This is a genomic window from Rhodopseudomonas faecalis, assembly GCF_003217325.1.
GTDB classification, from domain to species: domain Bacteria; phylum Pseudomonadota; class Alphaproteobacteria; order Rhizobiales; family Xanthobacteraceae; genus Rhodopseudomonas; species Rhodopseudomonas faecalis.
This window is the reverse complement of sequence record NZ_QJTI01000011.1, coordinates 70,551-126,271: the sequence shown is the minus strand read 5'-3', so window position 1 is coordinate 126,271 and position 55,721 is coordinate 70,551. Positions and strand designations below refer to the sequence as shown.

58 protein-coding genes (1 of these 58 only partly in view) are annotated in these 55,721 nt (G+C 63.9%); 38 read left to right on the top strand and 20 right to left on the bottom strand.

Features of this window, described 5'->3' with window-relative positions:
• A protein-coding gene (cysC, locus tag BJ122_RS10955) for an adenylyl-sulfate kinase (RefSeq protein ID WP_430694773.1) crosses the window boundary here: on the bottom strand, positions 1-23 show its start. 1,897 nt of this gene lie to the left of the window's left edge; 23 of the gene's 1,920 nt are visible here — the first part of the coding sequence; it begins with the start codon at positions 21-23; its stop codon lies beyond the left edge, outside the window.
• An 8-nt stretch (positions 24-31) separates the two neighbouring features.
• Positions 32-826: a sulfate adenylyltransferase subunit CysD gene (gene cysD, locus BJ122_RS10950; RefSeq protein WP_110781058.1), complete on the bottom strand. Its 795-nt coding sequence runs from the start codon at positions 824-826 to the stop codon at positions 32-34.
• A gap of 237 nt (positions 827-1,063) precedes the next feature.
• On the opposite strand from cysD, the gene cysG reads away from it, so the two are divergent.
• The 13 genes from cysG (at position 1,064) to BJ122_RS10885 (ending at position 13,038) form a co-directional block, all read left to right on the top strand.
• Positions 1,064-2,488: a siroheme synthase CysG gene (gene cysG / locus BJ122_RS10945; protein WP_110781057.1), complete on the top strand. Its 1,425-nt coding sequence runs from the start codon at positions 1,064-1,066 to the stop codon at positions 2,486-2,488.
• Positions 2,485-2,799, top strand: coding sequence for a DUF2849 domain-containing protein (locus tag BJ122_RS10940; RefSeq protein WP_110781056.1), 315 nt, complete (start codon positions 2,485-2,487; stop codon positions 2,797-2,799). The genes cysG and BJ122_RS10940 overlap by 4 nt, the downstream gene beginning before the upstream one ends.
• Before the next feature lie 10 nt (positions 2,800-2,809).
• On the top strand, positions 2,810-4,468 hold the full coding sequence (locus BJ122_RS10935) for a nitrite/sulfite reductase (protein WP_110781055.1): 1,659 nt from the start codon (positions 2,810-2,812) through the stop codon (positions 4,466-4,468).
• On the top strand, positions 4,452-4,970 hold the full coding sequence (locus BJ122_RS10930) for a DUF934 domain-containing protein (RefSeq protein WP_110781054.1): 519 nt from the start codon (positions 4,452-4,454) through the stop codon (positions 4,968-4,970). The genes BJ122_RS10935 and BJ122_RS10930 overlap by 17 nt, the downstream gene beginning before the upstream one ends.
• On the top strand, positions 4,967-5,677 hold the full coding sequence (locus BJ122_RS10925; RefSeq protein WP_110781053.1) for a phosphoadenylyl-sulfate reductase: 711 nt from the start codon (positions 4,967-4,969) through the stop codon (positions 5,675-5,677). Before BJ122_RS10930 ends, BJ122_RS10925 begins: the two co-directional genes overlap by 4 nt.
• A 117-nt stretch (positions 5,678-5,794) precedes the next feature.
• A complete protein-coding gene (locus BJ122_RS10920) occupies positions 5,795-6,784 on the top strand; it encodes a sulfate ABC transporter substrate-binding protein (RefSeq protein WP_181418930.1) in 990 nt (329 codons plus the stop codon).
• A 246-nt stretch (positions 6,785-7,030) separates the two neighbouring features.
• Entirely contained in the window at positions 7,031-7,867 is an 837-nt protein-coding gene (gene cysT, locus BJ122_RS10915; protein ID WP_110781051.1) for a sulfate ABC transporter permease subunit CysT, read from the top strand.
• A gap of 4 nt (positions 7,868-7,871) precedes the next feature.
• Positions 7,872-8,774, top strand: coding sequence for a sulfate ABC transporter permease subunit CysW (gene cysW / locus BJ122_RS10910; RefSeq protein WP_110781050.1), 903 nt, complete (start codon positions 7,872-7,874; stop codon positions 8,772-8,774).
• Positions 8,764-9,816, top strand: a complete 1,053-nt coding sequence (locus BJ122_RS10905) for a sulfate/molybdate ABC transporter ATP-binding protein (protein WP_110781049.1) — start codon at positions 8,764-8,766, stop codon at positions 9,814-9,816. Before cysW ends, BJ122_RS10905 begins: the two co-directional genes overlap by 11 nt.
• Before the next feature lie 111 nt (positions 9,817-9,927).
• The gene (locus tag BJ122_RS10900; RefSeq protein WP_110781048.1) at positions 9,928-10,437 is read left to right on the top strand and encodes a CAP domain-containing protein; all 510 of its coding nucleotides are present in this window, start codon (positions 9,928-9,930) and stop codon (positions 10,435-10,437) included.
• An 84-nt stretch (positions 10,438-10,521) separates the two neighbouring features.
• A complete protein-coding gene (locus BJ122_RS10895; RefSeq protein WP_110781047.1) occupies positions 10,522-11,658 on the top strand; it encodes a DUF3734 domain-containing protein in 1,137 nt (378 codons plus the stop codon).
• A gap of 66 nt (positions 11,659-11,724) precedes the next feature.
• A complete protein-coding gene (locus BJ122_RS10890; protein ID WP_110781046.1) occupies positions 11,725-12,513 on the top strand; it encodes a 3-hydroxybutyrate dehydrogenase in 789 nt (262 codons plus the stop codon).
• 222 nt (positions 12,514-12,735) lie between these two features.
• Complete coding sequence (locus tag BJ122_RS10885) at positions 12,736-13,038, top strand: hypothetical protein (RefSeq protein WP_110781070.1); 303 nt, start codon at positions 12,736-12,738, stop codon at positions 13,036-13,038.
• Positions 13,039-13,184: 146 nt separating this feature from the next.
• Here BJ122_RS10885 and BJ122_RS10880 read toward each other — a convergent pair whose 3' ends face one another.
• Both BJ122_RS10880 and BJ122_RS10875 read right to left on the bottom strand, forming a co-directional pair.
• Positions 13,185-13,649, bottom strand: a complete 465-nt coding sequence (locus tag BJ122_RS10880; RefSeq protein WP_110781045.1) for a YbaK/EbsC family protein — start codon at positions 13,647-13,649, stop codon at positions 13,185-13,187.
• Between the two features lie 138 nt (positions 13,650-13,787).
• Positions 13,788-14,558, bottom strand: a complete 771-nt coding sequence (locus BJ122_RS10875; protein ID WP_110781044.1) for an IclR family transcriptional regulator domain-containing protein — start codon at positions 14,556-14,558, stop codon at positions 13,788-13,790.
• Between the two features lie 155 nt (positions 14,559-14,713).
• Between BJ122_RS10875 and BJ122_RS10870 the strand changes: the two genes are divergently transcribed.
• From BJ122_RS10870 to BJ122_RS10850, 5 genes are all read left to right on the top strand, one after another.
• On the top strand, positions 14,714-15,133 hold the full coding sequence (locus tag BJ122_RS10870; protein WP_110781043.1) for a MaoC family dehydratase: 420 nt from the start codon (positions 14,714-14,716) through the stop codon (positions 15,131-15,133).
• 57 nt (positions 15,134-15,190) lie between these two features.
• Positions 15,191-15,628 carry a MaoC family dehydratase gene (locus BJ122_RS10865; RefSeq protein ID WP_110781042.1) on the top strand — a complete coding sequence of 146 codons (438 nt, stop codon included), beginning with the start codon at positions 15,191-15,193 and terminating at the stop codon, positions 15,626-15,628.
• Positions 15,629-15,656: 28 nt separating this feature from the next.
• Complete coding sequence (locus BJ122_RS10860) at positions 15,657-16,628, top strand: tripartite tricarboxylate transporter substrate binding protein (protein ID WP_110781041.1); 972 nt, start codon at positions 15,657-15,659, stop codon at positions 16,626-16,628.
• 206 nt (positions 16,629-16,834) lie between these two features.
• Positions 16,835-16,960, top strand: coding sequence for a type B 50S ribosomal protein L36 (gene ykgO / locus BJ122_RS10855; RefSeq protein WP_027276473.1), 126 nt, complete (start codon positions 16,835-16,837; stop codon positions 16,958-16,960).
• A gap of 110 nt (positions 16,961-17,070) precedes the next feature.
• Entirely contained in the window at positions 17,071-17,763 is a 693-nt protein-coding gene (locus tag BJ122_RS10850; RefSeq protein WP_110781040.1) for a tetratricopeptide repeat protein, read from the top strand.
• Positions 17,764-17,915: 152 nt separating this feature from the next.
• Here the strand turns inward: BJ122_RS10850 and pyk are convergent, their stop codons facing one another.
• Together pyk and BJ122_RS10840 are read right to left on the bottom strand one after the other, a co-directional pair.
• Positions 17,916-19,379: a pyruvate kinase gene (gene pyk, locus BJ122_RS10845; protein WP_110781039.1), complete on the bottom strand. Its 1,464-nt coding sequence runs from the start codon at positions 19,377-19,379 to the stop codon at positions 17,916-17,918.
• Complete coding sequence (locus tag BJ122_RS10840) at positions 19,376-19,963, bottom strand: DUF1036 domain-containing protein (RefSeq protein ID WP_110781038.1); 588 nt, start codon at positions 19,961-19,963, stop codon at positions 19,376-19,378. The genes pyk and BJ122_RS10840 overlap by 4 nt, the downstream gene beginning before the upstream one ends.
• Positions 19,964-20,160: 197 nt before the next feature.
• Between BJ122_RS10840 and BJ122_RS10835 the strand changes: the two genes are divergently transcribed.
• Entirely contained in the window at positions 20,161-20,469 is a 309-nt protein-coding gene (locus BJ122_RS10835) for a DUF1244 domain-containing protein (protein ID WP_110781037.1), read from the top strand.
• A gap of 259 nt (positions 20,470-20,728) precedes the next feature.
• Positions 20,729-20,998, top strand: a complete 270-nt coding sequence (locus tag BJ122_RS10830) for a DUF2312 domain-containing protein (protein ID WP_110781069.1) — start codon at positions 20,729-20,731, stop codon at positions 20,996-20,998.
• A gap of 472 nt (positions 20,999-21,470) precedes the next feature.
• Here BJ122_RS10830 and BJ122_RS10820 read toward each other — a convergent pair whose 3' ends face one another.
• From BJ122_RS10820 to BJ122_RS10805, 4 genes are all read right to left on the bottom strand, one after another.
• Positions 21,471-21,668: a hypothetical protein gene (locus BJ122_RS10820; protein ID WP_110781035.1), complete on the bottom strand. Its 198-nt coding sequence runs from the start codon at positions 21,666-21,668 to the stop codon at positions 21,471-21,473.
• A gap of 225 nt (positions 21,669-21,893) precedes the next feature.
• Positions 21,894-22,652 (bottom strand): Crp/Fnr family transcriptional regulator, encoded by a 759-nt coding sequence (locus tag BJ122_RS10815; protein ID WP_110781034.1) that lies wholly within the window; start codon positions 22,650-22,652, stop codon positions 21,894-21,896.
• 237 nt (positions 22,653-22,889) lie between these two features.
• A complete protein-coding gene (locus BJ122_RS10810) occupies positions 22,890-23,549 on the bottom strand; it encodes a hypothetical protein (protein ID WP_110781068.1) in 660 nt (219 codons plus the stop codon).
• Positions 23,550-23,569: 20 nt separating this feature from the next.
• Complete coding sequence (locus BJ122_RS10805) at positions 23,570-23,818, bottom strand: DUF378 domain-containing protein (RefSeq protein WP_110781033.1); 249 nt, start codon at positions 23,816-23,818, stop codon at positions 23,570-23,572.
• Between the two features lie 121 nt (positions 23,819-23,939).
• On the opposite strand from BJ122_RS10805, the gene BJ122_RS19780 reads away from it, so the two are divergent.
• A complete protein-coding gene (locus BJ122_RS19780; protein WP_283808448.1) occupies positions 23,940-24,065 on the top strand; it encodes a hypothetical protein in 126 nt (41 codons plus the stop codon).
• Between the two features lie 85 nt (positions 24,066-24,150).
• Here the strand turns inward: BJ122_RS19780 and BJ122_RS10800 are convergent, their stop codons facing one another.
• The 4 genes from BJ122_RS10800 to BJ122_RS10785 all read right to left on the bottom strand — a co-directional run bounded on the left by BJ122_RS10800 (position 24,151) and on the right by BJ122_RS10785 (position 30,733).
• On the bottom strand, positions 24,151-25,782 hold the full coding sequence (locus BJ122_RS10800; protein ID WP_110781032.1) for a peptidoglycan L,D-endopeptidase MepK: 1,632 nt from the start codon (positions 25,780-25,782) through the stop codon (positions 24,151-24,153).
• A 278-nt stretch (positions 25,783-26,060) separates the two neighbouring features.
• On the bottom strand, positions 26,061-28,178 hold the full coding sequence (locus BJ122_RS10795) for a L,D-transpeptidase family protein (protein WP_110781031.1): 2,118 nt from the start codon (positions 28,176-28,178) through the stop codon (positions 26,061-26,063).
• A 315-nt stretch (positions 28,179-28,493) separates the two neighbouring features.
• Entirely contained in the window at positions 28,494-29,981 is a 1,488-nt protein-coding gene (locus tag BJ122_RS10790; RefSeq protein ID WP_110781030.1) for a sigma-54-dependent transcriptional regulator, read from the bottom strand.
• A gap of 62 nt (positions 29,982-30,043) precedes the next feature.
• Positions 30,044-30,733 carry a TerC family protein gene (locus tag BJ122_RS10785; protein ID WP_110781029.1) on the bottom strand — a complete coding sequence of 230 codons (690 nt, stop codon included), beginning with the start codon at positions 30,731-30,733 and terminating at the stop codon, positions 30,044-30,046.
• A 264-nt stretch (positions 30,734-30,997) separates the two neighbouring features.
• On the opposite strand from BJ122_RS10785, the gene BJ122_RS10780 reads away from it, so the two are divergent.
• The 9 genes from BJ122_RS10780 to BJ122_RS10740 all read left to right on the top strand — a co-directional run bounded on the left by BJ122_RS10780 (position 30,998) and on the right by BJ122_RS10740 (position 39,440).
• Positions 30,998-32,944 carry a M3 family oligoendopeptidase gene (locus BJ122_RS10780; protein ID WP_110781028.1) on the top strand — a complete coding sequence of 649 codons (1,947 nt, stop codon included), beginning with the start codon at positions 30,998-31,000 and terminating at the stop codon, positions 32,942-32,944.
• A 123-nt stretch (positions 32,945-33,067) separates the two neighbouring features.
• Positions 33,068-33,292, top strand: a complete 225-nt coding sequence (locus tag BJ122_RS10775) for an AbrB/MazE/SpoVT family DNA-binding domain-containing protein (RefSeq protein ID WP_110781027.1) — start codon at positions 33,068-33,070, stop codon at positions 33,290-33,292.
• Positions 33,289-33,672 (top strand): type II toxin-antitoxin system death-on-curing family toxin, encoded by a 384-nt coding sequence (locus tag BJ122_RS10770; protein ID WP_110781026.1) that lies wholly within the window; start codon positions 33,289-33,291, stop codon positions 33,670-33,672. The genes BJ122_RS10775 and BJ122_RS10770 overlap by 4 nt, the downstream gene beginning before the upstream one ends.
• Positions 33,673-33,909: 237 nt before the next feature.
• Positions 33,910-34,062, top strand: a complete 153-nt coding sequence (locus BJ122_RS10765; protein WP_110781025.1) for an aa3-type cytochrome c oxidase subunit IV — start codon at positions 33,910-33,912, stop codon at positions 34,060-34,062.
• 81 nt (positions 34,063-34,143) lie between these two features.
• Positions 34,144-35,271 carry a Re/Si-specific NAD(P)(+) transhydrogenase subunit alpha gene (locus BJ122_RS10760; RefSeq protein ID WP_110781024.1) on the top strand — a complete coding sequence of 376 codons (1,128 nt, stop codon included), beginning with the start codon at positions 34,144-34,146 and terminating at the stop codon, positions 35,269-35,271.
• Positions 35,272-35,282: 11 nt separating this feature from the next.
• The gene (locus tag BJ122_RS10755; protein ID WP_110781023.1) at positions 35,283-35,606 is read left to right on the top strand and encodes a proton-translocating transhydrogenase family protein; all 324 of its coding nucleotides are present in this window, start codon (positions 35,283-35,285) and stop codon (positions 35,604-35,606) included.
• Positions 35,607-35,619: 13 nt separating this feature from the next.
• Positions 35,620-37,020 carry an NAD(P)(+) transhydrogenase (Re/Si-specific) subunit beta gene (locus BJ122_RS10750; RefSeq protein WP_110781022.1) on the top strand — a complete coding sequence of 467 codons (1,401 nt, stop codon included), beginning with the start codon at positions 35,620-35,622 and terminating at the stop codon, positions 37,018-37,020.
• Between the two features lie 231 nt (positions 37,021-37,251).
• Positions 37,252-38,349, top strand: coding sequence for a calcium:cation antiporter (locus tag BJ122_RS10745; RefSeq protein WP_430694774.1), 1,098 nt, complete (start codon positions 37,252-37,254; stop codon positions 38,347-38,349).
• 173 nt (positions 38,350-38,522) lie between these two features.
• Positions 38,523-39,440: a hypothetical protein gene (locus BJ122_RS10740; protein WP_110781020.1), complete on the top strand. Its 918-nt coding sequence runs from the start codon at positions 38,523-38,525 to the stop codon at positions 39,438-39,440.
• A gap of 597 nt (positions 39,441-40,037) precedes the next feature.
• Here the strand turns inward: BJ122_RS10740 and rpsU are convergent.
• From rpsU to purE, 3 genes are all read right to left on the bottom strand, one after another.
• Positions 40,038-40,316, bottom strand: coding sequence for a 30S ribosomal protein S21 (rpsU, locus tag BJ122_RS10735; protein ID WP_103011122.1), 279 nt, complete (start codon positions 40,314-40,316; stop codon positions 40,038-40,040).
• A gap of 175 nt (positions 40,317-40,491) precedes the next feature.
• Positions 40,492-41,604, bottom strand: coding sequence for a 5-(carboxyamino)imidazole ribonucleotide synthase (locus BJ122_RS10730; RefSeq protein ID WP_110781019.1), 1,113 nt, complete (start codon positions 41,602-41,604; stop codon positions 40,492-40,494).
• Complete coding sequence (gene purE, locus BJ122_RS10725; protein ID WP_110781018.1) at positions 41,601-42,092, bottom strand: 5-(carboxyamino)imidazole ribonucleotide mutase; 492 nt, start codon at positions 42,090-42,092, stop codon at positions 41,601-41,603. The genes BJ122_RS10730 and purE overlap by 4 nt, the downstream gene beginning before the upstream one ends.
• 235 nt (positions 42,093-42,327) lie before the next feature.
• On the opposite strand from purE, the gene BJ122_RS10720 reads away from it, so the two are divergent.
• Entirely contained in the window at positions 42,328-42,936 is a 609-nt protein-coding gene (locus BJ122_RS10720) for a GGDEF domain-containing protein (protein ID WP_430694772.1), read from the top strand.
• Here BJ122_RS10720 and BJ122_RS10715 read toward each other — a convergent pair.
• Complete coding sequence (locus tag BJ122_RS10715) at positions 42,926-43,132, bottom strand: YdcH family protein (protein ID WP_110781067.1); 207 nt, start codon at positions 43,130-43,132, stop codon at positions 42,926-42,928. The two genes, BJ122_RS10720 and BJ122_RS10715, sit on opposite strands and share 11 nt — an antisense overlap.
• Before the next feature lie 320 nt (positions 43,133-43,452).
• Between BJ122_RS10715 and BJ122_RS10710 the strand changes: the two genes are divergently transcribed.
• The gene (locus BJ122_RS10710; protein ID WP_027276498.1) at positions 43,453-43,638 is read left to right on the top strand and encodes a YdcH family protein; all 186 of its coding nucleotides are present in this window, start codon (positions 43,453-43,455) and stop codon (positions 43,636-43,638) included.
• A gap of 777 nt (positions 43,639-44,415) precedes the next feature.
• On the opposite strand, the gene BJ122_RS10705 is transcribed toward BJ122_RS10710, so the two are convergent.
• Positions 44,416-45,531, bottom strand: coding sequence for an NAD(P)/FAD-dependent oxidoreductase (locus BJ122_RS10705; RefSeq protein ID WP_110781016.1), 1,116 nt, complete (start codon positions 45,529-45,531; stop codon positions 44,416-44,418).
• A 177-nt stretch (positions 45,532-45,708) separates the two neighbouring features.
• Between BJ122_RS10705 and BJ122_RS10700 the strand changes: the two genes are divergently transcribed.
• The 4 genes from BJ122_RS10700 (at position 45,709) to BJ122_RS10685 (ending at position 51,529) form a co-directional block, all read left to right on the top strand.
• On the top strand, positions 45,709-48,420 hold the full coding sequence (locus BJ122_RS10700; RefSeq protein WP_110781015.1) for a sensor domain-containing protein: 2,712 nt from the start codon (positions 45,709-45,711) through the stop codon (positions 48,418-48,420).
• 270 nt (positions 48,421-48,690) lie between these two features.
• Positions 48,691-49,800 carry an ABC transporter ATP-binding protein gene (locus BJ122_RS10695; protein WP_347337807.1) on the top strand — a complete coding sequence of 370 codons (1,110 nt, stop codon included), beginning with the start codon at positions 48,691-48,693 and terminating at the stop codon, positions 49,798-49,800.
• The gene (locus tag BJ122_RS10690) at positions 49,797-50,711 is read left to right on the top strand and encodes an ABC transporter permease (protein ID WP_110781014.1); all 915 of its coding nucleotides are present in this window, start codon (positions 49,797-49,799) and stop codon (positions 50,709-50,711) included. Before BJ122_RS10695 ends, BJ122_RS10690 begins: the two co-directional genes overlap by 4 nt.
• Positions 50,711-51,529 carry an ABC transporter permease gene (locus BJ122_RS10685; RefSeq protein ID WP_110781013.1) on the top strand — a complete coding sequence of 273 codons (819 nt, stop codon included), beginning with the start codon at positions 50,711-50,713 and terminating at the stop codon, positions 51,527-51,529. The genes BJ122_RS10690 and BJ122_RS10685 overlap by 1 nt, the downstream gene beginning before the upstream one ends.
• 232 nt (positions 51,530-51,761) lie before the next feature.
• On the opposite strand, the gene BJ122_RS10680 is transcribed toward BJ122_RS10685, so the two are convergent.
• Positions 51,762-53,702 (bottom strand): AsmA family protein, encoded by a 1,941-nt coding sequence (locus BJ122_RS10680; RefSeq protein ID WP_110781012.1) that lies wholly within the window; start codon positions 53,700-53,702, stop codon positions 51,762-51,764.
• A 331-nt stretch (positions 53,703-54,033) separates the two neighbouring features.
• On the opposite strand from BJ122_RS10680, the gene BJ122_RS10675 reads away from it, so the two are divergent.
• A complete protein-coding gene (locus BJ122_RS10675; RefSeq protein ID WP_027276505.1) occupies positions 54,034-54,762 on the top strand; it encodes a CoA transferase subunit A in 729 nt (242 codons plus the stop codon).
• Positions 54,762-55,403, top strand: coding sequence for a CoA transferase subunit B (locus tag BJ122_RS10670; protein ID WP_027276506.1), 642 nt, complete (start codon positions 54,762-54,764; stop codon positions 55,401-55,403). The genes BJ122_RS10675 and BJ122_RS10670 overlap by 1 nt, the downstream gene beginning before the upstream one ends.
• Positions 55,404-55,721 lie beyond the last annotated feature (318 nt).

Here is a 55,721-nt window from a genome sequence, read left to right as displayed (position 1 = left end):
GGCTCAAGGACGTTGATGTTCATGGACATGCTCACAGATAGCCGGCGACGCGCAGACGCTCAAAAGCGTCCTCGGTTTCATGATCGAGAGCGCGGCCGGCGCGCTCTGGCACCTTGGTCTCCTCGAGTTCGATCAGGATTTCGGTGATGGAGGTGGCGTTCGACGCCACCGGATGGGTGATGTCGGCATCGCCGAGCGAGCGATAGCGCTTGCCGTCTTTCGCCAGATACAAAGGAATGATCGGGATGTTTTCGCGCTGGGTGTAGGCCCAGATATCGGCCTCGGTCCAATGCAGGATTGGATGAATGCGCAGATGCGCGCCGGGCGGCGGCGCGGCGTTGAACTGATCCCAAAATTCCGGCGGCTGATCGCGCACGTCCCAGCCGCCCTCGCTGCCGCGCGGCGAAAACACCCGCTCCTTGGCGCGCGTTGCTTCCTCGTCGCGGCGGATGCCGGCGATCAGGCCGTCAAAACCGTGCTTGGCGAGCGCCAGCTTCAGGCCCTCGGTCTTGCGGGCGGCGGAGCGCGCCGCCGGCGGCAGGGTCGGATCGACCGTTTCGATGCCGGGGCAGTTTTCGATCAGGAGGTCGAGGCCCCACTCGGCGGCGTAGCGATCGCGAAACGCATACATCTCCGGAAATTTTTTGCCGGTGTCGACATGCATCGCCGGAAACGGCACGCGGCCGAAGAACGCTTTGCGCGCCAGCCAGATCATCACATTGGAATCTTTGCCGAGCGACCACAGCAGCGCCAGCTTCTTCAGCCGGGCGAATGCCTCGCGCAAAATATAAATGCTTTGCGCCTCCAAGGCGTCGAGGTGGTCCATACTGGGGACTGCAACGATGCCGTGTGGAAGCCCGGCAGGGGTGGGGTCGCGCGGCGATTCAAACTGCGGCGAACGGGTGGTGAGAAGATCCATCTCTGGCGCCCTGTCTTTGGAAGCATGAAATTTCATATCTGCATCCGCAAATAGAAAGAACAACTTTCTCTTTACGATCTCGAAAAGACACTTATATAGAAAATAATTCTAGTCAATCCCGCGGGGCTGCGACAAGGAGCGTGCATGAGATTTCTGCCGGTGTTTCTCGATCTGCGGGCGGGATGGATTTTGGTGGTCGGTGGTGGCGAGCCGGTGCGTGCCAAGCTGCGGCTGCTGCTGGCGGCCGGGGCAAAGGTTCGCTGGTACGCGACCGATGGCGACCGCGACCTGGGCGGCGTCGGGCTCGGGGATGGCCGGATCGATCATCTCGAAGGTGATCCGCTGACACTGCCGCTCGACGGCGTGATCGCGGTGTTTTGTGCCGGCGCGGGCGCGATCGGCTCTGCGGTGGCGGCGCGGGCGCAGGCGCGCGGCCTGCCGGTCAATGTGATGGATGACCTCACCGATTCCAGCTTCATCATGCCGGCGATCGTCGATCGCGGCGATGTGGTGGTGGCGATCGGCACCGGCGGCGCATCGCCGGTGCTGGCGCGGCGGCTGCGCGAGCAGATCGAGGCGCTGTTGCCGGCGCGGATCGGCGAGCTGTCGGCGTTCATCGGCCGCTGGCGCAAGAGCATCGCGGCGCGGATTCCGGAGTTTGCGCTGCGCCGCCGGTTCTGGGAGCGGGTGGTCGATGGCCCAATCGGCGCCGCGCTGCTCGCTGGCCGCAGCGATGACGCCGAGCGCGCTCTGGCGGAGATCAGCAATCCCTCGGCCTTCGCCGCCGCCAAAGGCGCCGGGCAGGTGACGCTGGTCGGTGCCGGGCCGGGCGATCCGGAGCTATTGACCCTGAAAGCGCTGCGCGCGTTGCAGGATGCCGATGTGATCTTTCACGACGAGCTGGTGTCGCCGGAAATTCTCGACCGCGCCCGCCGCGATGCGGTGCGCGTCCCGGTTGGCCGCCGCATCGGCCAGCCCGGCATCGGCCAGCCGGCGATCCATGACAAGATGATCGAGGCGGCGCGCGCCGGCCAGAATTGCGTGCGGCTCAAGGGCGGCGACCCGTTCGTGTTCGGGCGCGGCGGCGAGGAGATCGAGGCGCTGCGCGCCGCGGGCATTGCCTATCAGGTCATTCCCGGCATTTCCGCGGCATTTGCCGCCGCCAGCGAATTCGATTTGCCGCTGACCTATCGCCACGAGGCGCGCCACATCAGCGTTTTGACCGCGCATCAGGCCGCCGACACCGAAGCGATCGATTGGGCTGCGCTGCGCGATCCTCAGATCACGGTGGTGATCTATATGGGCATGGCGGCGGCGGTGCGCATTCGCGATGGCCTGCTGCGCGCTGGCCGGGCGCCCGATACGCCGGCCGGCGTGTTCGCGCGCGTCGCCCGTGCCGATGCGCAGGCCGCGGTCGGCACGCTCGAGCAATTGCCGGAATTGGTGGCGCAGATCGGCGAGGGCCCGGCGCTGCTGATCATCGGCGCCGTGGTGGCTCGCTCGGCGCCCTGGCGGCAACAAGCACCCACTGCATTGACTCCTTCTCACTGGTTGGCGGCTGCTGAATGACCTCTCCTCTGCAACAGAAGATCAAGATCACCGGCCCGTCGGTGGTGACCGCCAACCGCACGGTCGATGGCGTGGTGGTGTATCGCAGCGCCGATCAGCGCTGGTCGACCAACCTTGCCGATGCGGCGATCGTGCGCGATGCGCCGACCGCGCGCGCACTGCTCGCCGAAGCCGCGGCCGACGATGTCGGTGCGGTCGGCGCCTATATCGCTCCGGTGCTGATCGCCGCGGACGGCACGGTGCTGCCCGGCAATCTGCGTGAACAGATCCGCCGCGACGGCGTCAGCATCACGCTTCCCTCAGTTCGCTAAGGTTGTCCCGATGTATGTCTATGACGAGATCGACCGCACACTGGTCGCCGAACGGGTCGCGGAATTCCGCGATCAGGTGCAGCGCCGCTTGTCCGGCGAACTGACCGAGGACGAGTTCAAGCCGCTGCGGCTGATGAACGGCGTCTATCTGCAATTGCACGCCTATATGTTCCGGGTCGCCATTCCCTATGGCACGCTGTCGGCACCGCAGCTGCGCAAGCTGGCCTATGTCGCGCAGCGCTATGACCGCGGCTATGGCCATTTCACCACGCGCCAGAACATCCAGTTCAACTGGATCAAGCTCGCCGATCTGCCAGATGCGCTCGCGGACCTTGCCGAAGTCGGCCTGCATGCGATGCAGACTTCCGGCAATTGCACGCGCAATGTCACCGCCGATCAATGGGGCGGGGTGGCGCCCGGCGAGGTCGAGGACCCGCGGCTCTGGGCAGAGATTTTGCGGCAGCACACCACGCTGCATCCGGAATTCTCGTTCCTGCCGCGCAAGTTCAAGATCGCGATCACCGCGTCCGAGCACGACCGCGCCGCGATCAAGATTCACGATATCGGACTGAAATTGCGCCGCAACGAGCAGGGCGAGGCCGGGTTTGAAGTGCTGGTCGGTGGCGGGCTTGGCCGCTCGCCGTTCATCGCCAAGACCATCAAGCCGTTCGTCGCCGGCCGCGATCTGCTCAGCTATGTCGAGGCGATTTTGCGGGTCTATAACCAGTATGGCCGCCGGGACAACATCTACAAAGCGCGCATCAAAATCCTGGTGCACGAACTCGGCATCGAGAAATTCGCCGCCGAGGTGGAGAATGAATGGCAGCAGCTCGCCGGCGGGCCGCTGACGCTCGATGACGAGGTGATCGCGGATATCCGCTCGCGCTTCATCTATCCAAACTATGCGCCGCTGCCTGATGCTAAAGAGCTGCTGGCGCAGGCCTCGGCGGCCGAGCCTGCCTTTGCGACTTGGCTTGCCAATTCGGTCGCGCCGCACAAAAAGCCGGGCTATGCGATCGTCACGCTGTCGCTGAAGCCAGTCGGCGCGCCTCCGGGTGATGCCACGGCCGAGCAGATGACCGCGATCGCCGATCTCGCCGAGCGTTACTCTTTTGGCGAAATCCGCGTCGCGCATGAGCAGAATCTGGTGCTGCCCCATGTCGCGCAGCGCGATCTGCCAGAATTGTGGCACGCGCTGGAAGCGATCGGCGTCGCCACCCCCAATGTCAATCTGATCACCGACATCATTGCCTGCCCGGGGCTGGATTATTGCTCGCTGGCCAATGCCCGCTCGATCCCGATCGCGCAGCAGCTGACCCGGCGGTTTTCCAGCGCAGCGGCGCAGGCGCTCGGCCGGCTGCATCTCAATATCTCCGGCTGCATCAATGCCTGCGGCCATCACCATGTCGGCCATATCGGCATTCTCGGCGTCGAGAAGAATGGCGAGGAATACTATCAGATCACCATCGGCGGCCGCGCCGACGAGCAGGCGCAGCTCGGCGAGCTGCTCGGCCCGGCGGTGCCGTTTGATCAGGTGACTGATGTGATCGAGGATCTGGTCGAAGCCTATCGGGAGCTGCGGGCTGGTCCGCAGGAATTGTTTGTCGATACCGTGCAGCGGCTCGGCGTCGAACCGTTCAAGGAGCGCGTCTATGCCACTCGTCAGTAACGGCCAGATCGTCAGCGATCGCTATCGCTCCATCGCCGATGATGCCGAGCTGCCGGTGGATGGCGCGCTGCTGCTATCCGCGGCGCAGTTCCTGGCAAGCGCGGACAGCCTGCGCGGTCATGACGGGCCGATCGGCGTGATCTGGCCGAATGATCGCAACGTTGCGGAATTGGCGCCTTATCTCGACCAGCTGGCGACGGTGGTGCTGCTGTTCCCGACGTTCCGCGACGGCCGCGCCCACAGCCAGGCGCGCTTGCTGCGCGAGCGCTACGGCTTTCGCGGCGAACTGCGCGCCTCCGGCCAGGTGCTGCGCGACCAGTTCGTGTTTCTGCTGCGCAACGGCTTTGACAGTTTCGACGTCAAGAAGGACAGTGATGCCGAGGCATTTGCCGCGGCCGCCAGCCGCTATTCGGTGTTCTATCAGCCGGCGGCCGATCAGGCGGTTGGCGCCTTGCAGCGTCGCCGGCAACTGCGTGGCCAAGCACAAGGCGGCCAGCCATGACCGATCATGTCGGTAGCGTGGAGAGCGAAGCAGCGGAACTCAATGCCGCGCTGCAAACGGCGGCGCCAGCCGAGGTCATTGCCGCGGCGCTGGAGCGCGTCGGCCGCGAGCGGCTGGCGCTGGTGTCGTCGTTTGGCACCGAATCGGCGGCGCTGCTGCAGGTGATGGCCAAGGTCGATCCGGCGATCCCGGTGATCTTTCTCGACACCGGCATGTTGTTTGCTGAAACGCTGGCCTATCGCGACACGATGATTAAGGCGCTCGGCCTGACCGATGTGCGCTCGATCAAGCCGGACGAAGCTGCGCTGAAGGCGAGCGATCCCGATGGCGAATTGTGGTTCTCCGATCCCGATGCCTGCTGCCGGCTGCGCAAGGTGGAACCGCTGGCGCGCGCGCTTTCGCCATTTGCTGCCTGGATCAACGGCCGCAAGCGCTTTCAGGGCGGTGCGCGCGCCGAGATCGCAGTGGTGGAAGCCGATGGCGAGCGGCTGAAATTCAATCCGTTCGCCAATGTGTCGCGCGCGGCAATCGACGCGATCTATGCCGACAACAAGCTGCCGCCGCATCCGCTGCTTGCTACGGGATTCTTGTCGGTCGGCTGCATGCCGTGCACCAGCCGCGCGGGCCCTGATGAAGATGCGCGCGCCGGACGTTGGCGCGGCCGTGCCAAGTCGGAATGCGGCATCCACACCATGCGGACTTCGTAGCAGAACGGCGCTGCGATGCTGCCAACAACAGAAACTGGTTTCGTTGACTTGATAGCGAAACTCCATGAGTTTGCAGCTTCGATCGCGAAGATGACGCGGAAGCAAATGGAGATTGGAATGTTCGCTCGTGCTGCTGCAGTAATCGTTGCAGGGCTGTTCGCAGGCTCGGCCTGGGCTGCTGATGTGTCGTTGCTCAACGTGTCCTATGATCCGACGCGCGAACTGTATGGTGAATTCAACAAGGCGTTCAGCGCCGCCTATCAGAAGGACACCGGCAAGAGCATCGAGATCAAGCAGTCGCATGGCGGCTCGGGCTCGCAGGCGCGCGCGGTGATCGACGGGCTGCAGGCCGATGTCGTCACGCTGGCGCTGGCCTATGACATCAATGCGATCGCGGCCAAGGGCTTGATCGACAAGAACTGGCAGCAGCGGTTGCCGCAGAATGCCGCGCCCTATACCTCGACCATCGTGTTTCTGGTCCGCAAGGCTAATCCCAAAGGGATCAAGGATTGGGACGATCTGGTCAAGCCGGGCGTCAGCGTGATCACGCCGAATCCGAAAACGTCGGGCGGTGCCCGCTGGAACTATCTGGCGGCCTGGGGTTATGCGCTGAAGAAATATGGCTCGGAGGACAAGGCGCGCGACTTCGTCGGCAATATCTACAAGAACGTCCCGGTGCTGGATACCGGCGCGCGCGGCTCCACCATGACGTTTGTCGAACGCGGCGTCGGTGATGTGCTGCTGGCCTGGGAGAACGAGGCGTTCCTCGCCGTCAAGGAATTCGGCGAGGACAAGTTCGAGATCGTGGCGCCGTCGATCTCGATCCTCGCCGAACCGCCGGTAACCGTGGTTGATGTGGTTGCCGACAAGAAGGGCACCCGCGCGGTCGCCGAGGCCTATCTGAAGTACTGGTACGGCAAGGAAGGCCAGGAAATCGCGGCGCGCAATTTCTATCGCCCTCGGGATGCCGAAATCGCCAAGAAGTATGATTCGTCGTTCGCGAAGGTCGAGCTGTTTACCATCGACGACGTGTTCGGCGGCTGGAGCAAGGCGCAGCGCGAGCACTTCACCGAAGGCGGTGTGTTCGACAAGATCTACAAGAACTAGAATCTTGCGGGTGGAATGCAGGCCGATGGTTGACAGCGATGGCAGCGTGCTCCCTCGCCCCGCTCGCGGGGCAAGGGGCGGGGTGAGGGGCCGTGGCCCCACATCGCGGCATTGCGGCTTTTTGAGGCGCCCGTTCACCGCGAATCCGAGCTACGCTCGACGCTCGACCTCTCCCCGCCAGCGGGGAGAGGTGCGGATCAGCGTACGGGATGATCAGCAGCATCCACTCAGCGCCAAGGACAGCAAGTGAGCGGGGCAGCACGACGAAGCGCACTGCCGGGGTTCGGCCTGACCATGGGCCTGACCCTGATGTGGCTGTCGCTGATGATTCTGATTCCGCTCGCAGGGCTGTTCGTCAAGACCGCCGAACTGAGCCTCGATCAGTTTATTGACATCATCACCAGCCGCCGCACGCTGCACGCGCTGAAAGTGTCGTTCGGTCTGTCGCTGGCGGCGGCGCTGGTCAATCTGTTCGCCGGCTTGATCATCGTCTGGGCTTTGGTCCGTTACCGCTTTCCGGGCCGGCGCATCTTCGACGCCATTGTCGATATTCCGTTTGCGCTGCCGACCGCGGTGGCCGGTATCGCGTTGACCACGCTGTTTGCGCAAAAAGGCTGGCTCGGCGCGCCGCTCGCGGAACTCGGTATCAAGGTGGCGTTCACCCCGCTCGGGATTTTCGTGGCGATGATCTTCATCGGCATTCCGTTTGTGGTGCGCACCGTGCAGCCGGTGCTGCAGGACCTCGATCCCGAGATCGAGGAAGCGGCGGCCTGCCTTGGCGCCAGCCGCTGGCAGACGGTGTTTCGGGTGATCATCCCGAGCCTGATGCCCGCGGTGCTCACCGGCTTTGCGCTGGCGTTTGCGCGCGCGGTCGGGGAATACGGCTCGGTGATCTTCATCGCCGGCAACCTGCCCAATGTCTCGGAGATCGCGCCGCTGCTGATCGTGATCCGGCTGTCCGAGTTCCGCTACGCCGACGCCACCGCGATTGCAGTGGTGATGCTGACGGTGGCATTCTTGATTATCTTTGTGCTGAACCGGCTGCAGCACTGGGCGCAAACCCGCGCCCTGACGGCGGGGTGAGGCCATGACCGTGATGACCGCTTCATCGCCGCCGCGTCGCGCAGCCAGTAGCCAGGTCCGGCCAGCGGTGCGGCGCGACTCGTGCAGCGAGCCCGTGGTGGTGCGCTGGCTGATCATCGGCTTTGCCATCAGCTTTCTGTCGATCTTCGTCGTGCTGCCGCTGCTGCTGGTCTTCGCCGAGGCGCTGTCGAAGGGCTTTCAGTTCTATCTGGAAGCGCTCAACCATCCGGAAGCGTGGGCCGCGATCCGGCTGACGCTGCTGACCGCGGCGATTTCGGTCGGCCTCAATCTGGTGTTCGGCGTGATCGCGGCCTGGGCGATCGCGAAATTCGAGTTCCCCGGCAAGACGCTGCTGGTGACGCTGATCGATCTGCCGTTCTCGGTCAGTCCGGTGATCTCCGGCCTGGTGTTCGTGCTGCTGTTCGGCGCGCAGGGCTTCTTCGGCCCCTGGCTGATGGCGCATGGCATCCAGATATTGTTCGCGGTACCGGCGATCGTGCTCGCCACCACTTTCGTCACCTTCCCGTTCGTGGCGCGCGAACTGATCCCGCTGATGCAGGAGCAGGGCGCGCAGGAGGAGGAAGCGGCGATCTCGCTCGGCGCCACCGGCTGGCAGACCTTTTGGCGGGTGACGCTGCCTAATATCCGCTGGGGTCTGCTCTATGGCGTGCTGCTCTGCAACGCGCGCGCGATGGGCGAGTTCGGCGCGGTGTCGGTGGTGTCCGGCCATATTCGCGGCGAAACCAACACCATGCCGTTGCTGGTTGAGATCCTCTACAATGAGTATCAGCTGGTCGCGGCGTTCTCGATCGCATCACTGCTGGCGCTGCTGGCATTGGTGACGTTGGTGGTGAAGACCATATTGGAAAGTCAGATCAAGGAAGGACGGCCCCCCAGTGACGATTGAGGTGCGCAACATCATCAAGCGCTTCGGCAATTTCACCGCGCTCGACAATGTCGCCCTCCGGGTCGACACCGGCGAATTGGTGGCGCTGCTCGGGCCGTCCGGCTCCGGCAAGACCACGCTGCTGCGCATTATCGCCGGGCTCGACTGGCCGGATTCCGGCTCGGTGGCGTTCGACGGCGAGGACGCGCTGTCGCGCGGGGCGGGCGAGCGCAATGTCGGCTTCGTGTTCCAGCATTACGCGCTGTTCCGGCACATGAGTGTGTTCGAGAACGTGGCATTCGGCTTGCGCGTGCAGCCGCGCCGGGTGCGCAAGAGCGAGGATCAGATCCGGGCGCGGGTCAAGGAACTGCTCGATCTGGTGCAGCTCGATTGGCTGGCCGAACGCTATCCGAACCAGCTGTCGGGCGGGCAGCGCCAACGCATCGCGCTTGCCCGGGCACTGGCGATCGAGCCGCGGATCTTGCTGCTGGACGAACCGTTCGGCGCGCTCGACGCCAAGGTGCGCAAGGAGTTGCGCAAATGGCTGCGCACGCTGCATGAGGAAATCCACGTCACCTCGCTGTTCGTCACCCACGACCAGGAAGAGGCGCTGGAAGTCGCCAACCGCGTGGTGGTGATGGACAAGGGCCGCATCGAGCAGATCGGCACCCCCGGCGATGTCTATGAGCGCCCGGCGACGGCGTTCGTGCACGGCTTCATCGGCGAATCGATCGTGCTGCCAGTCGAGGTACGCGAAGGCCGGGTGCGGCTCGGCGAGCGCGAATTGGCGCTCGATTCCAGCGATGCGCGGCCGGGGCCGTCAAAACTGTTCATCCGCCGCCACGATCTGGCGATCGGCCCGGTCGGCAGCGGGGCGCTGCAGGGCGCGGTCAAGCATGTCCGCGCCTTCGGGCCGACCCAGCGCGCCGACGTGCTGCTGCAGGCCGCTGGCGGCGAGGGCACCTTGATCGAGATCGACGCGCCGCGCGACCGCGACCTGAAGCCGGGTGACGTGATCGGCCTGCAGCCGCGGCGTTACCGGATTTTTGCCGACGGCGCCTGAACCGGCCCGATCTGGGGCAAGTCGGCCGCGTCCGGCCGGCAAATCGCCTGATCTTCACCTTTCAGCCACGGTTGACGTGCAACAACCGCGGTCCTGATTGGGGGAATCCAGATGATCCGGGTTGGACTGGCCGCATGCGGCCTTTTGCTGTTGGCGGGGTGTACGGCTGATGTCGCGCCGCCGCCGGTCGAGCAGCCGGCAATGTATCTCAGCATGGCCAATGGCGGCGCCAAGCTTGATCCGCAGGCGGCCGCGGTCATGATCTCGCAATACCGCCAGAACAATGGCCTCGGCGCGGTAACGGTCGATCCGGCGCTGGTCAAGCTCGCCGAGGACCAGTCGATGGCGATGGCGCGCAACAACAAGCTCGACCATGACGTCAAGGGACCGCTGGCCAAGCGCCTGAACGCGGGCGGCTATCCGGCCACCCTGGCGGTCGAGAACGTTTCTGCGGGCTATCACACTTTGGCCGAGGCGTTTTCGGGCTGGCGCGATTCGCCGCCGCACCGCGCCAACATGCTGAAAAGTGGCGTCAACAAGCTCGGCATCGCCGCGAGTTATGCGCCCGGCACCAAATACAAGGTGTTCTGGACCATGATCCTGGCGTCCACCGACGGCTAGACGACCGGATCTCGGGGCGATTGACGTTGCCGCCGACAACGGCCAATTTGCCAGAGTGGGTTTCGAGGAGCGGCGCGAAACAACATGGATGAAGTATCCCGAAAGTCCGCCAACCCTGCCAAGGCACGGCGGGTGCTGTTGCTGCAGGGTGGTGGTGCGCTCGGCGCCTATCAGGCCGGGGCCTATCAGGCGCTGGACGAGCATGATTTCGCCCCGCAATGGATTGCGGGCATTTCGATCGGCGCGATCAACGCCGCGATCATCGCCGGCAATCCGCCCGAGCTGCGGGTGCAGCGGCTGCGTGAATTCTGGGAGATGGCGGCGCAGCCCGCGCCCTGGCAACCGCTGATGCAGACGCATTTGCCGATGTTCAGCGAGACCAGCGCCGCGCTGATCGCGACGCTCGGCGTGCCCGGCTTTTTCACGCCGCGTTTCCCGCCCGCGCAGTTGTTCCCATCCGGCACGCCGGACAGCCTGAGCTATTACGACATCGAGCCGCTGCGCACGACGCTGGAGCGGCTGGTCGATTTCGGCCGCATCAACAACAACGCCGACGCCACGCGGCTGTCGATCGGTGCCGTGAACATCGCCACCGGCAATTTCTGCTATTTTGACAACACCAAGCAGCCGCTCGGCCCCGAGCACATCATGGCCGCGACCGCGCTGCCGCCGGGTTTTCCGGCGGTCAAGATCGGCGACGATTTCTACTGGGATGGCGGCGTCGCGTGCAGCACGCCGCTCGACTATGTGCTCGAGGATGTCTCCCAAAAAGACCTGCTGATCTTTCAGGTCGATCTGTTCAGCTCGCAGGGCCGGTTGCCGGAAACGCTGCTGGAAGCCGCCGAGCGCGAGAAGGACATTCGTCACTCCAGCCGCACAAGGCTCAACACCGACAAGGCCAAACAACTGCACAACGCGCGCAAGGCGCTTGGCGATCTGCTGGCGCGGCTGCCGGAGGAACAACGCAACGATCCGGCCTTGGCCCCGCTTCACGAAGCGGCGCGCGAAAACGCCATCACGGTGGTCAATCTGATCTACCGCAAGCGCGACTACGAAGCCTTGTCCAAGGACTACGATTTCTCGCGCGCCAACATGCTGGAGCATTGGAAGGCCGGCGAGCAGGATGTGCATCTGTCGATGCGCCATGGCGAATGGCTGCGTCCGGCACAGAGCGACGACACCATGGTGACCTGGGATCTCACCGCCGAGGCGTTCCGCTAGCGGCTCGGTCGGGCATGGCAGGTCAGAACGATCATCTTTGAAACGATGGCATCACGGGAGCTGCGAATGGCGACGTTGACAGGCAAGACCGCTGTTGTGACCGGTTCGACCAGCGGCATCGGCCTTGCTTATGCGCGAGCGCTCGCTGGCGCCGGCGCCAATCTCGTGATCAACGGCATGGGCGATGCCGACGACATCGAACGCGAGCGCGCCGGGCTCGAGCGCGACTTCGGCGTCACGGCGGTCTATTCGCCGGCCGACATGCTCAAGCCCGCGGAGATCGCGGAGATGGTGGCGCTCGGCGAGCGCACGTTCGGCGCGGTCGATATCCTGGTCAACAATGCCGGCATTCAGTTCGTGTCCCCGGTCGAGGATTTCCCGGTCGAGAAGTGGGACGCGATCATCGCCATCAATCTGTCCTCGGCGTTCCATGGCATCCGCGCCGTGGTGCCGGGCATGAAGAAGCGCGGCTGGGGCCGTATCATCAACACCGCCTCGGCGCATTCGCTGGTGGCCTCGCCGTTCAAGTCGGCCTATGTCGCCGCCAAACACGGCATCGCCGGTCTGACCAAGACGGTGGCGCTTGAGCTTGCGACCTCCGGCGTCACCTGCAATTGCATTTCGCCGGGCTATGTCTGGACACCGCTGGTCGAGCGGCAGATTCCCGACACCATGAAGGCGCGCAATCTCAGCAAGGAACAGGTCATCAACGACGTGCTGCTCCATGCCCAGCCGACCAAACAATTCGTCACGGTCGAACAAGTGGCGGAACTGGCGCTGTTCCTGTGCAGCGATGCGGCGAGCCAGATCACCGGTGCCAATCTGTCGATGGATGGCGGCTGGACCGCGGCCTGATCGCGCGCGGCCATCGCTTGGCCGGTGGCCTGATCTGTCTTTAGCTTTTATTCGGAAGCGTTGGCTTGGCGACGCTCAGCGCGGCGTGGGTGCGCATGCGACCGCATCGCGCAGGCCTGCGCAACCTTACCAATATTTCATATTGATGAACTGCTTGGTCAGCGAGCGTTCATGCGCGCGGCGCTATGGTCGCCACGGTTCGCGAACAAGGAGAATAATCCGATGAACCTGAAGTTTGCATTCGTGGCCATCGCAGCGCTTGGCGGCGTGGCACTGTCATCGGCAACGGCCTCTGCCGCCATGCCCAATGGTCTGCCGTCTGCCGCCGCCGATCAGACCGCAGTGGTCGATCAGGTGCGTTACGTCTGTAATGAGTGGGGACGCTGCTGGTGGCGGCCGAACTATTATGCGCCGCGCTACTATGCCCCGCGTCATTACTATGGCCCGCGCATGCACCACCGCCATTGGGGGCACCGCCATTACGGTCACCGTCATTGGGGCCACCGTCACGGTCACCGCTGGTGATCGTCACACGCCATCGGTGACGGCGGCCTTAGCGCCGCATCGAATGAGCGTTAGGTACACCTAGGCCTGCGGCTCTGATCGCATCAGGACCGCAGGCTTTTTTGTGAGTGATTTAGAGATCGAACTCGAACGGCGGTCGCGGCTAGCTAGCCTGTGCTGCAGACATCGACCCATTCGGCGCCGGTCAGGTCGGCCAACCGCTGCGGCGTGATCCGCACCGCGCTGTGGGTCGAGCCGGCGGCGGGCAGCACTTCGGCGAACGCTTTGAGCGACACGTCGCAATAGACCGGCAGCTCGGTCTTCAGGCCAAACGGACAGACCCCGCCGACCTGGTGGCCGGTGATCGCCACCACTTCCTCGGCGCTCAGCATCTTCACTTTGCCGCCGAACTGCGCCTTGGCCTTCTTGTTGTCGAGCCTGGTAGTGCCGCTCGCCACCACCAGAAACACCCGGTCGCCGACTTTCAGCGACAGCGTCTTGGCGATCTCGCTCGGCGTGACGCCGAACGCCGCAGCCGCGAGCGGTACGGTGGCTGCGCTGTGGTCGGATACGGCGACGGCGATGTCGGGGGCGTGTTGCGCGAAGAACGCGCGGACAGTGTCGAGACTCATGTCGCTCTTTTAGCGGCGATCGTCAGGTAATCAAGGTCAGGAATCCGCTCAGACCATCAAGCTCAGGCACGCAAGCTGAACCGCCACCGCGAGCCGCGACTCGGGCCGAGCTTGGACAATTCCGCAGCCGCGATCAGTTCAGGCAGCGGCGATGGTCTGGCTCTGAATGTTCTGCGCGGTGCGACGCAACGCCGTCAGAAAACGCTGCTTGGCGCCGTCCTCATCGATCGAGCCGGAGATGGTGTTGATGCTGATCGCAGCCACCACGGCGCCGCGCTGGTCGCGCACCGGCACGGCGATGCCGCAGATCGCCGGATCAAGTTCGCCGTCGACCCAGGCGTAGCCCTGATCCCGCACCCGCTGCAATTCGGCGGTCAGCTTGTCCGGCTCGACCAATGTGCGCGGCGTCAGCTTCTGCAGCGTGGCGTTTTCCAGGAAGTAGTTCAGTTTTTCCGGCGGCAGCGCCGCCAGCAGCACCCGGCCGAGCGACACCACATGGGCCGGCAGCCGGCTGCCGATGCCGAGATTGGCGGACAGAATGCGCCGCGCCGGCAGTCGCAGCGCATAGACGATCTCAGTCTCGTCGAGCACCGCCAGCGCGCAGGATTCGCCAATGTCGTTGCGCAGGTCTTCCAGGGCGCTTTGCGCATAACCCCAATAGGGCAGGGCGTTCAGGTAGGACAGGCCGAGGCCCAGCGCCCGTGGCCGCAAACTGAAGTAACGGCCTTCCACTTCGCAGTAGTTGAGCGCCACCAGTGTGGCCAGCATCCGCCGCGTCGTTGCCCGGTTCAGGCCGGCGGCTAGTGCCGCTTCGGACAATGTATGCCTGCCTGGCGGGCGCCCCAGAGCTTCGACGACGGAGAAGCCACGCGCAATTGCGCGAACGAAACTATCGCTTTCCTTGGCCATTACGAAGCTCCTCGGGAGAGAATCTTGTCAATTGCGATGTATAGTCGCATAATTTTCGAAGATCGACCAGAACAGGCGTGCTGCGAACTGAAGGAGCCGCGCAAGTGGAGGGGCGCTACGAGACCGATTTCTGGAAGGACGCGACTACCCGGAAAATGTGGGACGAGATCGTGCCGGGCGAGCGGCGCCCGACGCTGCCTTACGTGCTGACCCGGGAAGCCATTGAACTGTATTGCCGTGCGGTCGGCGAAACCAACCCGCTCTATCTCGACGAAGCCTACGCCAATCGTTCGGTCTATCGCGGACTGATCGCGCCGCCGTCGATCCACATTCTGTTGATGTTCGCCTGCACGCCGGCCGACGACTGGATGCGCACGCCCGGGACCATCAATGCCGGTCAAAGCTGGAGTTACAATATTCCGGCGCGGCCCGGTGATACGATCACGCTCGAAGCGCGCGCGCTCGACAAGTTCATTCGGCGTGAGCGGCTTTTCGTTGTGCACGATAATGTATTCTTCAATCAGCACGGCGAGGTGATTTGCTCCGGTCGCGGTCACACCATCCGGCCTAGGTGATGACTGTTGGCTTAATTCCTAACCCCGTAAAAATACGGGGACGGGCGGCGAGGGGACATGACGTCATTTGAGGGAGTTAGCGTCGGCGACGCCATTGCGGGGCCTTCGTTCACAGTGACCCGCGAGTCGATCCGGCTGTTTTGCGAGGCGTCGCTCGACTACAATCCGCTGCACCTCGACGAGGCTTATATGTTGGGCAGTTTTGGCAAGACGCAATTCGGCGGCGTCATCATGCACGGCATGACCAATTTCGGGCTGATCACCCGGATGATCACCGATTGGGCTTGTCCGCAGGGAGCGATCCATCGCCGCCTGGAAACGCGCTGGCTCAAGCCGGTGCGACTGGGTGATACCATCGACCCTGCAGGAGTTGTGACAGCGAAGCACACGACGGCTGGATCGCGATGGGTTATAATCAACGTGACCGTCTGCAATCAGGACGGCGAACAGGTCGCCCGCGGCGAGGCGATGGTCGAGTTTCCGCTGCCGGCGTGAAGTGCACTCAGCTCCTTGGGAGAGATGAATGAAAACGTTTTCGGCGCTACTCATGGGAGCTGTGCTGGCGATCGTCGCCGCGGTGGCTCCCGCGCAAGCGCAACGGATGCCGGAGTCGATCAAGATCATCGTGCCATTCCCGGCCGGCGGCACCACCGACATCCTGGCGCGACATATCGCGAAGCATCTTGGTGATAAGCTCGGCGTGCAGACCGTGGTGGAAAACCGCGCCGGCGCCTCCGGGACCATCGGCTCCGACTTCGTGGCCAAGTCGCCGGCCGATGGCAGCGTGCTGCTGCTGGCCGCGACCCACCACGTCATCAATCCGAGCCTGTATCGCAAGTTGCCCTACGACACCGTCAAGGCGTTCTCGCCGATCGCGCAGGTGGCGACTGCCCCCAATGCGCTGGTGGTGACCAAGGATTTTCCGGCCAAGTCGGTCGCCGAACTGATCGTGCTGGCCAAGCAGCAGCCCGGCAAACTGTCGTTCGGTTCGAGCGGCATCGGCGGCGCCAATCATCTGTCCGGCGAACTGTTCAAGCAGATGACCGGCATCGACATGGTGCACATCCCCTATAAGGGCGCTGCGCCGGCGATGAATGATCTGATCGGCGGGCACATTCCGATCCTGTTCGATTCGCTGCCCACGGTGATCCCGGCGGCGCAGGGCGGGTTGCTGCGGGTGCTGGCCGTCACCAGCCGGGAACGCGCGCCGACCTTGCCGGACGTGCCGACCCTCGATGAGTCCGGGGTCAAAGGCTTTGAGTCATTGGGTTGGTTCGGCCTTTATATGCCGCAGGCCAATGGCAACGCGGTCTATCAGAAGCTGACCGCGACCATGGCGGAAGTGCTGGCCTCGCCCGAACTGGCCGAGAAGTTCAGCGCCCATGGCGTGCAGGTCGGTAAGCTGACCGGCGAATCGTTCAGCAAGTTCGTCGAATCGGAGATTACCCGTTGGGGCGGGGTGGTGCGCGCCGCCAACGTGCCCCCACAGGATTAAAGGCACAGGCCCGGAGCCCGATTGCAGTGAAAAACGCTGCAGAATCGGTGCTCCGGGCGCGCTGGCCTGCCGGAGCTGATTGACAGCCCGGCATCGGCTGGCTAAAAACCATCCTGTCTTGGGCGGCTCGCCGCTACCGGGATGACGTTCTGTTGTTTGCCCTTTCGGCCTGTACTCACGGCCTTTCAAACGTCTAGGATTGACCCATGAAGGTCCGTAACTCGCTGAAGTCGCTGCGCACCCGCAACCGCAACAACCGTCTGGTCCGTCGCAAGGGCCGGGTGTACGTGATCAACAAGGTGCAGCGCCGCTACAAGGCCCGCCAGGGTTGATCACGGGTTCGGAACGCGCCTCGCGCCTTCCTGCCTGTACTGCATAAGCCATCACAGCGCTGTGACACCGCTCCCCTTGCGGTGTCGGAGCTCGTCGCTACAGTCGCGAGATGGCACGGCGATCTCTCTTATCGCGACCAATGCGATCAGCATGGCTGATCGCCGCCTTGATGGCGGCGACGCCAGGCTGGACGCAGTCGCAGCCTCATGGCCTGGCGCCGGATGCGGATCAGCGCTCGTTGACGCGGCCGACTGAGCCGCCTGCCAGGCTGCCCGATTCCAAATCCCCGAATTCCAAGCAGCCGAAAGCCAGCGCCGATCGCGAGCGCGGCATCGATTTTCTGCTCGGCGCGCTGCAGGCGGCCCCGGACCAGACCAGCGCCAAGCATGTCGAAGCCCGGATCTGGGCGCTGTGGAGCCACACCTCCAGCGATACCGCGACCTTGCTGATGGCGCGCTCGAAAACGGCGATCGCCAACGGCCAGCCCGATGTCGCGCTCAAGCTGCTCGATGCCGTGATCAAGCTGAAGCCCGATTATATCGAGGGCTGGAATCGGCGCGCGACGCTGTATTACGTCAAGAACGACTATGATCACGCGCTGCGCGATATCGAGCAGGTGCTGAAACGCGAGCCGCGGCACTTCGGCGCGCTGGCCGGGCTCGGCATGATCATGCAGGACCTCGGCGACGACAAGCGCGCCCTCGCGGCCTATCGCAAGGCGCTGGCCGTCAACCCGCACCTCGACAAGGTGCCGGATCTGGTCAAGAAACTGTCCGAGAAGGTCGAAGGCCGCGATATCTAGCGGCGCGCCACCTCAGCGGCACGCCTCCCACCTGAGCGGGGCGGCACCTGAGCGCGGCGCGTCGGCGCCGCTCAGGCAGGTATCCAGGTCAGGATGCTATCCCAGTCAGGCTTGTATCCAAATCGAGCTTGTAGTCAGGCTGCTATCCAGCCTCAGCTCGGCTCAGCCGTTTTCTTCTTGGTTTTCGGGGCCTCTTCGGTCGGACCGACATAGGCGATCCGCACCATATTGGTGGTGCCCGGAGTGCCGAGCGGCACGCCGGCGACCACGATCACCCGCTGCCCGGATTTGGCAAAGCCATCGCGGAACGCGATCGAGCCGGCGCGGTCGATCATGTCGTCCTGGTCCTGCGCATCCTCGGCGACCACGCAGTGCACGCCCCACACCACCGACAGTTTTCGGCCGGTCAGGATGTTGGGCGAGATCGCCACCACCGGCACCCGGGCGCGCTCGCGCGCCACCCGCAGTGCGGTCGAGCCGGAGCTGGTCCAGCAGATGATCGCCGACAAATCGAGCGTTTCGGCGATGTGCCGCGCGGCGCCGGCGATCGCGTCGCCGGCCGTGGCTTCCGGCTCGGGACGCTGCGCCGCGATCACGGTGCGATAGGTCGGGTCGCGCTCGACCTCTTCGCCGATCCGGTTCATGGTCGACACCGCTTCGACCGCGAATTTGCCGGCCGCCGATTCCGCCGACAACATGATGGCATCGGCGCCCTCATAGACCGCGGTCGCGACGTCCGACACTTCGGCGCGGGTCGGCACCGGGCTCGAAATCATCGATTCCAGCATCTGGGTGGCGATCACCACCGGCTTGCCAGCGCGGCGCGCCAGCCGCGTCATCTGCTTTTGCAGGCTGGGCACGCGCTCCAGCGGCATTTCAACGCCAAGATCGCCGCGCGCCACCATCAAGGCATCGGAGGCGTCGATGATGTCCTGCAGTCGGTCGATCGCCTGCGGTTTTTCGATCTTGGCCATCACCGCGGCGCGGCCGCGGATCATGCGCTTGGCTTCGATCACGTCTTCGGCGCGCTGCACGAAGGACAGCGCCACCCAGTCGATGCCGGTCTCGCACGCCGCCTCAAGGTCGGCGCGGTCCTTGTTGGTCATCGCCGACATCGGCAGGTCGGTATCGGGCAGGCTGACGCCCTTGCGGTCCGACATCCGGCCGCCGATCACCACGCGCGTGACGGTGCGATCATGCGAACATTCCTCGGCGATCAGCCGCACCTTGCCGTCATCAAGCAGCAGCGCGTCGCCGACCTTCAAGGCGGCCAGAATTTCCGGATGGGGCAGGTGCACGCGGTTTTCGTCGCCCGGCTCCTTGAGGGAATCGAGCACGAAAGTGGCGCCGTTCTTGAGCTGGATCGGGCCATTGCCGAACAGGCCGAGCCGCAGCTTCGGGCCCTGCAGGTCGACCAGGATCCCGATCGGCCGGCCATAGCTGCTTTCGACATTGCGGATGGTCTGAACCAGCTCTCGCATCTTGTCGTGCGAGGTGTGGCTCATATTGATCCGGAAAATGTCGGCGCCGGCCTCGAACAGCTTGCGGATCGTGGCGCTGTCGGACGAGGCGGGGCCCAGCGTGGCGAGAATTTTGATACGGCGAAGACGTCTCATGGCTTGCTTCCGGGCGTGCCGCCTGGCGAGAGACCAGACGCGCCCGGAGGCGTTCCACCCTGTGAATTAGGCAATCCGGGCAGGCCGCCCCCGGGCGTGCCGGGCATGCCCGGCATCCGTTGCGGATTCTGCTCGGAACTCTCAGTCAGTTGCACGGTCCAGGCGCGCTGATCGCCGGTGTCGACCTCGAAGAAGCCGGTCCGGTCAAAACCGCGCGCCAGGCAGTTTTCGGTCCCTTTGATGGTGAATTCCTTGTCGCGCGAACACATGAAGGCCTGCCCCGACCATTCGCCACCGCGGTCATAGTCCAGCGCATAGATATAGTAGTAGCGTGCGACAAGCGTGCCACGCAGCAGCGTTTCGCAGCTGCGTGACGATACATTCCACCAGCCTTCGGTGGTCCAGCCATCGGCATCCTTGTAGCCAAGCGCAATGCCGACCCGGCTGGAGGTGTTGTTGCAGAGCCGAAAATCGGCCGCGGCCGGCGCGGCCGCAAGCGACGCCAGCAACGCGGCGGCCGCCGGAACCAGGCGGGAGCGACGTCGAAGCGAGATCATGGTGCGGTGTGGAACGTCTGCGGTCATTCGGTCAAGCTACAGCAACTGCAATCGATTTGGCGCGCTCCGCGGCCCGCTGTCAACGGTGCGGCGTCCGCGATGCGAAGGGGATCGAGCTGCCAGTGCTCGCGTTCTCTAACCCGTGGATGTGGCAAAATCTGTGGCAGCTCCCATTTCTGGTCAATTCCTTTAACGAAATGCAGCAATTCCACGAGGCTTGAGCGATGGCGATCGATAAGGACACCTGGACCGAACTCGAGGCTGCGGCATTTCGCCGGCTGATTGGCCATCTGCGCGAGCGCAGCGATGTCGCCAATATCGACTTGATGAACCTCGCCGGCTTCTGCCGCAACTGTCTGTCGAACTGGCTGAAGGACGAGGCCGACGCCAAGGGCGTCGAGCTGTCGCGCGATGATAGCCGCGAGGCGGTGTACGGCATGCCCTACGAGGTCTGGAAAGAGCGCCATCAGGCGCAGGCCACACCCGAGCAACTGGCGCAATTCGCCAAGGCCAGCAAGCCGCACACACCCTAGAGTCGTAGCGATGCGGGGCGACTCGCGGGTGGCGACTCGCCACCTTTTTTTGTTGCGCTGTCCCGAGCGCGACCGCCTTGCGCGGCGCCGCACAAACCGTTAGCCATGCGCGCTGGCGGCCTGTGGGTCACTGTGGACGAGCGCCTTGATGCTTGACGTCAAGCCTCGCCCTCGTGAGTGTCGCTCCGCGTCCTGGGGCGCGGCCCGAGCCACCCTTGATTCGTATTTCTCATCCAATCGTTCACGTCAGGAGTACATGATGGCCACCTCTGCTGCCGTCCAGGAAGAACCCGCGACCAAATTCGCGAAGGATCAGCTGCGGGCCATCATCGAGCGCATCGAGCGGCTGGAAGAAGAGAAAAAGGCGATTTCCGACGACATCCGCGACGTCTATGCCGAGGCCAAGGGCAATGGCTACGACGTCAAGGCGCTGCGCACCATCGTGCGCATGCGCAAGCAGGACGCCGACGAGCGCGCCGAGCAGGAAAGCATCCTGGAAACCTATCTGCAGGCGCTCGGTATGCTCTGAGTCTGATGCGGTTCTGAGCGATCAGAACCGCAACGCCTTCCAGGCTTGCTGGGGGCAGTGGTGACGCGAGCGGCGCGCCACATGGCCCCGACAAGTGCCAGAGCCTCACGTTGCGCTCAGGCACCAGGACGGTCACCGAGATCGTCCCCCACCGTGGCCGGTGCTTCGGCCGAACATCCCCGAACGAAAGTGAATTGACCCACGGCGGCTGCGATCAGCGCTCCGCCGCGGCGCCGCGCGTCGTCACGCCGGCGGCTTCAGAGTGCAGGAACGAGCAGGGTGGCTTCCGGTTGTCGCTGCAACAACCGGAGCAGCGGCGGACAAGGACGATGCCGGCGAAGTCGCGCAACAAGATGTCAGAGCCCGGCACGGCCGAGGACTGACGTCGTCGCTCGTCGCGGCCGCCGTGCGTGCAGCGTCGGTGCGCTCACCGGCGCTACGGGGTGTCACCGCAAACCGCGCGCGACGCGCGTCAACGTCGCCCGTCGCGTGATCCGAGCCAAGCGATCAGTCCGAGTGTGGCTTCCGTCGACCGGACACGCTGTTCCAGATTATTGCGCAGCGTTTCGTCAGTGGTCTGCTTGGCCTGCTGCCGACACTGCTCAGAAAAAGCGAACAGTCGCTGTTCAAGCGACAATTGTTGCTTGGTTCGATTCCGACGCCCCTTCATGCGGATACCTCCATACCGGGCGTTTTCAGGCTAATGGGCCTGTCATTCGCGGGCATTTACTTATGTTATTCACCTGAGGCAGTTTGCATGGATGACCACGCGGCGCTCGATCCGATCGCCGTTACAACGGGCTCCTCAAACGGCCAAAGCGGCAGACGGCGCGCGTGCGTATCGCGCACGCAACGAAGGTAGCGCGGCTTGTTCTGGTGACCTGCCGCTGATCCGCTAAGCGAGTTCGCCGATCTCAGCGTGCGGCTGATGACGCGACGGCGACGTCACGCGATGGAGATAGCTCTCATCGAACAACGACAATTCTCGCAAGCCGCGCAAATTGTGAATCGTCAAGCGGCGGCCGCGCAGTGACATCAGCCGTGTGGCACGCAATTCCTGCAGCGATCGGTTGACATGCACCAGGGACAGGCCGAGCAGATCGCCGAGATCAGCCTGGGTCACCGGCATGTCGTAGGACAGCTCATCGTCGACCAGGCCGATATTCTCCAGCCGCAAATGCAGCTCGCAAAACAGATGGCCAAGCCGCTCGGTTGCGGTGCGCCGTCCCAGGCTGATGAGATGCTCGCGTTCGATGGCGAACGACGTCAACAGGTCCCACCACAACGCCTCCTCAATGCGTGGGCTGGCCTGCGCCGTGCTGCGCATGGTGTCGTGCCGTAGCTGCGCGATCGTCACCGGGGTGATCGCCGCGATCGCGTTGGTCATGAAGCGGGGGAGTATCCCGAACGGCTCGCACAGATCGCCGGGCAGATACAGCGATACGATCTGCCGTTTGCCGTTTTCCAGCGTGGTGTAGTGGCAGGCCCAGCCTTCCACGATCAGGGTCAGGTGTCCGCGCGGCTCGCCTTCGATCGAGACGTCTTCGCGTGCGGCCAGCGAGCGCACGGGGCGCGCGAGCGCGATCAGGACGTTCTCGTTGTCTTGGGTTAAATGCGCGCCGTGGCGGAGTTTCCGCAAGAAGGGATGGGCCATTGGGATGCCTCTCTCACGGACACGACCTGATGTCGCCTGGCTTGGCCAAACATCCTATGAGAGAGGTGGCCGGCACGACGGCTCCCGCGCTCGTCTGGACATTACCGCTAATGATCGACAACGCCGCTGAGCGTCTTAGGTTCCATGGTCATATGTTAAAACCCTGCTCGGTGCAGATCGGTGGGAACGCTAGCTCACAGCGAGCGCCTTGGTCTCTGCTGTCGGGACAAGGTTGGTTTACGCGCGCTGCCATTGGCGTTGGCGCCAGGGACTGAGCGCCATCACGCCGAAATGGCCGAGCGGTTCGCACACCACATTGTTGCTCGGCACCCTCAGCGCCGCGCGTCTGACCAAGGCGGCCCGGCGCGCGCGCGGCACGTAGCGATCGAAAGCGCCGATCGAGAACCGGCTACGCGGATCGATCCGGTGCAACCAATCGATCGGGTGCAGGCCGTGCAGGGCGCTGGTGAAATCGCCAAGGGTGACGCCGCGGTTTTCGGCTTCGCGCCGCACCGCCCGCGCCGCCGGACTCTGCCAGATCATCAGGTCGCCGCGATCGGCCGAGGCGAAGCTCCACAATTTGGTGCAATAGCGTCCGGCAAGCAGCGTCGCCGGCACCGTGCCCATGCTGAGGCCCACCAGGATAGGTGGGCTGCGACGCTCGATCTCTTCCGCCGCATCGTCGAGCACCAGCCGGATGGCGCGGGCACACGCCTCTGGGTCGGCGTGCACCACAGCCGCTGGCAACTCATAACAGAGCCGCCAGCGCCGCAGGCCGAGCAGTCCGAACCTCATCGCTGTACGGAAACTGGTGTGCCACGGCAGAAAGTAGATGGCGCCGCCGGCATCGCTGCCGGTGATCCGGCGAAAGCGCATGGTGCTATCCGGGGCGACCATCTTGGGCACCTCTGACGGCGTCAATAGGTTCCGGTTCGATAGCCGGCCGACTCTGCCGACAGCAGACGCGACAGCGGCACGATCTGATAGATCGCTGAGGCCGCGACCAGCACATAGATGATGCGCGAGGCGAGTGATGACGTGGCCGTTTCGGCGGCACCGTTGCCGAGAATGGCTGATACCAGGTCGAAGTCGAACAGGCCCACCAGGCCCCAGTTCAGGCCGCCAACAATCACCAGCAGCAGAGTGACGACGTTTAGAATGCGCATAGTGTTCTCCGATGATGTGAGACCGACCAACGACGCAAGGTGGTGGCCGTTCCTATCGGAGGGGCGTGCGCCTCGCGCACGATGCGGCGGAACGAATGTCGCCAGCGCGTTTTATGCAGCGATGGCGAGTCATGACAATCGACGTAACCGCACCGGTAACGAGCCCGCGCCCTTGCTGCTGCTGGCGGTGGCATTGGTTCCGCTGCTCGGCGTGGCGGCTTGGCTGATCGGCTGGTTTGGTAGCTGAAGGCGCCGCGCGACAGTCAGCAATGGTCGGAGTTGAGTAGCCCGGATCAAGCGTAGCGCAATGCGGGGAATAGTGCGGGCTGCGGTTAGCGCAGCGCCGCGGTCACGAACGGGGTGGTCGGCACCGAGACCACCGCCTCACCGGAGAACTGATCGCAGGCCAGGCCGGCATGCGGGTCTTCGGAAAACGCCATCGCCACGGTGGCGGTCGGCTTGCTGAAATACGAGCGCAAAATCGTCATGTCGGTGTCGCCGAACACCGTCGAGGTCATGCTCGCGGCGCTCGGCGCCAGGATCATGGCGCGCAGCCAGATGTCATCATCGCGGCTGGCGGCGGCGAGCCGCGACGAGGTCGTGACCAGATGCCCCTGAATCCGGCCCTGATGATTCTTGGCGACGGTGGTGACGCTGCCGGCGGCCGGCGCGGCATGACGCTGCACGGCGGCGGCACGCACGGTGCGCGGCACCGGAGCGCTGGCGGCAACGATCGGCGCGCGGTCGATCGGCGAAGGCGGCGGCGCAAAGGCCATCGCCTGCATCGCGGCATTGGAGGCGGAAGCGGGAGCGGCGGTGTCGGCGGCCGGCTCGCGGGCCTTGAGGGCGGCGATCTGCGCCGCCGTAGCCTGCTGCGCTTTCGGCATGTCGTCCCAGAAGCCGCGGGCATTGATGATATCGGCCGGAGTTTGCGGCCGGGTCTCGGTGCTGGCGGCGGGCTTGGCGGCGGCCGCGGGTTTGGCAGGACGCGCCATCGGCACCGGCACCATTTGGTCGGCGCTCGCGACCTGAACCGGGGCGACCGGCTTCTCACGCGGCATCGGAATGGTGTCGACGATCTTCAATTCGCCCGGCTTGACGTCGGCGAGTTTGACGTCGGGCTGCTTCGGCGCCAACACCGGCGCGGTCGCGGCCGGCGCGCTCTTGGCGGCAGTCGGCGTTGGTGCGCCTTCGTCGTCCTCTTCGGCCGATTTCGAATTGAACAGCGAGGCCAGGAAACCCGACTTGCTACCGCTGGCGTCTGAAGCGCCGCGCTTTTCGATGTCGGCGAGCGCGAGTTGATAACCCTTCAGCGGCGTGCCGTTAGCAGGCAGGTGCACGGTGCGGCCATCGGGGAAGACGCGCGCCAGCTGATCGGAGGTCATGCGCGGCCAATGCCGGATGCGGCCGGTGTCGAGATGGACGAACGGCGAGCCTGAACTCGGATAAAAACCGACGCCGCCGCGCTGCAAGCGCAGCCCCGCCGCGCGGATCTGCTCCAGCGGCACGCCCGGAATGTAGAAGTCCATCGCATGGCCCAGCATGTGCTGGCTGAAGCGCGCCACGCCCGAGGAGCGGCGGCGCAGCATGGCGTTGGTCGCCGGAGAGCGATAAGCGGAGATGATCTTGATCGGCTGTTTGCCGTCGACGTCGCGATAGACCTCCCACAGGATGTCGAATAGGCGACGGTCCATGGTGGTCTGTTCTTGGCTGCGCCAGTCGCGCAGGAAGTAATTGATCTGCTTCATCGCCGCTTCGTCGTAGCGGCCATTGCGCTTGAAAGTGACGGTAAGGGCTTCACCCGAATGGGTGTGATGGAAGGAGAGAGTACGAGTATCGCCGACAGCGGTGGCGTCGCGGACCGAGCCGGCGCCAGCTAAAAGCAGTGCCGATGCCAATCCCGCCGTTAATCCGGCGCGCGTTGACGACAGCAACCTGAGACGGCGTGCGAAACCAGCGAGCACGTATCACCCACCCCAATGAGACTCATTCCGGAAATCCTGTCCGCCCAATACCCCGTCGCGGTCAAACAGGATGAACGTAGTCTTAAACCGGGAGGGTTAATTGAGATTTACGCCCCACGCTCCCGGCGGCTGTGGAAAATAGCGCGCCGAACATGGCGAAATATAGCCCATTGATTAAATCACGATGGACAATGGTTAATAACAGCGGCTCAGACCAAGCTGAGCCACTGATTTAGCTGCCAAATTTTGGTTAACAGCAAAGCTGTCCCAAAGCCTTGCTAGCGCGCGAACACGTTGCGTGGTGGGCGCTGAGTGGGGCCAGGATGTGGCGGCAGGCCAAAAAGTCGTTCAAAAAACGAGAAGCCGCTCGCCCCCTGGGCCGGTCCATTGTCGTTGAACGCCACCCCTTGCGGGATGTCGGCACGCGGCCGCGAGTAGCTCGGCTGGGCGTGGGCGACAATGCTTTCCAAATCCTTACCGCGGCTGTCGCGCATCAGCGAGATCATCACCGCGTCGCGGCCATAGATGTCCTTGCGGAATTGCAGCTTGCCGGCGTCGTCAACAAAGGCGGTCTGGTAGGTGATGTTGACCGGGATCGGCGTCGGGAATTTCAGATCGATCTCGCTGCGGCCATACATGCCGCGAATGCGCTCCGGCGTGTAGCGCTCATTCGGCATGGTGATGTTGAGCAGCGTCGCGGCGTACTGATCGGGGTTTTGCACGCGCATGCAGCCATGGCTGAACGCGCGCTCCTCGCGCCCGAACAGATGCTTGTCCGGCGTGTCGTGCTGATACACCAGGAACTTGTTCGGGAAGTTGAAGCGAATCCGGCCGAGCGCGTTGCCTTCACCTGGCGGCTGCGAAATGTGGATCGAGCCGTCGCGATTGCGCTCCAGCCGCAGCCCCATCCGTTGCAGCACGGTCGGGTCCTGTTGCAGTGCCGGCAGATACTCATTGTAGATGATCGACGGCGGCACGTTCCAGGTCGGGTTGACCGTGATGTACTTCATCGTCTCGGTCAGCATCGGGGTGGCGTGCTTGCCGGGCTTGCCGGTGACGACGCGCGTGGTCCAGACCTGGGCGTCGTTCTGCATGACCTTCAAGGTGAAGTCGGGAATGTTGAGGATCACATAGGCATTGCCGAGCGACGGCACGCCGAGCTGGCGCGGCAGCCAGCGCAGCCGCTCCATGTTCACCAGAACGATGTCGATATGCCGGTCGCGCTTCGGGCTGTTCAGCGCCTTCACCGTGCGCTCGTCGAGCACGCCGGTTTCGGGCAGATCGACGCTTTCCTGGAATTTGCGAACCGCGGCCGCCACCTTGGCGTCGTAGCGCAGGCTGTCGGCGTTCTCGCTGATGCTGAGCCGGGCGCGCAGTTGCGGCACGCGCGGATCATCCATTTCCACCGCCGGCTTCTTCTTGCGCTCCGGCACGTATTTCAGCGCCGGTCCATCGCCGATGGTGATGGTGGTGCCGCTGCTTTCGCCGCGCAATTCGGCGAGCTTGGCCTTGAGGTCGCGGTACAGCTTGAGCGGCGGATTGTAGCTCGCCAGCGCGGCCGACGGATCGCTGGCGGTGGTGACGTTCGCCAGCACCTGCGCCGGATCGATCGGATGCTCCGGATAGAGGATGTCGGCGCTGACCTGCGAGAAATGCATCCGCCCGCTCTGGGCATGACGGGCATAATCCAGCATCGACGCGGTCAGTTTCAGCTCGGCTTCCGCGAGCGCAGCAGGGGTGGTGGCCGCGGCGAAATCCGGCACCGGATAATCGGTGGGCGACAGACCTTCGGCGGCGGCGTCACGCAGGCGGGCGGTCACGCTCTTGGCGAGCGGGGTCGCGGCGCCCGCGCTGCTCCACAGCGGCGCGTAATCGCGCGCGGCATAAAACTTCTCGACCGCGGCGCGCTCGGCCTTGCGGTCGAGCAGCTTGGCGGCCTTGCCAGCAAGCAGATCGCGCAGCTGTTCGGCGACCGGCTGATCGGTTGCGGGGATGGTGATCGCCACATGCGCCGGCTTCTCGCCTGATTCCTTGGCCGACTCCTTGACCGCTTCCTTGCTCGTTTCCTTGCTGGTGTCTTTGGCAGCTTCGGCGCTGGGCTGCTTGGAATCGTCCTTCACGGCGGCAGGGGCCGCCGCGGTGGTTTCGGCAGCCGGTGGCGTGGCCGGCGCGGTGGCCGCAGCCGGTGCGGTTTCGGTCTTCAGATCGGCAATCGAAGGCGGGGGCAGATCAACCGGCTCGGGCACCGGTACGGCGGCGTCGATGGCAAGGTCCTCTGCCGTGCGTGTCGCAGCCGACTGGCCGAGGGCTGAAGTCGCCGACAGCGCCACAAAGCTCGCCGCAACCGCGATCAGAACGCGGTCGAAACCGCGGCGGCCGTGAGAGGTATCTCGCATTTCGCACCCCTTGATGGACTGTCGCCGGGAGCGGCCGTCATGACGTCCGTCTTTCAACGTCACGTCTGACCTTTGTCACGGCGATGAGCCGCCGCGACAGCGCCCGATTCGATCGAGTCTCGACTCGTTATCATTAACATGCAGCCCAGCAGACGACAGGGGCTGCTCACGACAAACTGACCGCGAGGGTCTGTAATGCACAGGACGCCTCGGCCGCTTTTGCCATTCATGCCGCGATTTGTCTGTCACCGTGCGGCAACGGTTCAAGGGTTCCTCGGGGGCAGGGGGCAGGCCCCGCGGAACCCGCTGCGCCGATTACGGGTGCGACTGCCGATCGGTGTCGGGGAGCAGGTCGTCGAGCTTGCGATACAGTGTAGAGCGGCCGATCTTCAACCGCCGCGCCACTTCCGACATCTGGCCGCGATAATGCGCAATCGCGAAGCGGATGATGTCGCCTTCCAGTTCGGCCAGCGGCCGGACCTCGCCCTCGGCCGTCAACAGCGGCAGGCTGCCCATCGCCGGCAGCGGCGCAATCGGAATATCGGCTTCGACGATGCTCGGCGCGATGGTGGAGACGCCGGGCTCGATCAACAGCGGTTCGCTGGGCAACTCCAGCCGGCTGTTCTGGGCGGCGGTCAGCGGGAAGTCGGCGACGTCGAGCTGCTGCGCATCGCTCATCACCACCGCGCGGTATACGGCGTTTTCAAGCTGGCGGACATTGCCCGGCCAATCGAACTGCACCAGACGCGCCATCGCCTCGGCGCTGACGCCGGTGATGACGCGGTTTTCCTCGGCGCAGAATCGCGCCAGGAAATGCCGCACCAGATGCGGGATGTCTTCGCGCCGCGTGCGCAGCGGCGGCACGGTCAGCGGCAGCACATGCAGCCGATAAAACAGGTCTTCGCGGAATTGCCCGGCTTTGACGCGGTCGAGCAGCCCGCGATTGCTGGCGGAGATGATGCGGACATCGACCTTGACCGGCTTGCGGCCGCCGACCGCTTCAACCGTGCCTTCCTGCAAGGCGCGCAGCAGCTTGACCTGGGCATTGAGCGGCAGCTCGCTGATTTCGTCGAGAAACAGCGTGCCGCCGGAGGCTTCGATGAATTTGCCGGTGTGGCGCTCGGTGGCGCCGGTGAACGCGCCTTTCTCGTGGCCGAACAGGATCGATTCCACCAGATTGTCGGGAATCGCGCCGCAGTTCACCGCCACGAACGGCTTGCTGCTGCGATCGCTCGAGCCGTGAATGGCGCGCGCGATCAATTCCTTGCCGACGCCTGATTCGCCTTCGATCTGCACGGGAATGCTGGAAGTAGCCGCGCGCCGCGCGATCTGCAGCACCCTTGCCATCGCCTCGCTGCGCGTCACCAGATCGGCGAAGGTCAGCCGGCCTTCGCGGCTGTGGCGGATACGCTGCAATTCGCCCTTGAGCGCGCTGGCGTTGAGCGCATTGCGCAGCGACACTTGCAGCCGCTCGACGCCGACCGGCTTGACCACGAAATCCTGGGCGCCGGCGCGCATCGCCGACACCACATTGTCGATGCCGCCATGAGCGGTCTGCACGATCACCGGGATCGACAGCCCCATTTCGCGCATGGCGCTGAGCACGCCCATGCCGTCGAGGCCAGGCATCACCAGGTCGAGCACCACCACATCAATCGCCGGTTCGTCGCCGGCCGTCAGCCGTGCAATGGCAGCATCGCCGCTGTCGACCGTGACGGCTTCATAGCCGCAACGCTGCACCATGTTTTCAACGAGGCGGCGTTGCACAGGATCGTCATCGGCGATCAGAATTCTCTCGACCATGGGTACTCCAAAACGGGCGTTGTCCCGATTTGGGCCACCATGGCCGCGGAAGCGTTAACGCTTCATGAAAACGGCATATAGCCGCTGAGATGAGGCCAGACCTCGAGCGCGCCGCGGTAGCACATGTCGAGCGCGACATAGAGGATGATCACAAAGCCCACATAGGCGATCCAGCGATGCTTCTGCAGCAGCCGGGCGATGAAGCTGGCGGCCACGCCCATCAGCGCTATAGACAGCACCAAGCCGAAGATCAGAATGATGGGATGTTCGCGCGCGGCACCCGCGACGGCGAGCACGTTGTCGAGCGACATCGAGATGTCGGCAATGGTGATCTGCCAGACCGCCTGACCCAGGGTCTTGCGCGGCGGCGTCGACTCCGGCGGATCGTTTGATTCGTCGTCGTCGAGCAGGTTCTCGGCGTCTTGGATCTCCTGGTGCGGCGTGCGCAGCTCGCGCCACATCTTCCAACACACCCAGAGCAGCAGCACGCCGCCGGCCAGCAACAGGCCGATGATCTGCAACAACTGCACGGTGACGCTGGCAAAGGCGATACGCAGCACGGTGGCGGCGATGATACCGATCAGGATCGCGCGGCCGCGTTGCTCCTTGGGCAGGCCCGCCGCAGCAAGGCCGATCACGATGGCGTTGTCACCGGCCAGAACCAGGTCGATCATCACAACCTGGAGGAAGGCGGATAGAGCTTCCGTGCTCATCAGAGCCGCAAATGCTTCGGGCGTCAGAAGGTCGGTCATCGGGCCTCTCCATGCGACGTCCAGTCCGACATCACAGCTCACTTGAACTGCCAGAGGGGCCCGGTCCTGAACGTGGTGTTCCTGAATTAAACCTCATCGAAAAGCTGTCAAGTCCCGTATCGCCGCATCCGGGGGGCGTTCCGCCATGTGTCAAATCTTTGACAGCGCACTGCCGTCGGCGGTGTCGCGCCGGAGTGACTTCCCTTCGAGCGCCGCCGATTGTAGCGTTTGCACAATGTTGTGCAGCGATAGCCGAATGAGGCCATGACCAGAACCGCAAACGCGAAAGCCGCCAAGTCATCCCGCAAAGTCACCGCCAAGAAGGCGTCGGCATCGCCGGCCCGCAAGGCGGCCAGCAAGGCGAAAGCCAAGACCAAAGCCAAGACCAAAGCCAAGACTGCAGATAAGTCCGCTGTTAAGAGCACGGCGAAGTCCGCGGCCAAGCTGCCGGAGTGGAATCTCGCCGATCTCTATCAGTCGATCGATGCGCCGGAGATCGCGCGCGACCTGGCGCAGATCGAAGCCGACTGCATCGCCTTCGAGCAGGATTTTAAGGGCAAGCTCGCCGAGGAGACCGCCAAGGACGGCGGCGGCGCGTGGCTGGCGGCCGCGGTGCGGCGCTATGAGGCGATCGATGATCTCGCCGGCCGGCTCGCCTCCTTTGCCGGGCTGGCGCATGCCGGCGACAGCGTCGATCCGGCGATTACCAAATTCTATGGCGATGTGTCCGAACGGCTGACCGCGGCCTCGTTGCATCTGTTGTTCTTCACGCTCGAGCTGAACCGCATCGATGACGCGGTGATCGAGCGCGCGATGCAGACCCCGGAGCTCGGCCATTACCGGCCCTGGATCGAGGACAGCCGCAAGGACAAGCCCTATCAGCTCGAAGACCGGGTCGAACAGCTATTCCATGAAAAGTCGCAGACCGGCTATTCGGCCTTCAACCGGCTGTTCGATCAGACCATCGCCGGGCTGCGCTTCAAGGTCGGCGGCAAGGAGCTGGCGATCGAGCCGACGCTCAATCTGTTGCAGGATCGCGAACCTGCCAAGCGCAAGGCGGCAGGGCAGGCGCTGGCCAAAACCTTCAAGGCCAATGAGCGCACCTTTGCGCTGATCACCAATACGCTCGCCAAGGACAAGGAGATTTCCGACCGCTGGCGCGGCTTTGAAGACATTGCCGATTCCCGGCATCTGTCGAACCGGGTCGAGCGCGAAGTGGTCGATGCGCTGGTCGCTTCGGTGCGCGCCGCCTATCCGCGGCTGTCGCATCGCTACTACGCGCAAAAAGCGCGCTGGTTCGGCAAGAGCAAGCTGCCGCATTGGGATCGCAATGCGCCGCTGCCGTTCGCCGCCAAGGGCGCGATCGCCTGGTCCGATGCGCAGGACATGGTGCTGCAAGCCTATGATGCGTTTTCGCCGGAGATGGCCCGCATCGCCAAGCGCTTCTTCACCGATCGCTGGATCGATGCGCCGGTGCGGCCGGGCAAGGCGCCCGGTGCGTTCTCGCATCCGACCACGCCCTCGGCGCATCCCTATGTGCTGATGAACTATCAGGGTAAGCCGCGCGACGTCATGACGCTGGCCCATGAGCTCGGCCATGGCGTGCATCAGGTGTTGGCGGCGCGCAATGGTGCGCTGATGGCGCCGACGCCGCTGACGCTGGCCGAGACCGCGAGCGTGTTCGGCGAGATGCTGACCTTCAAGCGGCTATTGGCGCAGACCAAAAACGCCAAGCAGCGCCAGGCGCTGCTCGCCGGCAAGGTCGAGGACATGATCAACACGGTGGTGCGGCAGATCGCGTTCTACAGCTTTGAACGCGCGATCCACAGCGAGCGGCGCCAGGGCGAACTCACCGCCGAGCGGATCGGGCAGATCTGGTTGTCGGTGCAGGGCGAGAGCCTGGGGCCGGCGATCGAGATCAAGCCGGGCTACGAGACGTTCTGGATGTACATCCCGCACTTCATCCATTCGCCTTTCTACGTCTATGCCTATGCGTTCGGCGATTGTCTCGTGAACTCGCTCTATGCGGTCTACGAGCACGCCCAGGAAGGCTTCGCTGAGCGCTACCTGGCGATGCTGGCCGCTGGCGGCACCAAGCATTATTCGGAGCTGCTGGCGCCGTTCGGGCTCGACGCCCGCGACCCGAAATTCTGGGACGGCGGGTTGTCGGTGATCGCCGGGCTGATCGACGAGCTGGAGGCGATGGGGTAGGGCGTCATCCTCGTTGTACATTCTGTACAACAATGTTATACAGAATGTACAACGGCTGGGCCCGGCTGGGGTGCGAACCTGTGTGGGCGCGCTGATGCGCGATCTGAGAGGGAGTGCTCGATCATGACGCTCGAAATCAAGAAGATCGGAAACTCCGTCGGGGTGATCCTGCCGAAGGAACTGTTGGCGCGATTCAACTTGAAGGAGGGCGACAAGCTGTTTCCGGTCGAACAGCCCGATGGCGGCCTATTGCTCACGCCCCACGATCCGGAGTTCGAGAAGGCGATGAAAGTCGCTCGGCGGGGTATGAAGCGTTACCACAACGCGCTCGCCGAACTGGCCAAATGAGCGAACCGTTCTGGCTGACCCGTCAGATGATCGTCGCCATCCACGACGAGCAACTGGCGATTCACGGCGGCGCGGCCGGTTTGCGCGATGAGGGTATGCTAGAGTCTGCGCTCGATCGGGCGCGCAACAAATGGAGCTACGAGGGCGCCGAGCTGCCAGAATTGGCGGCCGCTTATGCCTACGGCATCGCGCGCAACCATCCATTTGTTGACGGTAACAAGCGCACATCGCTGCTGGCGCTCTATACTTTCCTCGGTGTCAACGACATCGATTTCATCGTGCCCGAGGCGGAAGCGGCCGCCATCATCCTTGCGCTCGCCGCGGGCGAGGTGAGTGAGGCGTCGCTGACGCGCTGGATTAGGGACAATTGGCCGGCCTGATCGCCGCGCTGCAACGCTTTCCGGAAGCCTTCAAGGTGCTGCGCGCTACGAATTGCAAGCGCCTCCGAACAGCTCGTCCTGTTCGTGCGTTAAAGGTCACATTCCGTGCGACAGAACAACCGAGCGGCTTTGGAATAAGCCGAAAATGGCAAGGCATAATTGCTGCAGTGCGGTTGCCCTCGCAATAAGATTGCGCTAATCGAAGCCCCACTTCTCGAACATTGTCCGGAGAGACGAATGGCAAAGCACCGCGAAGTTGCCTACTCGACTGCTGGCGGGAACGATTATGTGGCCCACGAGCAGACCTACGAGACCTTCATCAAGCTGGTGAAGTTGGGCAGCGCGGCGGTCGCCACCATCCTGGCTCTGCTGGCAATTTTCCTGACTTGATTCGTAGCGGAGCGCGCCGTTGACGCGGCGCTCTCGTTGGCTTGCTCGCTCACGCGCGGGCTGTGCGCCGCCGGAGGCTCTATGAAGATTGCTGTTGCGAAAGAACTAGATCCAGCTGAACCGCGCGTTGCGGCGACGCCGGACACGGTGAAGAAACTGAAGGCCCTGGGTGCCGACGTTGCGGTCGAACCCGGTGCCGGCATCAAGTCCGGTATTCCGGACGCCGATTTCACTGCGGTCGGCGCCACGGTCAGCGCCGACGCGCTGAAGGATGCCGATGTCGTCTTCAAGGTGAAGCGTCCGGAGGCATCCGAGCTCGCCAAGTACAAGCGCGGTGCGCTGGTTCTGGCGATCATGGACCCCTATGGCAATGACGCGGCGCTGAAGTCGATGGCTGACGCCGGCGTTGTCGCCTTCGCGATGGAGTTGATGCCGCGCATCACCCGCGCTCAGGTGATGGACGTGCTGTCGAGCCAGGCGAACCTCGCCGGCTACCGTGCCGTGATCGACGCCGCCGAGTCGTTCGGCCGCGCCATGCCGATGATGATGACCGCGGCCGGCACCGTGCCCGCTGCCAAGGTGTTCATCATGGGCGTCGGCGTTGCCGGTCTGCAGGCGATCGCCACTGCGCGCCGTCTCGGCGCGATCGTGACCGCGACCGACGTGCGTCCGGCCACCAAGGAGCAGGTGGAAAGCTTGGGTGCCAAGTTCCTCGCCGTTGAGGACGAGGAGTTCAAGAACGCCCAGACCGCTGGCGGTTACGCCAAGGAAATGTCCAAGGAATACCAGGCCAAGCAGGCGGCGCTCACCGCCGAGCACATCAAGAAGCAGGACATCGTCATCACCACCGCGTTGATTCCGGGCCGGCCCGCGCCGCGCCTCGTCACCGCTGAAATGGTGAAGTCGATGAAGCCGGGTTCGGTGCTGGTCGACCTCGCGGTCGAGCGCGGCGGCAACGTCGAAGGCGCCAAGCCCGGTGAAGTCGTCGAGATCGATGGCGTCAAGATCGTGGGCTACACCAACGTCGCCGGCCGTATCGCCGCGTCGGCCTCGGGTCTGTATGCCCGCAATCTGCTGAGCTTCTTCGAGACGATGGTCAACAAGGAGAAGGCGCTGGCGGTGAACTGGGAAGACGAGCTGGTCAAGGCCACCGCTCTGACTCGCGACGGCGCTGTGGTTCATCCGAACTTCCAGCCGAAGACCGCTTAAGGAGAGTAGCTATGGAGCATGTGGTTCAGGCGGTCGATCCGTTTGTGTTTCGGCTGTCGATTTTCGTTCTCGCCGTTTTCGTCGGCTACTTCGTGGTGTGGTCGGTGACGCCCGCGCTGCACACCCCGCTGATGTCGGTCACCAACGCGATCTCCTCGGTGATCGTGGTCGGTGCGCTGCTCGCTGTCGGCGTGTCTCTTGCTGGTGATGACACCGGCCCGTTGTGGGCGCGTGGCTTCGGCTTCGTCGCTCTGATCTTCGCTTGCATAAATATCTTCGGCGGATTCCTTGTCACCCAGCGCATGCTGGCGATGTACAAGAAGAAGCAGAAGTGAGTAGGGGCTTTCGATGAACGCCAATCTTTCCGCACTTCTGTATCTGATCGCCGGCGTCCTGTTCATTCTGTCGCTGCGCGGTCTGTCGTCTCCGGCCACCAGCCGTCAGGGCAACCTGATGGGTATGACTGGTATGGCGATTGCGGTTGCCACCACGCTGGCCGGTCATCCGCCGGCTGACCTGCTCGGTTGGGCCCTCGTGCTCGGCGGCATCGCCATCGGCGGTGGCATCGGCGCGGTGATCGCCAAGCGCGTGCCGATGACCTCGATGCCCGAATTGGTCGCCGCCTTCCACTCGCTGGTCGGTATGGCCGCGGTGCTGGTTGCCGCTGGTGCGTTCTACGCCCCGGCCGCGTTCGACATCGGCGTGAAGGGTGACATCCATGGCGCGAGCCTCGTGGAAATGTCGCTCGGCGTTGCCATCGGCGCGCTGACCTTCACCGGCTCGGTGATCGCGTTCCTCAAGCTCAGCGGCCGTATGAGCGGCGCGCCCATCATCCTGCCGGCTCGGCATGTGGTGAACATCGCGCTCGGCATCATCATGTTCGCGGCGATCGGCGTGCTGGTCGCGACGGGCAATGAATACGCCTTCTGGGTGATCACCGGCGTCTCGCTGCTGCTCGGCATTCTGATCATCATCCCGATCGGCGGCGCCGATATGCCGGTGGTGATCTCGATGCTCAACTCCTACTCGGGTTGGGCCGCGGCCGGCATCGGCTTCACGCTCGGCAACTCCGCGCTGATCATCACGGGTGCGCTGGTCGGCTCCTCGGGTGCGATCCTGTCCTACATCATGTGTAAGGGCATGAACCGTTCCTTCATTTCGGTGATCCTGGGCGGCTTCGGCGGTGAAGCCGCGGCGGCTTCCTCCTCCGGTGGCGAACAGCGCCCGGTCAAGCTCGGCTCGGCCGACGACGCGGCCTTCATCATGAAGAATGCGCAGAAGGTCATCATCGTTCCGGGCTACGGCATGGCGGTGGCACAGGCTCAGCACGCGCTGCGTGAAATGGCCGACGCGCTCAAGGCCGAAGGCGTTGAGGTCAAGTACGCGATTCATCCGGTCGCCGGCCGTATGCCGGGCCACATGAACGTGCTGCTCGCCGAAGCCAACGTGCCGTATGACGAGGTGTTCGAACTCGAGGACATCAACTCGGAATTCGCGCAGGCCGACGTGGCCTTCGTGATCGGCGCCAACGACGTCACCAACCCGGCCGCGGAAGAGGATCCGTCCTCGCCGATCTATGGCATGCCTGTTCTGCAGGTGTGGAAGGCCGGCACCGTGATGTTCATCAAGCGTTCGCTGGCTTCCGGCTACGCCGGCATCGACAACCCGTTGTTCTATCGTGACAACACCATGATGCTGCTCGGCGACGCCAAGAAGATGACCGAGAACATCGTCAAGGGTATGCACTAACCCGATCTGTCGATCTTTCGTCAGGTTTGACCCACGACTTGATCCGGCACCGCTTGCGGGCGGTGCTGGGGTAGACCAAAAAGAGCGCAGCACGCCGATCAGGCTTGCTGCGTTTTTTTGTTTTCAGGATCTATTTATTGCGGAGAACAGACTTTGCCCCGTTCTGGCCAGCCGGTTTCCACTCAGTCGCCCCACAAGGCAGTCGATGCCAACGCGATGGTCGCCGAGGCGGTGCCGTCCCGGTCCGGGCCGCCGTTGTCGTCGTGGCTGTTTCCGGCGCTGGCCCTGACCATGGTTGGCGCGATCACGCTGTTTCATCTGGAATTTGAGCTGAGCGCGCTCGGCCTGACCTTCTCGATGGCACTGCTGCTGGTGCTGTTCGGCACGGTGTTCGCCGCGGTTCATCACGCCGAAACGCTGGCCCATCGCATCGGCGAGCCGTACGGCACGCTGCTGCTGACGCTGTCGGTCACGGTGATCGAGGTGTCGCTGATCAGCTCGATGATGCTCGGCGACAAGGTGGTGCCGACCTTGGCGCGCGACACCGTGTTCGCGGTGATCATGATCGTCTGCAACGGCCTGGTGGGCGCCTGCGTGCTGATCGGTGGCCTGCGCTTTCGCGAGCAGCAATTCAGGGTGACCGGCGCCAGCGTTTATCTGAGCGTCATCGTCGTATTGGCCACCCTGACGCTGGTACTGCCCAATTACACCTTCACCGATCCCGGGCCGGTCTATTCCAGGGCGCAACTGGCCTTTGTCGGCCTGTCGACCGTGGTGCTGTATGGGTTGTTCCTTTATACGCAGACGGTACGCCATCGCGACTATTTCGTCACCGCCGCGCCGGAGTCGGCCAAGCACCAAGACGAGCCGCATCACGACAGCGTGCCGCTCAGCCTCAGTTTGCTGCTGGTGTCGTTGTTCGCCGTGGTGATGCTGGCGGAAAAATTCGCGCATCTCGTCGAGACCACCAGCGAGATGATCGGCGCGCCGATCGCCTTTGCGGGCCTGGTGGTGGCGGTGTTGATCCTGCTGCCGGAGAGCGTCGCCGCGATCGCCGCGGCCCGCCGCAATCAATTGCAGCGCAGTATCAATCTGGCGCTCGGCTCAGCGCTGGCCACGATCGGCCTGACGATCCCGGCGGTGGCTCTGGTGAGTCTCATGCTCGACAAGACACTGACGCTGGGGCTGGAAACCCAGGAGATGGTGCTGCTGGTGCTGACGTTCTTCATCAGCATGCTGACCTTCGGCAATGGCCGCACCAATATCATGTTCGGGCTGGTGCATCTGGTGGTGTTCGCGCTGTTCGTGTTCCTGGTGTTCGTGCCCTGAACGCCGCGACTCGCCGGCCGTCCTTGCCAGGTTAACCGTCAGTTAATGCCGTAGCGAAGAAATACCTAACGAGCGGCAAACTTCACGCCCCATTGCCATCGATCCGTCTCACTTGCTGCGTTAATTGAACGAAAAGCTCCAGCATCGTCGGGGATGGCTGGGAGAGACGGGTAATGCTCAAATACATAGGTAATATTTTCAACACCATCTTGCCGTCGGTGCTGGCGACGGTGATTGGTGCCTACATCGTTAACCACTACGTGCTTGCCAATCGGCCCGAGACACCTCCCGCGGCGGCGAGCAGCGCCAGTGCGCCGGACGCCAAGAAGGCCGATGAGCCTTCGTCCAAGAATGGCAGCGGCGAAACCAAGGCGGTGATGGCACCTGCCGATGGCGAAGCTGGCAAGAGCAAGGCCGAGAAGTCAGACAAGTCGGACAAGCCGGCGGCGCGCGCGTCGCAGAGCACGTCGCGCGACAAGGCGACCGCGGACAAGGCTGATAAGGCCGACAAGACTGACAAGGACAAGGCGGACAAGACCGACCGTGCCGACAAGGCCGCGCCGGCCAAGGCCGTGGCCCCGGTGGTCAGCACGGCGGCGCCGGCGGTCGATTCGGCTGCCAGCAAGGACGAGCGCCGCGACGCGGCCGATCTCGCGCGCGCGGCGATCGAGCGGCTGCGCAGCTCCAATAGTGAAGTGACCCGCGGCTCCGAGCCGCATGTGCTGGAAGTGCCGCGGCAGGAGCCGCCGCGAGTCGAGCCGCAGCGCCTGGCAGCGCCGCCAGCGCCCAATACGGTGGCCGTGGCTGTGCCGGTTGCGCCGGCGCCTGCCGTGGTGCCGGCTCAGCCGCCGGTGACGTTGGCCGCGCCGATGGCCCCGATGCCGCCCGCGTCTGGGCCTGCGATCACGTCATCAGTGCCGACCCCGCCTGAGTCGATCGCGGGGCCGTCGCACCGCGAGGAAGCGCGCCGGCTGACGCCGCCCGCGGAGATTCCTGGTGGCCGGCATAGCGATGCCGACGCCGGTCGCTCGGTTGGCGACGACGTGTTGTCGGCGGCGCAGTCGGTGATTCACGCTGTGATTCCGCGCTAAAGCGGCAAACACGGCGCGGCTCTACAGATCGGCTCTGATGGAATCAGAGCCGCATCTCATTTGATAACAACGTATCTCGGAAATTCGCCATGCCCGCGCCTCGTCGCGGGCATTGACGTTTTGAAGGTTGCTCAACATCCAAGGCGTTGGTGGCGCCGGGCGAGCGAGGCCATGACGCGACAGCAGGCTCAATGGCCGTTGGTATCAGCGCTACAAGATCAGTGGGGGCGGTGATCAGGACTGCCGCGATTCGGGCGGTTCACCCTGCGCCAAAGGGGCATCCACAAACGACAACGCCCGATCCTCGCGGACCGGACGTTGCGTTATCTCATATCATACCAACGGCGATTGATACCAACCTGCCAGTCGTCATGGCCGGGCTCGTCCCGGCCATCCACGCCTTTGATCTTTCAGTGATTTCAAGACGTGGATGCCCGCGACAAGCGCGGGCATGACGGTCATTGGTACGACCCGATGATATCAGGTCAACCGACTGAGCCTGCCGAACGATCGCGCTTATCGAACATCACGCAGCCGAACGACAAAGCGGGCCACGAGGGCCCGCATTGAATAGTCCAGCAGCGCGACGATCGCGACTTAGCGAGCAGCAGCCGGACGTGCGCCAGCGGCACCGCGGCGATCAGCGCCGAAAGCCGGCTTCGGCTTCATCGGCAGCAGGCCTTCGCGCTGCAGCTTCTTGCGGGCCAGCTTGCGTGCACGACGCACGGCTTCCGCCTTTTCGCGGGCCTTCTTCTCAGAGGGCTTCTCGTAATGACCGCGGAGCTTCATCTCGCGGAAAATGCCCTCACGCTGCATCTTCTTCTTCAGCGCCTTGAGAGCCTGATCGACATTGTTATCGCGGACGAGAACCTGCACGCGGCATCCTCTTCATTGATCGGATTGAATTTCTGAAAAAGCGAAGGGCTGACAGGAGGCCACGCCCTCTACCTTGAGGGCCGCCATGTACCAGATCGAAACGTGAAAGTCCACCTTGCCGGGGCGATCTTTCGTCGGATGCGGGGAAAACCGCTGCATCCGGCCGATTTCGACGTCAGCTTGGGGTCGGTTCGGAGCCTCCGGTGACCACGGTGACGTGGCCCATCTTGCGGCCGGGGCGGGCCTCGCGCTTGCCATAGAGATGAACGGTGGCACCGGGGACCGTCAGCCAGCGCGGGAAGTCGTGGACCTCGTCGCCGATCAGATTGGTCATGGTCACCGACCCGTGGCGAACCGCAGGGGCCAGCGGCCAGCCGGCAATGGCGCGGATATGCTGCTCAAACTGCGACACCGAGGCGCCATCCAGCGTCCAATGGCCGGAATTATGCACGCGCGGCGCGATTTCATTGACCAGCACCTGCAGCCCGTCGTCGCTGGGCGCCACGAACATTTCGACCGCCAGCGTGCCGACATAGCCGAGCGCATTGGCGATGGTTTCCGCGATCGCGCGGGCGCGCGCCGCCACATCGTCGGCGATCGCGGCCGGGGCGCGCGAAACCTTCAAGATGTGGTTGCGGTGGTCGTTTTCGGTGACGTCGAACGACACCACCTGGCCGTCGGCGCCGCGGGTCGCGATCACCGAGATTTCGCGCTCGAACGGCACGAATCCCTCGAGAATCGCCGCGCGGGTGTCGAGATTGTCCCAGATCGCGACAAGATCATCGCCGGGCCGGATCATCGCCTGGCCCTTGCCGTCATAGCCGAATCGGCGGGTTTTCAGCACCGCGGGCCGGCCGAGATCGGCCACCGCGTCGTGCAGCTCGGTGGCGGACGACACCGCCCGATAGGGCGCGGTCGGAATGCCGAGGCTGGTGACAAAGTCCTTCTCGATCAGCCGGTCCTGGGTGGTTTCCAAAATCCGGCAATTCGGGCGCACCGGGCGCCGCGCTTCCAGGATGGTGGCGACCGAGGAGGGAATGTTCTCGAATTCGTAGGTGATGACGTCGACGTCGGTGGCAAAGCGCTCCAGCGCCTCGACATCGGCATATTCGGCGCAGGTGGCGTATTGCACCACGTCGAATGCCGGCGAATCCGGATCGGGCGAAAACACCTGGCATTTCAGGCCAAGCCGGGCTGCCGCCAGCGCCAGCATGCGGCCAAGCTGACCGCCGCCGAGGATGCCAATAGTATCGCCGGGCTTCAGCGTCACCCGCTCAGCAGCGCTCACGATGCGGCGCCCTCCGGGCGCTCGGCCACGGCATCGGTCTGCCGCTTGCGCCAAGCCGCCAGCCGGGTGGCCAGCGCCTCGTCCTGCAGCGCCAGCACGCTCGCAGCCAGCAGCGCCGCGTTGACCGCGCCGGCCCTGCCGATCGCCAGCGTGCCGACCGGGATGCCCGCCGGCATCTGCACGATCGAATACAGCGAATCGAGCCCCGACATGGTTTTCGATTCGACGGGAACGCCAAACACCGGCAGTTCCGTCAGCGAGGCGGTCATGCCGGGCAGATGGGCGGCGCCGCCGGCCCCGGCGATCACCACCTGATAGCCCGCGGCCTTGGCGCCTTTGGCGAACTGGTAAAGCCGCTCCGGGGTGCGATGGGCGGAAACGATCTTTGCATGATGCGCAACGCCGAGCGCCGTCAGGGTGTCGGCGGCGTGCCGCATGGTATCCCAGTCCGACTGGCTTCCCATGATGATCGCGACAGGAACGGTCATTCCATCAGTTCTTCCGAATTTCCATGAAGATAGCCAGGAGGGGAGCGAACCACCTCATAAACTGGCAAAGCGACCAGAATGGACTATCCTTTATTCATGAAGAGCGGCAAGCCTTGATTGCATGACCATTCCCTCCAAAGCGACGAAACCAGGAAACCGCCGGTCCCGAGCCGTGGCGGCGCCCGGTGCCGGAGACCCGGCCGCGTCGCCTGGGGGGCCGGAACAGGCGGCCGCGTTGCAGCTCAAGGCCGCCAAACAGCAGATCAAGCGCCTGAAAGCGCAGCTGACAGCGGCGCTCAGCACCATCGACGAGCTGCGGGCCAGCGCCGATACCGACTTCTTGCTAGGTATTCTCAATCGGCGCGGTTTCCAGCGCGAGCTCGATCGCGCGGTCGCCTATATCAAGCGCTATGGCGCCACCGGCGCGCTGATCATGATCGATGTCGATCGGCTGAAACCGATCAATGATCGGTTCGGCCATGCCGCCGGGGACGAGGTGTTGAAGGCGGTGGTCGCCGAGATGCTGCGCCAGGTGCGCGCCTCCGATGTGCTGGCGCGGCTGGGCGGCGACGAATTCGTGCTGCTGCTCTGGAATCTCAGCGAGGCGGACGCCCACGCCAAGGCCGACACTCTCGAAAACGGTGTCGATGCGCTGCGCTTTCAGTTCAGCGGCGAAAGCGCGCAGGCCGGCATTTCGACCGGGGTCGCCATGCTCGGTCCGCAATCTGATGCGCGCGAGGCGATGGCCGCGGCCGACCGCGCCATGTATGCGCGCAAACTGGTGCGCCGTCGCCTGGCGGCTGAGGCGGCTGAATCAGCCGCACAGGAGGTCGCTACGCGATAATGTCGGGGGTGATTTGATCTTCGATGAACGCTATGCGGTCGCGCAGCACCAGCTTGCGCTTTTTCAGCCGCTGTAATCGGAGCAGGTCGGGCGCCGGCGAATGATGCAAAGCATCGATCGCTGCGTCGAGGTCGCGATGCTCCTGCTGCAGCTTGGTGAGCTCGGCGATCAGTTCGCCCTGATCTTCGTCGTTCATGAGGCCGTTGATTTTGGATCGCTGCATTGCGATCGAGGACAGTCGAAACGTGCGGCGAATTATCGCTCCCTGGCGGCAGTCTCGCAAGCAGCACTCGCAAAAGAACGTCAGTGCGCGTGAAAGCAGGCCAAAACCCGGCGCGGTTGCACCACAACATGCGCATTGCCGCAAATCCCTGCGACGCTAGGCCATTCACGGTTCGTTGCCGATGCTCCTTAAGACGCATGACGTTTTTTGGATTTCGATCGACAGACGCATTGAGTGATGTAAACTCACTACTACCTACAGTCTGAAGTTCAATCGCACCGAGGAGGTTGGATATGGCAATTCAGGCGCATCTCGTTGAACTGGAGCGCAAACATAAGCTTCTCGAAAACGAACTGCACGAAGCTCTTGTGCACCTTTCCACCGACGACCTGCGTATCGTTGAATTGAAGCGCCGCAAGCTCCTGGTGAAAGACCAGATCGAACGGCTCCGTCAAAACGTCGACGACACCGTACACTAGTAACTCAACGGGGCGCCGGACCTTCGGCTCACCACTACAACTTGCCCAACGCGGCGTTGTCGTCATCGTAGCCGGCCCCGGCGCCCCGCTTTATCCCCGCCATCCTCCCGCACAATCCCAGCATCGATAGTTTCAGCCAGCCTTGAGGCCGAGTTCTCGCGGTTACGCCAACGCGGCCGCGAGATGGGTCGAGAGCGTTTGCTTGAAACACCTTGGCTGCGACAGTCCGGCTCAAGCACATCGACCAAGATCAGCTGACGCAGCTCAGTTGAGCAGGATCGTTTGATTGAGGCGGGTCGGTCGAGAAGGTCGCCACGCGCGCATCGATCACGACGGGTTATCGGGATGATGCGTTGCTGGTTATCGTGCGCTCTTTGGTCGCGCCATCTCGGCTGAGCATCAGCCAGGTTCGGTTCGCACGCGCGACATCACCGATCACGCCAACACCAGTTTTGCAGCAGCGCGTGTCCTCACCCGACTACGCGCGGCCATGCGTGCGTAGTCTTGGAAGCTTGTGTCCTGCGGCTCCGATTGATCCGTCATGCCCGCGCTTGTCGCGGGTATCCACGTCTTAGTCCAACAACGCTGCCGGATGAGAGACGTGGGTGGCGGGACCAGCCCGGCCATGACGTGCAGAAAGGCGTTTTCAATCGCCGTTGGTGTATGCGCGCGCCGTGGTAGCTGCCTGCGACTCAGCTCGGCTCCGTGTGTGTGCGATCAGAATCGCGGCGCGGCCACGGCCTCGCGTTGATGGTCACGCGCGCTGCAGGACGATGATCATGCCATGGTTGGCGATTGAGCCAGTTCGCCGACCAGATCGGCAATCGCAAGACAGGAGGTCAGGCCAGGCGATTCGATGCCGAACAGATTGATCAGGCCATCGACGCCGTGAGTGCTTCGACCTTGGATTGTAAAATCCTGCACCGCTATCGCTTGCGGTACGATTTTGGGCCGGATGCCGGAATAGGCCGGCACCAGCGCGCCGTCGGGCAGCTCCGGCCAATAGCGGCGGATCGCCGGGTAGAATCGTTCGGCACGCGATGGATCGACCTGGTAGTCGATCTCATCAATCCATTCGACATCGGGGCCGAACCGCGCCTGGCCGGCGAGGTCGAGCGTGAGATGCACGCCGAGCCCGCCCGGCTCGGGCACCGGATAGATCAGCCGTGAAAACGGCGCGCGCACGCTGCAACTGAAGTAATTGCCCTTGGCGTAATACGCGGTGGGGATGTGCTCGCGCGGCATGCCCGTGATGCGCTGCGCGACCGCCGGGGCACTCAGTCCCGCGGCATTGACCAGCAGCCGGCAGCCCAGCGTCATCGGCGCGTCGCCGCCGACATCGACCTCAAAACCCTCGGCAACGACGCGCGCGCTCGCAAACGGCGCGAGAAAAGCGAAGGCCGCGCCGTGATCCTCGGCCTCGCCGCGCAGCGCCAGCATCAGCGCGTGGCTGTCGATGATGCCAGTGGCCGGCGACAGCAGCGCGGCGACGCAGTGCAAGGCCGGTTCGAGCGCGCAGGCCGCATCGCCGCTGAGATCCTGCAGCTCCTCGACGCCATTGGCCTCGGCATGGGCCCGGATCGCCTGCAGCTTGGCGGCTTCGGCCGGGGAGGTGGCCACGATCAGCTTGCCGGTCCTGCGATGCGGAATGCCGTGGTCGCGGCAATAGTCGTACAGCTGGCGGCGGCCGCGCACGCAAAGCTGCGCCATCAGGCTGGCCGCCCGATAATAAATCCCGGCATGGATCACCTCGCTGTTGCGCGACGAGGTCCCGGTGCCGATGGCGTCGGCCGCCTCCAGCACCACGACTTCGCGGCCGGCGAGCGCCAGCTGGCGCGCAATGGCCAGGCCGACCACTCCGGCGCCGACAACGATGCAATCGACTTGGTCCATCAATCACCGCCTCACAAAAAAACTATGCAGCGTAACGGATTTCGCGCCGGAGAGAAGTGTTAACCTTAGCGCGCCAATTGAACAAAACTTGGTCAAATTGGTAGGTTGTGAGCCTCCGCGTTTACTCGATTCATACCTGGACCGCCCATGGTTTTGCCGTAAATCGCTGGGTGGTGCATGGCTGGCAGTAAAAGGGGCGCAGGAGTCGGATCGACCTGGACTCGATCAGGGACGATCGGATGCCTTGCTGCATCGGTGACAATGGGGTCCGCGCGGGCAGGCGAGATCGACAGCTCCATTACGATGGTTGAGCCTGGTTCGTCGCTGCCTGTGTGGGAGCTGTTCATCGGCGGGACCGTTATTCTGTCGTTCCTGGCCGCGGTCACGATCTGGACGATGTCGGCCATGCGCGGCATCAAGCGCGCCAATCGCCGGCGCAGCCTGCTGGTCAATTCCGCGCTTAATCGCCTCAATCAAGGCATGGTGATCATGGATGCAGAAGGCCGGGTGGTCTTCTGCAATGACCGCTATCTCGAGATCTATGAGCTGAGCCGCAACGACCTGCGCGTTGGCATGACCGCCGAAGATCTGCTGGTGCTGCGCCGGCAGCACGGCACGCTCGATGAAGAGACCGAGCAGTTCTATCGCAGCACCGAAGGCAGCGACGAACATTTGTCGCACCTTCCGAACGGCCGGTCGGTGCTGATCAAATATTCGAAGCTGCCCAATGGCGGATCGATTTCCACCCACGACGACTGCACCGAGCAGCGTCAGCTGTCCAAGCAACTCGCCACCACCAAGCAATTCCTGGAATCGGTGATCGACAACATTCCGGTGTGCGTGGTCGCCAAATCGGTAGAGGACGGCCGCTACATCCTCGCCAATCGCGCGTTCGAGCGCTTCTCCCGGCTGCCGCGCGAGCGTGTGATCGGCCGCCGCGCCGATGAGCTGTTCAACGCCGAAACCGCGCAGATCATTCGAGACGCCGATCGCGCCGCCATCGCCGATCTGCGCGTGCCGCTCAAGGCCGAGATGACGATCAATGTCGGCGGCCCGCGCATCATTTCGTCCGATCGGGTGGTGGCTTGCAATGACAAGGGCGAGCCGGAATTCCTGATCGCGCTGTTCGACGACATCACCGAGCGCCATTCGCTGGAGCGCGAACTCGAGAGCGCCAAGAAGTTCCTTGAACTGGTGATCGACAACATCCCGATTTGCATGACCGTGCAGAGCGCGGTCGACGGCCGCTATCTGCTGGCCAATCGCAATTCCGAGGCGATCCTCAATCGGCGCCGCGAGGATGCGCTCGGTCTGTCGGTCGCCGAGATCTTCGATCCGAAGGAAAGCAAGCTGATCGGCGAGCGCGACAGCATGGCGATCAAGCGCCGGCAGCTGCTGACCGAGGAACAGCCAATCAGCACCAAGGACGGCTTGCGGTTGTTCGTCACCCGCCGCCAGACCGTGCTCGATGACCACGGCCAGCCGAAATACCTGATCAAGACCCATGAGGACGTCACCGACCGGCGCCAGACCGAGACCCGGATGGCGCATATGGCGTATCATGACGGTCTCACCGACCTGCCGAACCGCGCCGCGTTCCTGCACTCGCTCGATCAGATGATCGAAGCCTGCCGCGACACCGCGGAGCAGTTCGCGGTGGTGGCGATCGATCTCGATGGCCTGAAAGAGATCAACGATGTGTTCGGCAATACCGTCGGCGACAAGCTGCTGATCGAGGTTGCAGGCAAGCTGCGCTCGACCTGCCGCGGCGGGGTGGTGTCGCGCATCAGCGGCGACGAGTTCGGCCTGATCATCGACGGACCGCAGCCCGATGGCGGATTGGCGATGGCCGATACTGTGGCCAAGGTGCTGGCCAATGGCTTCCTGATCGACGGCAAGGCGATGCGGATCGGCATCACCACCGGCATCTCGGTGTTTCCTAATAATGGCGATGATGCCGCCACGCTGCTCGCCAATGCCGGATCAGCGCTGTTCCGCGCCAAAGCACGGATGCGCGGCTCGGTCTCGGTGTACGAGCCGGAGATGGACCGCCAGATCCGCGATCGCCGGGTGCTGCATCAGGACCTGTCCAAGGCGGTCAAGAACGGCGAAATCTCGCTGTTCTATCAGCCGCAGGCGCGCGGCAGCGGCCCCAATGGCAACAACGAAGTGGTCGGGTTCGAGGCGCTGGCGCGCTGGCGGCATCCGACCCGCGGCTATGTGCCGCCCAGCGATTTCATTCCGCTGGCCGAGGAAAGCGGCCTGATCGTCGAACTTGGCGAATGGATTTTGCGCGAGGCCTGCCGCCAGGCGGCGAGCTGGGCCAATCCGCTGCAGGTCGCTGTCAACCTGTCGCCGGCCCAGTTCCTGAACAGCGATCTGGTCAGTGTGGTGCATACCATCCTGCTCGAAACCGGGCTCAATCCGCGCCGGCTCGAACTTGAGGTCACCGAGGGAGTGCTGATCGAAGATTTCGATCGCGGATTGTCGTTGCTGCGGCGTTTGACCGCGCTCGGCGTCCGCATCTCGATGGATGATTTTGGCAGCGGCTATTCGTCGCTGACCTATCTGCAGGCGTTCCCGTTCGACAAGATCAAGATCGACCGCGCCTTTGTGATGAACCTCGGCCACAATCCGCAATCGGCCGCAATCGTTCGCGCGGTGATCGGGCTCGGCCACGGTCTTGGCGTGTCGATCGTCGCCGAGGGCGTCGAAACCCAACAGCAGCTGCATTTCCTGGTGCAGGAAGGCTGCGACGCGGTGCAAGGATACTACATTGGCAAGCCGCACCCGATCGAGCACTACGCCGAGCTGGTCGGGCTGCCCGAGATCGTTCAGTCGCCGCCGCTCGCCGATGAGCGGATCGCCGAGGAACGTATTGCGGTCTGAACGGATCGCGGTCTGAACGGATCACGGCCTGAACGGGTCACGGCCTGAACGGGTAGCGGCGCCGTCGCCGGCCTGATCGGCGCGACCATCCTGCTGCGGCCAAGCCTGCGGCGGGGCGGCAATCGCACGCACCTCTCCCATCCACATTCCTGTGGCCTGATTGACCCGGCTAGTTGAGTCGCCGCGGCCGATGAGGTTAACCTTGCGTCAACAGTTCGTCCAACGGTACCGTGATCTGAATTGCATGTAATCACCGAAGCACAGGCGACATTGCCTGGATCAACGCTCCTGCACATCGACGGCGTCGAAAAGCGTTTCGGCGGCTTTGTCGCTGTTGATGGCCTGTCTCTGGAAGTCAAAGCAGGAGAATTCTTCGCTCTACTTGGGCCGAGCGGCTGCGGCAAAACCACCTTGCTGCGCATGCTCGCGGGCTTCGAAACCCCGGATTGCGGACGCATCCTGCTGGATGGCACCGACATCGCCGGCGTGCTGCCGCATCGGCGGCCGGTGAACATGATGTTCCAGAGCTACGCGCTGTTTCCGCATCTGAACGTGTCCGACAACATCGCCTTTGGCTTAAAGCGCGCCGGCATGGCGCGCGACGAGATCGCGACCCGCGTTGCGGAAATGGTCGCGCTCGGCCGGCTCGAGGGCCTGGAGCGGCGCAAGCCCAATCAACTGTCCGGCGGTCAGCAGCAGCGCGTCGCGCTGGCGCGGGCGCTGGCGCTGCGGCCGCGGCTGTTGCTGCTCGACGAGCCGCTCGGCGCGCTCGACAAGAAACTGCGCGATTCCACCCAGCGCGAGTTGATGGATTTGCAGCGCCGGCTCGGCACCTCGTTCATCATTGTCACGCACGATCAGGACGAGGCCATGACCATGGCCGACCGGATCGGCGTGATGAATCACGGCCGGCTGGTGCAGGTGGCGACGCCGCGTCAGCTCTACGAACAGCCGGCGTCGCGCTGGGTCGCGGAGTTCGTCGGCGACGTCAACATTTTTGAAGGCCGCATCGAGCGCCGCGAGGATCAGCGGCTGGTGATCGCCTGCCACAACACCGGCGCGATCGTGGCGGCGGCGCCGCGGCAATCGCTGGCCGGCGAGGCGGTGTGCGTCGCGATCCGCCCCGAGAAAATGAAGCTGTCGCGCCAGGGGCCGGCCGAAGCGGCCATCAAGGCCGGTGCGATCAACCGCCTGGAAGGCACGGTCAGCAATCTCGGCTATCTCGGTGACATCAGCAGCTATGGCATTGCGCTCGACGCCGGTGCCACGCTGCGGGTGTCGGTGACCAATACCGCGCGCGTCGATGTCGATGATTTCCGTCCCGGCGAGCGTGTGGTGGTGTGGTTTGAGCCCGACGACTGCGTGGTGCTGGATCCATGAGCACGCGCCAGCTCTTTACCCGTCCGGCGCGGCGCGCGGCGATCGCGCCCTATCTGTGGATGGTGCTGTTCTTCCTGCTGCCGTTTGCGTTTGTCGCGAAGATCGCGCTGTCGCAATCGGCGCTGGCGCAGCCGCCTTATCTGCCGATCTTCGATCTCACCGCGGGCTGGGAAGCGCTCAAGGCGGCCGCGGCGACGCTGTCGCTCGACAATTTCCGGCTGATCTTCTCCGACGAGCTGTACGCCAATTCCTATCTGCGCAGCCTGTTGGTCGCGGCGACGTCCACCACGCTGCTGCTGCTGCTCGGCTATCCGGTCGCCTATGCGATCGCGCGCCTGCCGGCACGCTGGCAGCCGATCGCGATGGTGCTGGTGATCATCCCGTTCTGGACCTCGTTCCTGATCCGCGTCTATGCCTGGATCAACATTCTGCAGCATGACGGCCTGCTCAATCAGGTGCTGATGGCACTGCATGTGATCTCGGCGCCGCTGGTATGGCTGTCGACTGATAGCGCGATGTATATCGGCATCATCTATTCCTATCTGCCGTTCATGATCCTGCCGCTCTATGCCAGCCTCGCTAAATTGCAGCCGAGCCTGCTGGAAGCGGCGCAGGACCTTGGCGCCTCGCCCGCCAAATCGTTCTGGCTGGTGACGTTCCCGTTGTCGCTGCCCGGCGTCGGCGCCGGCGTGCTGCTGTGCTTCATTCCGATCGTCGGGGAATTCGTGATCCCGGACCTTTTGGCCGGTTCCGGCGACATGATGATCGGCCAGACGCTGTGGCTGGAGTTCTTCGCCAACAAGGATTGGCCGCTCGCGGCCGCGATCGCGGTGATGCTGCTCGGCATTCTGCTGGTGCCGCTGCTCGTCTATGAGCACATCCAGCGCCGGCAATTGGAAGGGAAGCAGTGATGGCGGGGCGCGCTCAGCCGGGCCTGTCGCGCTTCAACGTCACCGCGTTGGCGCTCGGCCTCGGCTTTCTTTATCTGCCGATCGTCATTCTGGTGATCTATTCGTTCAACGCCTCGCGCCTGGTGACGGTGTGGGGCGGCTGGTCGCTGCGCTGGTATGTCGAGTTCTTCAACGATCAGGCGATGCTGGCGGCGTCCTGGATGAGCCTGCGCGTCGCGGCGGCCTCGGCGACCGCGGCCACCATTCTCGGCACGCTGGCGGCGATCGCGCTGTCGCGCGGCGCGCGTTTCAAGGGCCGCACGCTGTTTTCCGGCATGCTCTATGCGCCGCTGGTGATGCCGGAGGTGATCACCGGCCTGTCGCTGCTGCTGCTGTTCGTGGCGATCAATGTCGAGCGCGGCTTTTGGACCGTGACGGTCGCGCATACCACGCTGACGATGTGCTTCGTCACCGTGGTGGTGCAGTCGCGGCTCAATTCGCTCGATCGCAGCCTTGAAGAAGCGGCGATGGACCTCGGCTGCAGCCCGGTGCGGGCGTTTCTGTCGGCCTCGCTGCCGCTGATCGCTCCGTCGATCGCGGCCGGCTGGATGCTGGCGTTTACGCTGTCGCTGGACGATCTGGTGATCGCCAGCTTCACCACCGGCCCGGGCTCGGCGACGCTGCCGATCCGGATCTATTCGGAGATCAGGCTGGGCGTGAAGCCGGAAGTGAATGCGATCTGCACGCTGTTCATCGCGCTGATCACCTTGCTGATTGTATCGGCGTCGCTGGCCAGCAAGATTTCGAGTGCGCGCGGCGACAATGCCGCGCGGGCCTGACGCCGCGTTGCGGCGCTGAACCAATCGCGCTTGATCTGCATGATGGCTGGGCTCGTCCCGGCCATCGGCGTTTCTGACACCATCGGGCCTCCCCAATGACCGTCATACCCGCGCTTGTCGCGGGTATCCACGTCTTAAAAGCGGTGCAAGATCAAAGACGTGGATGGCCGGGACGAGCCCGGCCATGACGTGCGGAGTGGTTGGTATCAATCGCCAGATCAGTTGGTCTTGATCAGTTGGTTTTGGCCTCGGGGGCGGCGGGGGCTTCACCCTCGACCGGCGCGGTCTCGGTGGCCGGCTCGGCCTTGGAGCCGGTGAAGCGTTCCAGCACCGAGCGCACCGCGTCGCGGGTCTTGCGATCCTTGACCGAGTCGAGCAGCGGCGCCGAGGCCGGCGAGCGCCGGATCAGGCTTTCCGGATCGGGGAACACCAGCGGATCGTCCCACGGGCCTTGCACCACGAACGGCAGGTCAAAGCCATCACCGCCGCGCGCGGAGGTGATCAGGCCGGCGACGCCGCGCAGATCGAATTCGCGCGCCGGCACCGACGCGGTGCCGGTCATGGTGATCCGCGCGGTCGGCCCCTCGATGCGGATGTCTTCCGCGGTGGCGATGCCCTCGCTGAAGCGCAGCTTCATCGCGAGCGTATCGAACGGCGTTTGACCGGAGCGGAAATTGCCGCCGCCCGACAGCGGCCGGCGCTCAAGCCGCTTCAGCAATTGCTCGACATTGAAGCCGGTGATCGCGCCCTCATGGCCGACCAATGTCGCGGTGCCGTTCAGCGACTGCGCCAGGCCAAACGGGCTCGAGCCTTTCGCCTCAAGCGCGAAGCTGAGATTGCCGCGGCCGGTGATGCGGCGCACGCCGAACAGATCGCTGGCGCAGGCCTGCAGGTTGACGTCGGCGAATTGCAGCTGCGCCTTGACGTCGGCGTCCTCGTCCGCCCGGGCCACCACGAAGGAGCCGGTGGCGATGCCGCCATAGACCTGCGCTTCGCCGATGCTGATCGCGAGCGCGCCCGAGCGCAGATTGACGCCGAGCGCGGTGCGGCCGAGCGCCGAACCGCCGATCGCCACCTTGGCGGCCGACAGCCGCATGTCGATATCGACCGGCAGGCTGCCGCCGAGATCGAACAATTGCCGGTTCCAGTCGCGCGCGCCGTTCGCCAGCAGCCGAAGCGCCGACAGATAGGGGGTGAGATCGACCTTGCCTGCGGCGAGGGTGGCTTGCAGCGTCTGCCGTCCGGTGCCGTTGAAGGTGATCACGCCTTCGGCGACGTTCTTGTCGAGCTCGATATTGACATTGGTGAGCGACACCGACGGCCCGACGACATTGGCGCGCGCTTTCAGCGCGAACACGCCAAGCCCGCCGCGGCCGGGCGGTTCCATGCCGGCCCAGCGCAGCGCATCGCGCAGTGAGCTGCTGTCGGCGGTGACGATGCCTTCCATCATCAGGTTGGAACGGTTGACCACCGTGCCGTCGAACACCAGCTTGATCGGATCGCCAGCCAGACGCAGCCGCAATCCGCTCCGTTCGCCGGACAGCAGCGCGAAAAAGTCGTTGAAACTGACATTGCCTTCGATGCGCTCGCCGCGCCATTCAAAGGCGCCGGTGGCGGCGAAGGTGCGCGAGATCGCCGGCCAGGCCAGCGACAGATTGATCTTGCTGATCGTTCCGGCGGTAACACGGCCGGTTTCGTCCTGATAATTCAGTTCGCCGTCTTCCAGCCGCACTTCCGAGAACGAGACCTTGTCCTCGGCGCCCGGTTTCAGCACGCGCGGCAGCCCGGCGAGAAAACTGTTCCAATTGCTGCCGCCATCGGCGGTGCGCACCACTTCGATCTGCGGACGGGTCAGCACCAGATCCGCGATCTTGAAGCGCTGCAACAGCAGCGGCACGAACTGCAAATTGGCGGTGAGACGCTGCGCCTTCATCATCACCGCATCGGGCGCGTCGCTCGACCGCAGACCGATATCGTTGAACGCGACGTAACTACCGGGAAATACCGATACCTCGACATTGCCATTGAGCACGAGATCAAGTCCGGTCGCAGAACGGATCTGCGCTTCGATGGCAGCGCGCAAGCTGTTGCGATCCAGCATGGCTGGCGCGGCAATGAGGCCGAGCACGGCAACAACCAACAATGCCGCGATCGCAATACCCCAGCGTTTCATTCTTTGGCCCCTTACCAGACAGACATCCAAACGATGTTGAAGCGGGCGGGCCACAGGCCCATTCCGGCCGGCAACTTGCTGTTTTTTCTTGACGCTTTCAAGGCCGCGCCCTGCGGCGCCGGGGCGCTGCCGTCATTGACGGGGTTCGAACAATTTGCCTAGATAGTCGTGGCCCATCTGCGCACGGCATCGTTCGCGGCGGGGTCCAAAATTCAATCACGAGGAAACGTCGCCCTTCCAGTTGTGACGTCGCTAGTCGTATCGCTCCGATCGTGCGTGCGTCGTCATACGGGCTTCATCTGCGCCTCACCTGCATCAGGTACTCAGCATCATGAACAAGGTCTATCCGGACGCCAAATCCGCCCTCGACGGACTTCTCAGAGACGGCATGATGATCATGTCGGGTGGCTTCGGCCTATGTGGCATCCCCGAACATCTGTCCGACGCGATCCGTGATGCCGGCGTCAAAGACCTGACGTTCGTTTCCAACAATGCCGGCGTTGACGGTATCGGATTGAGCCGGTTGCTGGAGACCCGGCAGATCAGAAAAATGATCTCGTCCTATGTCGGCGAGAACAAGCTGTTTGCGCAGCAATTCCTCGCGGGCGAACTGGAGCTGGAATTCGCCCCGCAAGGCACGCTGGCCGAACGGATTCGCGCTGGCGGCGCGGGCATCCCGGCGTTCTTCACCAAGACCGGCGTCGGCACGCTGATTGCCGAAGGCAAGGAGGTGCGGGAGTTCGACGGCGAGAAGTACATCATGGAGCGCGGGCTGTTTGGTGACCTCGCGATCGTGCACGCCTGGAAGGGCGATACCGCCGGCAATCTCGTGTACCGCAAGACCGCGCGCAATTTTAACCCGATGATGGCGACCGCCGCGAAGATCACCATCGCCGAAGTCGAGCATCTGGTGCCGGCTGGCGAAATCGATCCCGATCACGTGCATACGCCCGGCATCTTTGTGCAGCGTATCGTCGAAGTGGGAGCGTCAAAGAAACATATCGAGCAGCGGACCACCCGCAAGCGCAACGCCGCTGCGGCCGCCGGGGAGGAAGTGTAATGGCCTGGACTCGCGATCAGATGGCGGCGCGCGCCGCCAAGGAGCTGCGTGACGGCTTTTACGTCAATCTCGGCATCGGCATTCCGACCCTGGTGTCCAATTTCATTCCCGATGGCGTCGATGTGGTGCTGCAGAGCGAGAACGGCATGCTCGGCATGGGCCCGTTCCCCTATGAGGGCGAGGAAGATCCGGACCTGATCAACGCCGGCAAGCAGACCGTCACCGAGCTGCCGTCGACCAGTTACTTCTCCAGCGCCGACTCGTTCGCGATGGTGCGCGGCGGCCATATCGATCTGTCGATCCTGGGCGCGATGCAGGTCGCGCAGAATGGCGATCTCGCCAATTGGATGATCCCGGGCAAGATGGTGAAGGGCATGGGCGGCGCCATGGATCTCGTCGCCGGCGTCAAGCGCGTCGTGGTGGTGATGGAGCATTCCGCCAAGGATGGCCCAAAACTGCTGAAGACCTGCACGCTGCCGCTCACCGGCGAGCGCGTGGTCGATATGGTGATCACCGATCTTGCGGTGTTCACCATCGACAAGCACAGCGATGGCGGCATGACGCTGATCGAGCTGGCCGATGGCGTCACGCTCGATGAGGTCAAGGACAAGACCGAAGCGTCGTTCAAGGTCGCGCTGTAGCGCGTACTCATAGACGCGAACGTCGCGTCCTAAACCCCACCCGGCCGGCCCGATGGACATCGGGCCGTCCACCCTCCCCACAAGGGGGGGGGGAGAAGAGGGCGCCGCATCTGCGCCACTCACTCATCGCGTGGTGCTGTGAGTGTGGGTTGTATGTGAACTTGATCAGCCGCTGAGTTTGGTTCAGCCTGTGAGTTCGGTCTGGAAATCATCCTTGCCGCCGGCACCATCCCTCCCCCCGCGTAGCGGTGGGGAGGGTGGCCGGCATCGCCGGCCGGGTGGGGGGCTTGTGCTTCCCGTTCACCACCAGCGTGGAAC

Coding starts and splice junctions, on each gene's coding strand:
- cysD (WP_110781058.1), bottom strand. CDS start 826: ATGGACCACCTCGACGCCTTGGAGGCGCAAAGCATTTATATTTTGCGC.
- cysG (WP_110781057.1), top strand. CDS start 1,064: ATGAGATTTCTGCCGGTGTTTCTCGATCTGCGGGCGGGATGGATTTTG.
- BJ122_RS10940 (WP_110781056.1), top strand. CDS start 2,485: ATGACCTCTCCTCTGCAACAGAAGATCAAGATCACCGGCCCGTCGGTG.
- BJ122_RS10935 (WP_110781055.1), top strand. CDS start 2,810: ATGTATGTCTATGACGAGATCGACCGCACACTGGTCGCCGAACGGGTC.
- BJ122_RS10930 (WP_110781054.1), top strand. CDS start 4,452: ATGCCACTCGTCAGTAACGGCCAGATCGTCAGCGATCGCTATCGCTCC.
- BJ122_RS10925 (WP_110781053.1), top strand. CDS start 4,967: ATGACCGATCATGTCGGTAGCGTGGAGAGCGAAGCAGCGGAACTCAAT.
- BJ122_RS10920 (WP_181418930.1), top strand. CDS start 5,795: ATGTTCGCTCGTGCTGCTGCAGTAATCGTTGCAGGGCTGTTCGCAGGC.
- cysW (WP_110781050.1), top strand. CDS start 7,872: ATGACCGTGATGACCGCTTCATCGCCGCCGCGTCGCGCAGCCAGTAGC.
- BJ122_RS10900 (WP_110781048.1), top strand. CDS start 9,928: ATGATCCGGGTTGGACTGGCCGCATGCGGCCTTTTGCTGTTGGCGGGG.
- BJ122_RS10895 (WP_110781047.1), top strand. CDS start 10,522: ATGGATGAAGTATCCCGAAAGTCCGCCAACCCTGCCAAGGCACGGCGG.
- BJ122_RS10890 (WP_110781046.1), top strand. CDS start 11,725: ATGGCGACGTTGACAGGCAAGACCGCTGTTGTGACCGGTTCGACCAGC.
- BJ122_RS10885 (WP_110781070.1), top strand. CDS start 12,736: ATGAACCTGAAGTTTGCATTCGTGGCCATCGCAGCGCTTGGCGGCGTG.
- BJ122_RS10880 (WP_110781045.1), bottom strand. CDS start 13,649: ATGAGTCTCGACACTGTCCGCGCGTTCTTCGCGCAACACGCCCCCGAC.
- BJ122_RS10875 (WP_110781044.1), bottom strand. CDS start 14,558: ATGGCCAAGGAAAGCGATAGTTTCGTTCGCGCAATTGCGCGTGGCTTC.
- BJ122_RS10870 (WP_110781043.1), top strand. CDS start 14,714: ATGTGGGACGAGATCGTGCCGGGCGAGCGGCGCCCGACGCTGCCTTAC.
- BJ122_RS10865 (WP_110781042.1), top strand. CDS start 15,191: ATGACGTCATTTGAGGGAGTTAGCGTCGGCGACGCCATTGCGGGGCCT.
- BJ122_RS10860 (WP_110781041.1), top strand. CDS start 15,657: ATGAAAACGTTTTCGGCGCTACTCATGGGAGCTGTGCTGGCGATCGTC.
- ykgO (WP_027276473.1), top strand. CDS start 16,835: ATGAAGGTCCGTAACTCGCTGAAGTCGCTGCGCACCCGCAACCGCAAC.
- BJ122_RS10850 (WP_110781040.1), top strand. CDS start 17,071: ATGGCACGGCGATCTCTCTTATCGCGACCAATGCGATCAGCATGGCTG.
- pyk (WP_110781039.1), bottom strand. CDS start 19,379: ATGAGACGTCTTCGCCGTATCAAAATTCTCGCCACGCTGGGCCCCGCC.
- BJ122_RS10840 (WP_110781038.1), bottom strand. CDS start 19,963: ATGACCGCAGACGTTCCACACCGCACCATGATCTCGCTTCGACGTCGC.
- BJ122_RS10835 (WP_110781037.1), top strand. CDS start 20,161: ATGGCGATCGATAAGGACACCTGGACCGAACTCGAGGCTGCGGCATTT.
- BJ122_RS10830 (WP_110781069.1), top strand. CDS start 20,729: ATGGCCACCTCTGCTGCCGTCCAGGAAGAACCCGCGACCAAATTCGCG.
- BJ122_RS10820 (WP_110781035.1), bottom strand. CDS start 21,668: ATGAAGGGGCGTCGGAATCGAACCAAGCAACAATTGTCGCTTGAACAG.
- BJ122_RS10815 (WP_110781034.1), bottom strand. CDS start 22,652: ATGGCCCATCCCTTCTTGCGGAAACTCCGCCACGGCGCGCATTTAACC.
- BJ122_RS10810 (WP_110781068.1), bottom strand. CDS start 23,549: ATGGTCGCCCCGGATAGCACCATGCGCTTTCGCCGGATCACCGGCAGC.
- BJ122_RS10805 (WP_110781033.1), bottom strand. CDS start 23,818: ATGCGCATTCTAAACGTCGTCACTCTGCTGCTGGTGATTGTTGGCGGC.
- BJ122_RS19780 (WP_283808448.1), top strand. CDS start 23,940: ATGGCGAGTCATGACAATCGACGTAACCGCACCGGTAACGAGCCCGCG.
- BJ122_RS10795 (WP_110781031.1), bottom strand. CDS start 28,178: ATGCGAGATACCTCTCACGGCCGCCGCGGTTTCGACCGCGTTCTGATC.
- BJ122_RS10790 (WP_110781030.1), bottom strand. CDS start 29,981: ATGGTCGAGAGAATTCTGATCGCCGATGACGATCCTGTGCAACGCCGC.
- BJ122_RS10785 (WP_110781029.1), bottom strand. CDS start 30,733: ATGACCGACCTTCTGACGCCCGAAGCATTTGCGGCTCTGATGAGCACG.
- BJ122_RS10780 (WP_110781028.1), top strand. CDS start 30,998: ATGACCAGAACCGCAAACGCGAAAGCCGCCAAGTCATCCCGCAAAGTC.
- BJ122_RS10775 (WP_110781027.1), top strand. CDS start 33,068: ATGACGCTCGAAATCAAGAAGATCGGAAACTCCGTCGGGGTGATCCTG.
- BJ122_RS10770 (WP_110781026.1), top strand. CDS start 33,289: ATGAGCGAACCGTTCTGGCTGACCCGTCAGATGATCGTCGCCATCCAC.
- BJ122_RS10765 (WP_110781025.1), top strand. CDS start 33,910: ATGGCAAAGCACCGCGAAGTTGCCTACTCGACTGCTGGCGGGAACGAT.
- BJ122_RS10760 (WP_110781024.1), top strand. CDS start 34,144: ATGAAGATTGCTGTTGCGAAAGAACTAGATCCAGCTGAACCGCGCGTT.
- BJ122_RS10755 (WP_110781023.1), top strand. CDS start 35,283: ATGGAGCATGTGGTTCAGGCGGTCGATCCGTTTGTGTTTCGGCTGTCG.
- BJ122_RS10750 (WP_110781022.1), top strand. CDS start 35,620: ATGAACGCCAATCTTTCCGCACTTCTGTATCTGATCGCCGGCGTCCTG.
- BJ122_RS10740 (WP_110781020.1), top strand. CDS start 38,523: ATGCTCAAATACATAGGTAATATTTTCAACACCATCTTGCCGTCGGTG.
- purE (WP_110781018.1), bottom strand. CDS start 42,092: ATGACCGTTCCTGTCGCGATCATCATGGGAAGCCAGTCGGACTGGGAT.
- BJ122_RS10715 (WP_110781067.1), bottom strand. CDS start 43,132: ATGAACGACGAAGATCAGGGCGAACTGATCGCCGAGCTCACCAAGCTG.
- BJ122_RS10710 (WP_027276498.1), top strand. CDS start 43,453: ATGGCAATTCAGGCGCATCTCGTTGAACTGGAGCGCAAACATAAGCTT.
- BJ122_RS10705 (WP_110781016.1), bottom strand. CDS start 45,531: ATGGACCAAGTCGATTGCATCGTTGTCGGCGCCGGAGTGGTCGGCCTG.
- BJ122_RS10700 (WP_110781015.1), top strand. CDS start 45,709: ATGGCTGGCAGTAAAAGGGGCGCAGGAGTCGGATCGACCTGGACTCGA.
- BJ122_RS10690 (WP_110781014.1), top strand. CDS start 49,797: ATGAGCACGCGCCAGCTCTTTACCCGTCCGGCGCGGCGCGCGGCGATC.
- BJ122_RS10685 (WP_110781013.1), top strand. CDS start 50,711: ATGGCGGGGCGCGCTCAGCCGGGCCTGTCGCGCTTCAACGTCACCGCG.
- BJ122_RS10680 (WP_110781012.1), bottom strand. CDS start 53,702: ATGAAACGCTGGGGTATTGCGATCGCGGCATTGTTGGTTGTTGCCGTG.
- BJ122_RS10675 (WP_027276505.1), top strand. CDS start 54,034: ATGAACAAGGTCTATCCGGACGCCAAATCCGCCCTCGACGGACTTCTC.
- BJ122_RS10670 (WP_027276506.1), top strand. CDS start 54,762: ATGGCCTGGACTCGCGATCAGATGGCGGCGCGCGCCGCCAAGGAGCTG.